Source organism: Pseudomonas mangiferae (assembly GCF_007109405.1).
GTDB classification, from domain to species: Bacteria; Pseudomonadota; Gammaproteobacteria; order Pseudomonadales; family Pseudomonadaceae; genus Pseudomonas_T; species Pseudomonas_T mangiferae.
In genome coordinates this window covers 1-55,856 of sequence record NZ_VJOY01000012.1, presented here as the reverse complement: position 1 = coordinate 55,856, position 55,856 = coordinate 1, and the positions used below count along the sequence as shown (strand labels likewise).

Genomic DNA, 55,856 nt, shown 5'->3' with positions numbered 1-55,856 from the left:
GAGTACGGTCGCCAGAAGTTTTTTCGTAGACGGTGATCCGAGCGCCCTGGCAGGCCATATTGGCCTTGAAACGGATGGCCTGTTCCTGGAAGCGGTCGTCGGCTTTCTGCTGGACCTCCACGCAGGGACTGTCGCTCTTGATCACGTAATGCTTCTTGTCCGGCCCTAGCCCTACCAGCTTGACAACGAAGCTGTTGCCCACCACCAGGGTGATCTGCCCCGGCACCGGTTGTCCTTCCCGGGTGTTGCGTTTGAAAACCAGCATGTTCAGCGCTCGACGGTGAAAAGCCGATCATAAGAGCTCGCGGCTCGCCGAAAAATCCGACATGCCGGCACTGTGGACGCGTCCACAGAAAGGGCCAGCAGGCCTACTCGGGGACTTCTACGCGCACCTGGATCGCGTCGTGGCGCCAGTATTCCAGGTCGCAGTCGATCAGCCGGCCATGCTGGTCACGGTTGCGGCGGACGATGCGCAGGGCGGGGCTGCCGGGGGACACCCGCAGGGCGGCGGCGGCGTCCGGGTGCAGGGCGGTGGGAAGCATGTCGAAGCGCACGCGGCCATAGTGGATGCCGTACTGGCACGCGTACAGCTCGGTGAGGGAACGGGTCAGGTCGTGGTCCAGGATGCCCGGGAAGTAGGCGGGGTTCAGGTAGTGCTCGACGTACAGCACCAGACGCTCGTCGACGCGTCGAGCGCGGCGGATCTGGAACACTGCGGACAGCGCCGGCAACTCCAGCAGCTCGCAGATTTCCACCGGCGCCGGCACCAGGCGGGCGCTCAGCACGTCGGTGGACGGTGCCCTGCCCTGCTCGCTCACCATGGCGTGGAAGTGGCTACGCACCAGGGGGTTGTAGTCCAGGCGTGGCGGCGAAACGAACCAGCCGCGGCGCTCCTCGCGGTAGATCAGGCCCTGTGCTTCCAACTGACCCAGGGCCTCGCGCAGGGTGATACGCGTGGTAGCGAAGAGTTCGCTGAGCTTGCGCTCGGCAGGCAGCTTGCCGCCCAGGGGTAGCAGCCCGTGCTCGATCTGCTGCTGCAGGGCGCGGCAGATGGCGGTCACGGTGCGGGGCGCTTCGTCGCGCATCGAAACACTCCCTTCTGGAATAGACCAGCACTGAAATGGCGCGCCAGGGTCCGGTGGGGCTGCATGCTAGATGCTGCGGATGACGATCGGATGACAGGGCCGTGACACTGCACGGGCTGTGCCAGGCGCAACCCCAGACAAGCCCCGGCGGGTGGTCTACGCTAATCGCCGCGGGACCGATGCCCACGCCGTACGCCCGCTCCTGCCACGAAACCGTCATCAAAGCACCCTAGATTGGCCTGGGTCTTGCTGATCTAGACCAATTCCCCACCTGCTAAGGAGCTTCATATGAAACGCCTGCTGCTGGCTTCACTGTTGGGAAGCGCCGTTCTCCTGGGCAACCAGGCGGTGGCCGCTGACACGGACCTCAAGAACCTGGAACAGGCCGCCCGCGGCGAAGGCGCGGTGAACAGCGTCGGCATGCCGGACAGCTGGGCGAACTGGAAAGGCACCTGGGGCGACCTGGAGAAACTCTACGGCCTCAAGCACATGGATACCGACATGAGCTCGGCCCAGGAAATCGCCAAGTTCGCCGCCGAGAAGGACAACGCCAGCGCCGACATCGGCGACGTGGGCGCCGCCTTCGGCCCCATCGCCGTGCAGCAGGGCGTCACCCAGCCGTACAAGCCCAGCACCTGGGACCAGGTACCGGACTGGGCCAAGGACAAGGACGGCCACTGGCTGCTGGCCTACACCGGCTCCATCGCCTTCATCGTCAACAAGCAGCTGGTGAAGGAGCCGCCGAAGACCTGGGCGGACCTGAAGTCCGGCAAGTACAAGGTGGCCATCGGTGACGTCAGCTCGGCCGCCCAGGCGGTGAACGGCGTGCTGGCCGCGGCCCTGGCCAATGGCGGCGACGAGAAGAACATCCAGCCGGGCCTGGAGCTGTTCGCCGAACTGGCCAAGCAAGGTCGCCTGTCCCTGTCCAACCCCACCATCCAGACCCTGGAGAAGGGCGAGGTGGAAGTGGGCATCGTCTGGGACTTCAACGGCCTGAGCTACCGCGACCAGATCGACCCGACGCGCTTCGACGTGCTGATCCCGGGCGACGGCTCGGTGATCTCCGGCTACTCCACCCTGATCAACAAGTTCGCCAAGCACCCCAACGCCGCCAAGCTGGCCCGCGAGTACATCCTCAGCGACGCCGGCCAGATCAACCTGGCCCGCGGCTATGCCCGGCCGATCCGCGCCGACCACCTGACCCTGCCGGAAGACGTGCAGGCCAAGCTGCTGCCTTCCGAGCAGTACGCCAAAGTCACGCCGATCCGCGACGCCCAGGCCTGGGAAACCACCTCCAAACGCCTGCCGCGCCTGTGGCAGGAGCACGTCATCATCAACATGCAGTGACCGCCGCCGATGAGACATGACGTCATCCTGGTCGTACTGGATGGCCTGAACCTGGAGGTGGCCCGGCACGCGCTGGGCCACCTCCAGGCTTACTGCGCCGCCGGACGTGGCGCCCTCTACGGCCTGCAATGCGAACTGCCGGCGCTGTCCCGGCCTCTCTACGAATGCATCCTCACCGGCGTGCCGCCCCTGGACAGCGGCATCGTCCACAACGGCGTGTCGCGCCTGTCCAGCGAGCAGAGCGTGTTCCACTACGCCCGCGCCGCCGGCCTGGGCACCGCCGCGGCGGCCTACCACTGGGTCAGCGAGCTGTACAACCGCTCGCCCTTCGTCGCCGCCCGCGACCGCCACACCGACGCGCCGGAGCTGCCCATCCAGCACGGCCACTTCTACTACGCCGACCACTACCCGGACTCCCACCTGTTCGCCGATGCGGAGAGCCTGCGCCTGAGGCACCGGCCGAATTTCCTCCTGGTGCACCCGATGAACATCGACGACGCCGGCCACCGCCATGGGCTCGACTCGCCCCAGTACCGCAACAGCGCGCGGCAGGCCGACATTCTCTTGGCGGACTACCTGCGGGGCTGGCTCGAGGCCGGCTACCAGGTGCTGGTCACCGCGGATCACGGGATGAACGCCGATCGCAGCCACAACGGGCTGCTGCCGGAGGAACGGGAGGTACCGCTGTTCGTCATCGGCGACGCCTTCAGCCTCAGCGGCGAGGCCCGCCCGCGCCAGACCGAGCTGTGCGGCACCGTCTGCCAGCTGCTCGGCGTTTCCCACGACAAACCCTACTGCCGGGAGTTGCTGGCATGAAGCATTCACGCAGCAAGTGGCTGGCGCTGCTCTGGCTGCTGCCCTTCGCGGTGGTATTCGGCCTGTTCCAGATCGCCCCCCTGGTGTGGGTGGCGACCCACAGCCTGGAGGCCGTGGACGGCTGGGGCCTGGGCAATTTCCGCGAGGTGTTCGACTCGCCGTTCTACCTGCAGGCCATCAAGCACAGCCTGCAGATCGCCTTCTGGTCGAGCCTGATCGGCATCGTCGTGGCGCTGCTGGGCAGCTATTCCCTGCGCCGGGTGGATTCCCGGCTGCGGGACTTCGTCATGGCGTTCTCCACCATGACCAGCAATTTCGCCGGCGTGCCCCTGGCCTTCGCCTTCATCATCCTGCTGGGGTTCAACGGTGCGCTGACCCTGATCCTCAAGCAGAGCGGCCTGATCGAGGACTTCAACCTCTACTCCAAGGCCGGGCTGATCGTGCTCTACACCTACTTCCAGATTCCCCTGGGGGTGCTGCTGCTCTACCCGGCCTTCGACGCGCTGCGCGAAGACTGGCGCGAGTCCGCCGCGCTGCTGGGGGCGAACCACTGGCAGTTCTGGCGCCACATCGGCCTGCCGGTGCTGACCCCCGCCCTGCTGGGCACCTTCGTCATCCTGCTGGCCAACGCCTTGGGCGCCTACGCCACGGTCTACGCCCTGACCACCGGCAACTTCAACGTGCTGCCGATCCGCATCGCGGCGATGGTGGCCGGCGACATCTTCCTCGATCCCAACATGGCCAGCGCCCTGGCCATGGTGCTGGTGGGGCTGATGCTGGTGATCACCGCCGCGCACCAGTGGCTGCTGAGGAGGAGCTACCATGTCGCGCGCTGACGTCACACCCGCCGGGGTCTACCACCGGGCGGTGGTCTACGGGCTGTTCCTGATCCTGCTGCTGCCCCTGGCCGGCACCCTGCTCTACTCCCTGGCCACCAGTTGGTCCGCCACCATCCTGCCGGAGGGGCTGACCCTGAAGTGGTACCTGGCGCTGTGGAGCGACGAGCGCTTCCTGCGGGCCTTCGGCCAGTCCCTGGTGGTCTGCTTCGGCGCCCTGGCATTGTCGACGGTGCTGATCCTGCCGTTGATGTTCGTGGTGCACTACCACTTCCCGCGCCTGGACGGGCTGATGAACATCCTCATCCTGCTGCCCTTCGCGGTGCCGCCGGTGGTGTCCTCGGTGGGCCTGCTGCAACTGTATGGCTCCGGTCCGCTGGCCATGGTGGGTACGCCGTGGATTCTCATCGGCTGCTACTTCACCGTGGCGCTGCCGTTCATGTACCGGGCGATCGCCAACAACCTGCAGGCGATCAACCTGCGCGACCTGATGGACGCGGCCCACCTGCTGGGCGCCAGCACCTGGCAGGCGGCCTTGCTGGTGGTGCTGCCAAACCTGCGCAAGGGCCTGATGGTGTCGCTGTTCCTGTCGTTCTCGTTCCTCTTCGGCGAGTTCGTCTTCGCCAACCTGCTGGTGGGCAGCCGTTACGAGACCCTGCAGGTGTACCTGAACAACATGCGCAACAGCAGCGGCCACTTCAACAGTGCCCTGGTGATCTCCTACTTCTTCTTCGTACTGGTCTTCACCTGGGCGGCCAATCGCCTGAACAAGGACAAGCCATGAGTTTCCTGAGCATCCAGGGCCTGCACAAACGCTACGGCGCCACCCCCATCTTCAGCGACATCGACTGCGAGATCGCCCAGGGCGAATTCGTCACGCTGCTGGGGCCGTCCGGCTGCGGCAAGTCCACCCTGCTGCGCTGCATCGCCGGGCTGACCGAAGTGAACGGCGGACGCATCCTCCTGGATGGCCAGGACCTGGTTCCGCTGACGCCGCAGAAACGCGGCATCGGCATGGTGTTCCAGAGCTACGCGCTGTTCCCCAACATGACCGTGGAGCAGAACGTGGCCTTCGGCCTGCGCATGCAGAAGGTGGCCCCCGGCGACCGCGACCAGCGGGTGCGCGAAGTCCTGGAACTGGTGGAGCTGGGGGAGCTGGCGGGTCGCTACCCGCACCAGCTATCCGGCGGCCAGTGCCAGCGGGTGGCGCTGGCCCGTTCCCTGGTGACCCGGCCGCGCCTGCTGTTGCTGGACGAGCCGCTGTCCGCCCTTGACGCGCGCATCCGCAAGCACCTGCGCGAGCAGATCCGTCGCATCCAGCTGGAACTGGGCCTGACGACCCTCTTCGTCACCCATGACCAGGAAGAAGCACTGACCCTGTCCGACCGCATCTTCCTCATGGATGCCGGGCGGATCGTCCAGAGCGGCGACGCCGAGACCCTCTACACCACACCGGTGAACGCCTTCGCCGCCGGCTTCATCGGCAACTACAACCTGCTCGACGCGGACAGCGCCAGCCGCCTGCTGGCGCGCCCGGTGAACGGCCGGGTGGCGATCCGCCCGGAATCCATCGGCATCGGCGGCGACGCCGGGATCGAGGCCCAGGTGCGCGGCCACAGCCTGCTGGGCAACGTCATCCGCTACCGGGTCGAGGCCCGCGGCGTGGAGCTGCTGGTGGACGTGCTGAACCGCTCGGCGGACGACCTCTATGGCGACGGCCAGGCCCTGCGATTGGTGATCGACGCCGCCGCCGTGCGCGAGGTGGCCTGATGGCACTGGCGATCTTCGACCTCGACGAAACGCTGATCCACGGCGACTGCGCCAGCCTCTGGAGCCACCACATGGCGCACCTGGGCTGGGTCGACGCGGACAGCTTCGTGCAACGCGACGAAGCGCTCATGGCCCTCTACGGCGAGGGCAAGCTGGCCATGGAAGACTACATGGCCTTCAGCCTGGCGCCCCTGGTGGGGCGTACCGTGGACGAGGTGGCCTTCGTGGTGGAGCCCTTCGTCGAGGACGTCGTCGAACCCCTGTTCTACAGCGACGCCTGCCGTTGCCTGGCACGCCACCGGGCGGCCGGCGACCGCCTGCTGGTGATCTCCGCCTCGGCGCATTTCCTGGTGGCCGCGATCGCCGCGCGCCTGGGTATCGACGAGGTGCTCGCCATCGACCTGGAGGAGCAGCACGGCAGCTACAGCGGTCGCACCCGCGGCGTGCTCACCTACCGGGATGGCAAGGTGACGCGCCTGCACGCCTGGCTGGAGGAACAGGGCGAGACCCTGCGGGGCGCCAGCTTCTATTCGGACTCGCGCAACGACCTACCGCTGTTGCAGCGGGTCGACCACCCCCATGCGGTCAACCCGGACCCTGCCTTGCGCGCCCATGCCCAGGCCGCCGGCTGGCCGATCCTCACCTGGCGCTGAAACGCTCCCGCAGCCGGTACGCGTAGCCTCTTCAATCGCTGGGAGAACGACTGGCGACGCGCGACCTGCACATGACGCTATAGTCGGCACCCCTGCCGGCGCTTGAGGAGCTGCCTTGGACGTTCTGATGGGCCTGCTCGCCGCGCTGTGCTGGGGCGTCACCGATTTTCTCGCTGGCTTCAACACCCGCAACGTGGGGGTGCAGAGGACGGTGTTTTTCGGCCAGGCGCTGGGTTTCCTGATGGTCAGCCTGGTCGTGGTGGCCTTTCCGCACATCGCGCAGGGTGCCCTGGCGGCGCCCTGGGCCGCCTGGGGCAGCGCCCTGCTGGCCGCACTCTTCACCGTTTCCGGTGCCCTTACCCTGTCGCGGGCCTTTTCCGTCGGCCAGGCGGCCATCGTCGCGCCGGTGGTCACCAGCTACGGCGCGGTGACGGCGCTGCTTTCCTGGCTGTCCGGCGAACACCTGGGCACGCTGCAAGGGCTGGGGCTCGGCGCCTGCCTGCTGGGCGTGGCCCTCACCGCCGTCACCTTCGGCCGCCCCCCGCAGAAAAACCATGCGCCGCGACAGGCGCTGGGCTTCGCCATCCTCGCGGCCCTGCTCTACGGGTGCAGCTTCTGGCTGCAAGGCCGCTACGCGCTGCCGGCGATGGGCGTCGTGCCGGTGCTGTGGGTGGGCTATGCCGTGGGGCTGCTGTCGCTGACCGGCGCCTTGCTCAGGCGACCAGGCCAGTTCAGCCGGCCGCCGTTGAAATACGTGGGCTCCCTGCTGGCCGCAAGCCTGATGAACCTCAGCGCGTTCTCCGCCTTCTCGGTAGGCGCCCTGCAGGGCTCGGTCGCCGTGGTGACCGTGCTCAGCACCCTGTCCGGCGGCATCGCGGCGATCCTCGGCGTGCTGCTGTTCAAGGAGCGCCTGAACCCCGTGCAGTGGAGCGGCGTCGGCACGGTGATCCTCGGCGCGCTGATCCTGCACCTGCACTAGCTCCGCAGGACAAGTCGCCGGCGGTCAGGCGGGCAAAGGCAAGCGAGGACGCGGAATTCACCCTCGGTGGATGCGCAGTCCGAACCGACGCTCACCGAGTGCAGGCACGTTTCCTACAGCACCTGACCAGCCCGGCGACCGGGCGCTGCGAGCCTTCGGGCGGTGCCCCCCATGGTGCCGTTAGCGTTCCCGGCACCCGGTCCGACCGTTCAGGTCGCGAGTGCGGCCCGCAACGACTCGTAGGCGGGCGCAGCGGCGATCCCCACCTCCACCGCCAGGGCCATCACCCGTGGCAGGTCGCAGGTGTACACCAGCACGCACTGCAATTCGTCATCCAGAGGCTCGCTGAAATCCACCAGCACGTAGCCGCCCTTCTCCGGGTAGAGGCTGCTCAGCTGAACCTGGATGCTGTTCAGCGCTCGCAGGGCCTCCACCTTGGCCAACTGGCGCGGCTTGATGGTGAAGGTGACGGCATCGCTGAAGGATCCGGTGATCCGCTCGAACAGCTCGTCGTAGCGGTCCGCCTGGAACAGCACGGTGTCCGGCAGGCTGCCCACCACCACCCATTCCCCCAGGGGAATCGGGAAATCGTCGTCGTAGTTGATGTCCGGGTTGGCGGCGAGGAAAGCCTCCGGGTCGGCATAGGCCTGGGCCGCTTCGGCGGCGATGCGGGCGATGTCCGCTTCACTCATGCAGCCGGAGCTGATGAGGGTGATGAGTTCGACGAGGGACTGTTCCACGACGGGCATCCTGGCAGGAAAAGCCGGCAGGATACCGGAAACGCCACGGCCCGCTCGCGCGGGCCGTGGGTGAAGGCAGGCAACGCGGCCGGACCGCGCCCCGGGTAGATCAGACGCTGCGGATCAGGTGGTCGAAGGCGCTCAGGGAGGCCTTGGCGCCTTCGCCCACGGCGATCACGATCTGCTTGTACGGCACCGTGGTCACGTCGCCGGCGGCGAACACCCCGGGCAGCGAGGTCTCGCCCCGGGCATCGACGATGATCTCGCCGCGCGGGGACAGCTCCACCGTGCCCTTGAGCCAGTCGGAGTTGGGCAGCAGGCCGATCTGCACGAAGATGCCTTCCAGTTCCAGGCTGACGAACGCGTCGGAGTTGCGGTCCTTGTACACCAGGCCGCTGACCTTCTGGCCGTCGCCCTTCACTTCGCTGGTCAGCGCGCTGGTGACCACCGTCACGTTGGGCAGGCTGTAGAGCTTCTTCTGCAGCACGGCATCGGCGCGCAGCGTGCTATCGAACTCCAGCAGGGTCACCTGGGCGACGATACCCGCCAGGTCGATGGCCGCCTCGACGCCGGAGTTGCCGCCGCCGATCACCGCCACCCGCTTGCCCTTGAACAGCGGGCCGTCGCAGTGGGGGCAGTAGGCGACCCCGCGGCCGCGGTATTCCTGCTCGCCGGGCACGTTCATCTCGCGCCAGCGGGCGCCGGTGGCGAGGATCACGGTCTTCGCCTTGAGGGTCGCGCCACTGGCGAAGGCCACCTCGTGCAACCCGCCGGCTTCGCTGGCGGGGGTCAGGCTGGCGGCGCGCTGCAGGTTCATCACGTCCACCTCGTAGGCCTTGACGTGCTCTTCCAGCGCCCGGGCCAGTTTCGGCCCCTCGGTTTCCGGCACCGAAATGAAGTTCTCGATGGCCATGGTGTCCAGCACCTGACCGCCGAAGCGCTCGGCGGCGACGCCGGTGCGGATACCCTTGCGGGCGGCATAGATCGCCGCGGCGGCACCAGCCGGGCCACCACCGATGATCAGCACGTCGAACGGCGCCTTGGCATTGAGTTTCTCGGCATCCCGGGCGGAGGCACCGGTGTCCAGCTTGGCGACGATCTCGGCGATGCCCATGCGGCCCTGGCCGAACGGCTCGCCGTTCAGGTAGACGCTCGGTACGGACATGATCTGCCGCTCGCTGACCTCGTCCTGGAACAGCGCGCCGTCGATGGCGACGTGGCGCACGTTGGGGTTCAGCACTGCCATCAGGTTGAGGGCCTGGACCACGTCCGGGCAGTTCTGGCAGGACAGGGAGAAATAGGTTTCGAAGTGGTACTCGCCGTCCAGGTTGCGCACCTGATCCAGCAACTCGGCGCTTTCCTTGGACGGGTGGCCGCCGACTTGCAGCAGCGCGAGCACCAGAGACGTGAATTCGTGGCCCATGGGGATGCCGGCGAACCGCAGGCCGATATCGACGCCGGGGCGGTTCAAGGCGAAGGACGGCGTGCGGGCATCGTCGCCATCGGTCTTCAGGGTGATCTTGTCGGTCAGGCCGACGATATCGTCCAGCAGGCCCTTGAGCTCGGCGGATTTGTCGCTGTCATCGAGGGACGCGACGATCTCGAACGGCTGGGTGACCTTTTCCAGATAGGCCTTCAACTGGGACTTCAGGTTGGCGTCCAACATGCGTGCGATTCCTGTCATGACGGGCAAAGAAACCCCTCGGCGGGTGCGGAGCACCCACCCGTGACGGGCGAGGGGATTCGGGAGACGCAGCGGACGGCCGGGCCGTCCGCTTCGGGGGGTGACGCTTAGATCTTGCCGACCAGATCCAGGGACGGGGCCAGGGTGGCTTCGCCTTCCTTCCACTTGGCCGGGCAGACTTCACCCGGGTGGCTGGCGACGTACTGGGCCGCTTTCACCTTGCGCAGCAGGTCGGACGCGTCGCGGCCGATGCCTTCGGCAGTGATTTCCAAAGCCTGGATGATGCCTTCCGGGTCGACGATGTAGGTACCGCGGTTGGCCAGGCCCTGGTCTTCACGCAGCACTTCGAAGTTGCGGCTGATCTGCAGGGTCGGGTCGCCGATCATGGCGTACTGGATCTTGCCGATGGTCTCGGAGCTGTCGTGCCAGGCCTTGTGGGTGAAGTGGGTGTCGGTGGACACGGAGAAGATCTCCACACCGATCTTCTGGAACTCTTCGTAGTGGTCGGCGACGTCACCCAGTTCGGTCGGGCAGACGAAGGTGAAGTCGGCCGGGTAGAAGAAGAACACGGACCATTTGCCTTTCAGGTCGGCGTCGCTCACTTCGATGAACTTGCCGGCTTTGAACGCTTGCGCTTTGAAGGGCTTGATTTGCGTGTTGATCACGGACATTGCTGACTCCTTGGTTGGGATGTATGCAGTTCGGAAACTGAGGTCAATCTTAGGACGCCACGAGGCAAAAGCCTCATTGCTTATAGCCATGACCATGATTGCTTCACTAAATCATGGCCCGTGGCGCCCGTCCGACGCACGGGTTGGCGCTCAGGCCAGGTCCGGGTCCAGTACCAGGGCGATCTTCCCGGCGATCTGGTTGCTCTCCAGGGCGGCGAACGCATCGGCCGCCTCGTCCTGGCTGAAACGGCGCTGCAGCAACGGATCGAGCCGGCCTTCGGCGAACAGCGGCCAGACCTGCCGGCGCAGGTCCGCCAGCAACTCGGCCTTGAAGCCGTCGTCGCGGTTGCGCAGGGTCGAACCGATCACCTGGACCCGCTTGCCCAGCAGTTGCGCCATGTCCAGGCGCGCCTCGCGGCCGCCCATCAGGCCGATGTTCACCCAGCGGCCGTCTCGCGCCAGCAGGCCCAGGTTGAGTTCCGCGTACTGGCCGCCGACCGGATCGAGGATCACGTCGAACGGACCCAGCTCCCGCAGGCTCTCCAGGTTCTGCTTGCGCAGCACGCCGCCCTGGGCGCCCAGGGCGATGCAGTGCGCCAGGCGCTCCTCGGAGCCGACGCTCACCCAGCACGGGTTGCCGAACGCCTTGCACAGCTGGATCGCCGCCGACCCCACACCGCTGGCGCCGGCGTGCAGCAGCACCTTCTCGCCCGGCTGCAGGCGCGCCAACTGGAACAGGTTGAGCCAGGCGGTGGCGTACACCTCGGGCAATGCCGCCGCCTGGGCGAGGGACAGGCCCTCCGGTACCGGCAGCGCATGGCGGGCGTCCAGCACCACCTCCTGGGCCATGCCGCCCCCCGCCAGCAGGCAGCACACCCGGTCGCCCACGTTCCAGTCGACACCGGGTCCGACTTCGCTGACCACCCCGGCGCATTCCAGCCCCAGGGTATCGCTGGCACCGGGCGGCGGTGGGTAGGAACCGGCCCGCTGCAGCAGGTCGGCACGGTTCAATCCGGCGGCTGCCACACGCACGCGGATCTGCCCCGCGTCGCAGTCCGGAGAGGGTCGTTCTTGCCATTCGACGCGTCCTTCGACGCCTTGCAATGCCTTCACGCTGCCTCCATAGTGAGTTCGAACCAGCCCGGCGGATGCCGGGCTTTCGCATTGTGCCGGTTGAACCCGGCGCCTCCAATGACGGCCTAATATGCGTTATCACCGGTCCCGACGTCGAATCAGCATGAAGCGCTTCCTCCCCTGCACCACCCTCGCCCTGATCCTCGGCCTGAGCGCCCTGCCGCTGCAGGCGAAGGTCTCGCCCCAGAACAGCTGGGACGCGCTGCAACCCGACCGCGAACAGGTGGTGGCCAGTCTCAACGTGGTGGAGTTGCTCAAGCGCCACCACTACAACAAGCCGCCGCTGAACGACGAACGCTCGGTGAAGATCTACGAGGGCTACCTCAAGATGCTCGACCCGGCGCGGATGTACTTCACCGCCGGCGACATCGCCGAGTTCGATCGCTGGCGCACGAAGTTCGACGACTTCCTGAAGAACGGCGACCTGGAACCGGGCTTCTCCATCTACAAGCGCTACCTGGACCGCCTCAAGCAGCGCATGGACTATGCCCTCGCCCAGCTGAACAAGGGCGTCGACAGCATCGACTTCGGCGTCGACGAGGACATGGAACTGGACCGCGAGAAGGCCGCCTGGGCCAAGGACAGTGCCGCCCTGGACGAACTCTGGCGCAAGAAGGTCAAGGACGAGGTGCTGCGCCTGAAGATCGCCGGCAAGGAAACCAAGGCCATCCAGGACCTGCTGGTGAAACGCTACAAGCGGCAGTACGCGCGCCTCGAGCAGACCCGCGCCGAGGACATCTTCCAGACCTACATCAACGCCTTCGCCCAGACCTACGACCCCCACACCAACTACCTCTCCCCGGACAACGCGGAGAACTTCGATATCAACATGAGCCTCTCGCTGGAAGGCATCGGCGCCGTCCTGCAGAGCGATGCCGACCACACCAAGGTGGTGCGTCTGGTACCCGCCGGCCCGGCCGAGAAGAGCAAGCAGATCGCCCCCTCCGACAAGATCGTCGGCGTCGCCCAGGACAACGGCGAGATGGTGGACGTGATCGGCTGGCGCCTCGACGAGGTGGTCAAGCTGATCCGCGGGCCCAAGGGCTCCCGGGTGCGCCTGGAGGTCATCCCGGCCAGCAATGCCCCCAACGACGACTCCAGCAAGATCGTTTCCATCACCCGTGAAGCGGTGAAGCTGGAAGAGCAGGCCGCGAAGAAATCGGTGATCGACATCGACCACGAGGGCCATCGCTACAAGCTGGGCATCATCGAGGTGCCGGCCTTCTACCTGGACTTCAAGGCCTACCGCGCCGGCGATCCCGAGTACAAGAGCACCACTCGCGACGTGAAGCGCCTGCTCAGCGAGCTGCAGAAAGAGGACGTGGACGGCGTGGTCATCGACCTGCGCAACAACGGCGGCGGCTCGCTGCAGGAAGCCACCGAGCTGACCGGCCTGTTCATCGACCAGGGTCCGACGGTGCTGGTGCGCAACAGTGACGGTCGGGTCGACGTGCTGGCCGACGACGAGGGCAAGGCCTACTACAAAGGCCCCATGGCGGTGCTGGTGAATCGCCTGTCCGCCTCCGCCTCGGAAATCTTCGCCGGTGCCATGCAGGACTACCACCGTGCGCTGATCCTCGGCGGGCAGACCTTCGGCAAGGGCACCGTGCAGACCATCCAGCCCCTCAACCACGGCGAACTGAAGTTGACCCTGGCGAAGTTCTACCGGGTCTCCGGGCAGAGCACCCAGCACCAGGGGGTGATCCCCGACATCGAGTACCCGGCCACGGTGGACACCAAGGAAATCGGTGAGAGCGCCCTGCCCGAGGCCATGCCCTGGGACAGCATCCGCCCCGCCATCAAGCCGGCGAACGACCCGTTCAAGCCATTCCTCGACCAGCTCAAGAGCCGCCACGACGCCCGCACCCAGAGCAACCCGGACTTCGTCTTCAGCCGCGACCGCCTGGCCCTGGCGCAGAAGCTCATGCACGAGACCGCCGTCAGCCTCAACGAAGCCAAGCGCCGCGCCCAGCAGACCGAAATCGAGAACCAGCAACTGGCCATGGAGAACGCCCGCCGCAAGGCCAAGGGCGAGCCGCTGCTCAAGGAGCTGAAGAAGGAAGACGAGGACGCGCTGCCGGTGGAGGAGGAAAAGACCAAGCCCCAGGATGACGCCTACCTCACCGAGAGCGGGCAGATCCTGCTGGACTACGTGGCGCTGGACACCAAGATGGCCAAGCACTGAGCCGTCATCAGTCTGTCACGCAGCTGTCGTGAAATAGAGGAGGCCGCCTTGTGCGGCCTCTTTCTTTTCCGGCCATCACGAGTTCCGCCATGACCGTCACCGAGCAGTTGAGCGCCCTGGACCAGATCCTCGCTCACGGGGACCTCACCAGCCTGTTCCAACCCATCGTCTGCCTCTCCGAACGCCGCGTGCTCGGCTACGAAGCCCTGACCCGCGGACCTTCCAACAGCCCGCTGCACTCCCCGGTCACCCTGTTCGCCACCGCCCGCCACAGTGGCCGGCTGAGCGAACTGGAGATCGCCTGCCGCCGGCGGATCTGTGCCCGCTTCCAGGAGCTGGGTCTGGACGGACGCCTGTTCATCAACGTCTCGCCGGAATCCCTGCTGGAACCGGCGCACCAGCCGGGGCGCACCCTGCAGGTGCTGCAGGCCTTCGGCATTTCCCCGGACCGGGTGGTGATCGAACTCACCGAGCACGCGCCCACCGAGGACGTGGCGCTGCTGCAGAACGCGCTACACCACTACCGCGCCATGGGCTTTTCCATCGCCCTGGACGATCTGGGGGCCGGCTACTCCAGCCTGCGGCTGTGGTCGGAACTGCGACCGGACTACGTGAAGATCGACCGCCACTTCATCGACGGCATCCACCGCGACGCGGTGAAGCGCGAGTTCGTCGGCTCGATCCTGCAGATCGCCAAGGCTTCACGCGCCCAGGTGATCGCCGAGGGCATCGAGCAGGAGGAAGAGCTGCAGGTGCTGGCGGAAATGGGCGTCGACCTGGTCCAGGGCTACCTGATCGCGCGCCCCGAAGCCAACCCGCCCCGGGACGTGCAGCTGCCCGCCCGGGACAACCCGCGCGCATTCGTCGCCGACGACAGCCGCGACCTGGATGCGCTGCTCAACCCCCAGGACGCCGTGGACCAGAACACTCCCATCGCCGACGTGCTGGATGCTTTCCAGGCCCAGGCGAACCTCAATTCTCTGGCGGTCCTCGACGAGCACGACCAGCCGGTGGGCATCGTCCACCGCCATTCCCTGTCGGAAGCCCTGCTCAAGCCGTTCGCCACCGATCTGTTCGCCCGCAAGCCCATCAGCCGGCTGATGAGCCGCGACTTCCTCGCAGTAGAGCGCCGGCAATCCCTGCAACAGGTCAGCCGGCTGCTCACCAGCCGCGCCCGACAACGCATCGAGGAAGACTTCATCATCGTTCAGGACGGCCGCTACCGCGGCCTGGGACGGGTCATCGACGTGCTCAAGCTGATCACTGAGCTTAAGATCCAGCAGGCCCGCTACGCCAATCCGCTGACCCTGCTGCCGGGCAACGTGCCGATCCAGCAATGCCTCGGGCGCCTGCTGCAGCACGGTCGGGCCGCGGCGATCTGCTACGTGGACATCGACAGTTTCAAGCCCTTCAACGACCTCTACGGCTACGCCAAGGGCGACGAAGTGCTGCTGTGCCTGGCCCAGTGCCTGAGCCAGCGGGTGGACCCGGCGCGGGACTTCGTCGGCCACATCGGTGGCGACGATTTCATGCTGGTGCTGGGCTCGACGGACTGGCGGGCGCGGCTGAACGGGCTACTGGAGGACTTCCAGGGCCAGTGCCGACGCTTCTACTGCCGCGAGCACCTGGACGCCGGTTGCTTCATCGCCCACGACCGGCTCGGGCAGCGCCGGGAATACCCGCTGCTGTCCCTCTCGGTGGGGGTGGTGAACCTGGCTGCGGACGCCGGCGCGCACCTGGATGCCAGTCGCCTCGCGGCACTGGCCTCGGACGCCAAGCGCCACGCCAAGGCGATCCCCGGCTACAGCCTGCACGTGATCGACGCCCCCTGACCTCAGCCGGCTTGTTGCGCCCAGCGGGCCGCGGCCTCGGCATCCGGCGGCAGGTTGCGACCGCCATCGCGATACAGCGCCGCCAGCTTGTGGGGCGCCAGGGGATGGCCGTGGCGGGCGGCGAGTTCCCACCAGCGGGCCGTTTCACCGGCGTCCGCGGCATGCCGGGTGTCCCCGGCCAAGGCCAGCATCCCCAGTTGGTAGGCAGCCTTGCCATCCCCCGCCTCGGCCGCCAGCCGCAGCAGGCGCATGCCCTCTTCCTGGGCACCGAACCCCTGCCCGCGGTACAGCAACAGGTGGCCATAGAAACTCTGGGCCGGCACATGGCCGAGGTTGGCCATGCGCCCGTATTGCCCCTGCATCCAGTTCCAGGCGCGGGGCTGCTTCACCAGCCAGGAAACCCGCAGCATGCGCCGCGCCACGGCATAGCCCAGGCGCGCCCGCAGGTGCCAGAACAACAGTTTCGGGGAACGCGGCAAACCCGCCATCAGGGCACCTCCGGGTAATCGAATTCGAAGACGCGGGCCACCTCGGAGGCATGCCAGGACGCCGCGGCGATCCCGTCCGGTGGCCCGGAGAAGCGGCCGAGCCGCTCGACGCATTCGAAGAAGCCGGTGCGTGGCAGGCGGCTGGCGCTCTGGCTGATCACCAGGGCGCTGCGCAGCGGTCGCTCGGCGCGGGCATCCAAGGCCGCCAGATGCTCCAGCGCGGCGGCCAGCACCTGCATGGCCGGCGGCGGCAATTGCAGCCGCTCGATCAAGGCGCGGTAGGTGACCAGGTGGCGCTGGCGGCGCGCGTCATCCAGTTCGCCGAGCAGCGCCTGCCAGTGCTGCCGGGCGATACGCACGCTCAAGCCTCGGGCTCCCAGCCCGCCAGGCCGAGGACCCGGGCCAGGGCGCGGCGAATGGCATCGTCGGGCTGCCGCTCGCCTCGCTCGATCAGGGCAAGATAGGCCGGGCTGATGCCGACGTCCCGCGCCACCTGCTCGGGCGTCATGCCGCGGGCTTCGCGCAGGGCGGCCAGGTGTTCGAAAGGAGCCCGGGTGGTGTCCCGGTCCTGGAACGGCAGGCGGCCGGCCTCTCGCAGCAGGGCCTGGTACTCGGCCCAGGGCAGGACAGCATATTCGGCTTCGCCGTCCCGAGTGATCACTTGCACGCTCATACCACGCTCCACGGAATGCAGTGCCGGTCGCGGCACTTCCCTGAAAGCGCCCATCTTAAACTCCGTTTCCCGCCGAATGCAGCCCGTGGCGTTCAGGAAACCGGCGGCTCTACCCGCTCCGCCCTGGGCAGGCGATCCAGTTCTTCACGCAAGGTGGGCGATTGGGCATCGCGCCAGCGGCGGAAACGCTCCAGTTCGCCGTGCCAGGTACGCATCACCCACGCCAGCACCGCCAGGTCGTCCACTAGGCCGACCCCGGGCAACCAGTCGGGGATCGCATCCACGGGCGTGAGGAAGTACAGCAGAGCCCCCACCACCGACAGCAAGGCCTGGCGCTCGATCCGGCGGTAGTCGCCGCGCCACCAGGCCACGCAGAGCGCCTGCAGCAGGTGCAGGTCCTCCTTCACCCCGGCGAGCCGGCCGCCGCTACGGCCCCGCTTGCGCGCCACCGCCAGCAGCAACGCCGGCAGACGGCCGCGAGCGAGGAAGCGCTCGGCGAGGCCTAGGTAGCGGGAAAACTGACGCGGCATTTTCATGACAACTCCTGGAGATCGAAGGGCCTGCTGCCGATCCGGCTCGGGCCGGTCGCGGCAAACCCGCATGGCAGCGGGCTCGCCGGCGGTTATCCACGAAGCCTGTGGATAAACATGTGCATAGTCGTGGGATGAGACACGCAAACGCCCGGGTGGTGCGGGTTCCCTACAGATCGGGCGTTTTTTGCCCAGCCAATAAAAACCAATTAAAACAGCAAGTTAGGTTATCGGGCCATTGACAGCGGCAAAATGCCTGCAGGTACGGCCGGGCGTCGAGCGCAATGTGCATAAGCACGACGGGGAAGCCGTCCGCCTTTGCGTTCAGACCGGCCGGTCGCCACGGTGTTCGCCGGATGACCGGCACAAACGAAAACGCCCCGTCGGGACGGGGCGTTTCGGTGAGCGACGCGGATCAGCCTTTGGCGTCGGCGTCCGGCTTCTCTTCCGGAGAAGCCTGCTCGGGGCTCGGCTCGGCGGACGGGTCCTTGATGCCGATCAGTTCCAGGTCGAACACCAGGACCGAGTTGGCGGGGATCGCCGGGCTGGGGCTCTGGGCGCCGTAGGCCAGGTCGCTGGGGATGTAGAACTTGTACTTCTCGCCAACGTGCATCAGTTGCAGGCCTTCGACCCAGCCCGGGATCACGCCGTTGACCGGCAGATCAATGGGGCTGCCGCGCTGGATGGAGCTGTCGAAGACGCTGCCGTCGATCAGCTTGCCTTCGTAGTGGACAGTGACCACATCGCTGGGCTTGGGCTGGGCGCCGTCGGCCTTCTTCACTACTTCATACTGCAGGCCGGACGAGGTGGTCACCACGCCTTCGCGCTTGCCGTTCTCTTCGAGGAATTTCTTGCCGGCCTTGGCCGACTCCTCATTCATCGCGGTCATGCGTTCTTCGGCACGCTTCTGCAGGAAGGCGAACGCTTCGACCAGCTCTTCGTCCTTCAGCTTCTGATCTTTCTTGCCGATGGCGTCTTCGATGCCCTGGGCAACGGCTTTGGAATCCAGGTCGTCCATGCCTTCCTGCGACAGGCTCTTGCCCATGTTCAGGCCGATCCCGTAGGAGGCCTTCTGCGCGGGCGTCTTCAGTTCCACGCTGGTCTGCGAGTCGCACCCTGCGAGAACCAGGCCCACCAGGGCCATCGCCGCCGCCAACCGATGTTGTTTCATGCTGTTTCCTTGTCATACGCCTTGCGGCGGTTTCGGTGAAGCCGCGAGCTTAGCAGGGAGGTGCCGCCTCGGCTATGGGGCATACGAACCGATAAGACTCGATAAGTTTCTCGGTCACTTGGATGCGTTTTGTAGCCGATCCCCCGGTAAACAAGTACCGGTGGAAGTGTAAATAGTCTGTCAATGAAACACCCGGGCATGGATATGTCCGGGTCGCCCTGAAAGTTGCTCTTCCATCAATAAGGCCCGCCCTTTAGTGCGGGAAAGGTTCATCGCCGAGCAATCGAGAATGTTTCCTTATTGCCGATGTTCTTCTATCATGGCCGCCTCGGGATATTCTTCCCGTTTCCCTCCTTCTTTCCATGCCGCCACGCCCTCGCGGGCGCGTCAGAGGGCAGGAGCCTGCCTATCGGGCCGTTGCTTTTCATTCGTCAAGGACACCGCATTGAGCTCTAACCCCATTTCAGAGGCGGAAATGCGTGAAGCCCTGGGCCTCACGCCTGCGATCGCCGTCGCTCCGAAACAGAAACCCCGCTCCCGCGCCACCTATACCCTGGTCGAGCTCAGCGTCCGCAAGAAGACGGGCGGCGCCCCCTTCCGCTTCCAGCACCGTTCCAGTTCCATCAGCAAGCTCACCGCTCAATTGGAAGCCGAGAAAGCCGCCCGCAAGAAAGGACTGGACGTGTGGGTCGTGCTGGATATCCAGCAGATATCCGAATAATCGCTGCATCGTATGTCATACCGGGAAGGCCGCAGGGACGGCGGACCGGATTCCGCCATTTGGCCACCCCGTATTCTTCTTCGCCTCATCGCGATAGTGCTTCTCGCCCCGACGCATTAAAACGGCAGTCGATCTATTACCCTGCCTGCACGCACTTCCGCGAATACTGTCGACCCCTTCACATCCCGCATTTAATACGCAGCCACATCGCGAATACTTCAGCGCGTTAATCCGGCACATGCGGTAACCATTGCGAAGTTTGTCCGATGCGTCAGCATCCGACCGTGCGCATGTCCGATCTGAACTTCGGCACCGGCCTTCTTTTCTACCGTCCGAGCACACACTCAGGAGGTAGACCCGCATGAACACCCCAATGCCTGATGGACCCCGGAACGCCGAGAGCCCTGTGGACGACGCCACGCCGGCGCTGCAGGCGGCCACGGACACAGACGAGCCCAAGCCGGAACTCAAGGAGCCCGCCTCCACCATCCCGAAGCCGGTGGCCTGATTGCCAAGGTCATGGCACAGCAAAGGAACGGCGCCTTCGGGCGCCGTTCCTTCGTGACGACGGCAACCCTTGCTACGCCCGACGGCGAGCGAAACGCCGCACGCTGGGGCTTTCGCAACGGTCCAGGGGCAAGGCGCTGGGCAGCGCCTCGAGGCGCACACGCTGATTGCCGTTGAGCTGCAGCTGCAGGCTCAGATCGCCCCGGTGCTTGAAGGTGAGTTCGTATTCGAGTTGGGCGGGACGGATACCGCTGGGAACGGTGATCATGGAAGCCTCCTCTCGTGTCGCAGTGGTGGCGTGGCAGTGGGATTGGCGGGCTGGCTGAGGCCCAGCAAAGGCAGCACGGGATATGCCAGAGCGGACGGGCGGAAAATTGCTTCTCTTTCCAACTCGTTAGCGGAAGCGTTGCATCGGAACGATCGTGCAATTCGCCGAAAGCTGGCGAACTGATACGAGCAGAATGCCGACTCCGGGCCTGCGTCATCCGCCGGACGGACGCGCTGAACTTCCCAGCAGGACCGGCGTTCCATTTTCCTGTGCCCACGACGCGGTTTCTTCCATGACCCGACGGCCCACCTTTCTCGCGCTGTTGCTCGCCTTGCTGATGCTGGGTGAACCGCTGCTGGCCGCCTGTCACGGGCTGGGAGCCTGCGCCGAGGAGCCGAGCTGGTCGGCCTCGGGTCCGTCGCTGGACCCTGTGCCCTGCGGCCATTCGCTTTGTGGCAAGCCGCTGTGCTGTGCGTTGCCGATTCCCGCCCTCGCACCACTCCTCCCAGGCCCCTTCGCGGCGGTCAGGGCCGAGGCGTCACCACCGTCCCGTTATGCCTCCTTCTTTCCCGACCCGCTGGATCGTCCGCCCTGGGCCGCGTCGGCGTGACCGAACGACCCCTGTACTGACGATTCGATACAGCCCATACGGGAGATACGAACATGCTCAACGATACTGCCTACCAAACCTGCATCCAGGCCTGCCTCGACTGCGCCATGACCTGCGAAGCCTGCGCCAGTGCCTGCCTGCAGGAACAGGACGTGAAGATGATGGCCCGCTGCATCACCCTGGACCGCGAGTGCGCGGACCTGTGCCTGCTGGCCGCCCGGCTGATGGCCCGCGAGGCCGAGAATGCCCAGGCGTTCTGCCGGCTCTGTGCGGACATCTGTCGCGCCTGCGGCGAGGAGTGCGGCAAGCACGAGGCCGAGCATTGCCAGGCCTGCTCCAGGGCATGCCTGGCGTGTGCGGAGGAATGCGCGCGCATGGCCGCCTGATGGCGATCCGTCCGCTGCCGGCCGGTCCGGCGGCGGACACCCTGGCCCTGCCAGTCCGACCGGGGCCGGCAGGGCAGTTCGCAACCGGAGGGGTCTCTTGAGCAGTCGATCCGCAGTCCCGCTTCTATTTCGTTCGCGCCTCACCCGCAGGCGCACCGACTACCGTCGGGTACCCCGACCATGAACGGGGAACCCGCGCCGCGCCGTTTCCTGCTGGGCTGGGCCGGTGCCTTCGCCCTGGTGTTCGTCGCCCTGGGCATCGCACCCTTCAACCGGGGCGACTGGCTCCTGGAAAACCTCCTGGTGGTGGCGTTGGGGTTCGCCCTCGCCTACGGCCATCGCCGCCTCGCCCTGCCGCGCTCGGCGGTGGTCCTGTTGTTCGCCTACCTCTGCCTCCATGAGCTGGGCGCCCACTTCACCTATTCCCGGGTGCCCTACGACGCCGGGTGGCAAGCCCTCGGCGGCGACTCCCTGAAGGCGTCCTTTGGCTGGCGACGCAACCATTTCGACCGGCTGGTGCATTTTGCCTATGGCCTGCTGCTGGCCCATCCGCTGCGCTGCATCTTGCTCAGGCTGACACCGCTGCGGGGGTTCTGGAGCTATTTCTTCGTGCTCGACTTCATCCTTGCCTCGTCGGCGATCTATGAGCTGATCGAATGGGTCGGCGGCGAGTTCTTCGGCGGTGACGAGTCGGCCGCCTTCGTCGGTGCCCAGGACGATGCCTGGGACGCCCAGAAGGACATGGCCCTGGCTGCCCTCGGCGGCCTGCTGGCGCTGTTGGCGATCGCCTGGCGCCAGCGCCGTGCGGTGACCGCCCCCGGGCGCGATTGTGCGCCCTCCCTCGCCGGCGAGCCGCGTGCTTGAGCCGGCGCGGCCAGCGAAGCGGCGAACCCAGCCGCGCCATGCCGGTCACTTGAACCATCATCGCCATCTCCAGGAGCGCCGTCATGCCGGGAACCCTTCTGTCCCTGGGCAGCATCAATGCCGACTTCCAGGTGCGCGTGGAGGCGGCGCCCGGCAGCCAGGAAACGCTGCTCGCCCATGACTTCCGCCGCCTGCCCGGCGGCAAGGCGGCCAATACTGCCTACCTGGGCGCACGGTTCGGCCACCGCAGCCTGCTGCTGGGACGGGTCGGCGACGACGAGCTGGCGGAGCAGGCCCTGGCACCGCTGCGGCAGGCGGGGGTGGACGTGTCCGGGGTGAGCCAGGCGGCCGGGGCAGCCACCGCGGTGTCCATGATCATGGTGCCGCCGGACGCGAAGAAAGTCATCGTCCTGGCCAACAACGCCAACGACCAGTGGGACGAGGCGGCATGCGCCCGCGCCCTGGCCCGCCTCGACGACCTGCAGGGCCCCGCCTGCCTGGTGCTGGACTACGAGGTGCCGGCCTGGGTGGTCCGCCGTGCCCTGGACAGGGCCGCCCGCATCGGCATCGCCGTGGTGCTCGACCCGTCGTTCCCCGAGCGCCTGGAGCACGACCTGTTGCCTCGAATGGGCGCCCTCACCCCCAACGTCGAGGAGGCCGCCGCCCTGCTGGGAGAGCGCCTGGACAGCCTGGAGCGCATCGCCCAGGGCGCGCGGCGCCTGGGCGATGCCGGGGTGGACATCGTCTGCATCAAGCTGGCGGACGGGGGCTGCGTGGTGGTCGAGGAAGGCCGTGCCACCCTGATCCCGCCCCGCGAGGTGGAGCCGGTGGACACCACCGGGGCGGGCGATGCCTTCACCGGCACGTTCGCCATCGCCCGCCTGGAAGGCCGCGCGCCCTTGGAAGCCGCCGCCTGGGGCGTGGCAGCTTCCAGCCTGGCGGTCACCGCCTACGGCTCCCAGGGCGCCTACGCCGGACGCGACCAGGTCGAACCCCTGGCCCGCGAGCGGCTGCACCAGGCGCGGAGGCTGGCATGAGCGCAGGCGACGACCGCGACCCCCTGCGCTTCGCGCATTACGACCCCCTGGACGAGCGGCGCCGGGAGGCGCTGTTCAGCCTGGGCAACGGCGTGCTGTCCTGGCGCGCCAGCCCGCCCGAGACCGCCAGAGCGCTCGGGCCGCAGCGGCCCGACGACCACTATGCCGGCTTCTACCGGGCCGGCTGGTACGACGAGGCGCCGCGCCCCGCCGCCCCGCGCCAGCCGGGTGGCGAGGTCACCGCCCTCGGCGCGCTGGTGAACCTGCCGGACCCGTTCGGCCTGACCCTGCGCCTCGGCGACGGTGCCTGGTTCGATCTCGACGGCGTGGAACGGCTCGACTATCGGCAGTGCCTGGAGCCGCGCCTGGGGTTGCTGTGGCGCCGGCTGCGCTTCCGCCTCGACGGCCACGAACTGACCCTGCACGAAGAGCGCTTCGTCAGCATGGCCGAAGCGGACCTGGCGGTGCTGCGCTGGACCCTGGAGGCGTCGACGCCGCTGCCGGCGGTGACCCTGCGCGCCACCCTGGACGGTGCGGTGGAAAATGCCTTGGTGGACCGGGACCGGGCCTACGAGGGGCGCCGCCTCCAGGTCCACCACCTGGAGGGGATCGGCAGCGACGCGTTGATCGCCGCCGGTCTGCATGCGCCCGAGCGCCGCCTGGCCCTGGCCAGCCGCACCCGGGTGCCCGGTCATTCGCCCCGCTGGGAAACCCGTCGCGACGGCCAGCGTCTCGTGCAGGAAGCCTGCATCCCGTGGCCGTCCGAAGGCCGCCTGGTGCTGGAAAAGCGCGTCGTCGTGCAGGTGGACGACGACCTCCCGGAGGCGCCCGAGGCGGCCTGTGCCCAAGTCCGCGGCCGCCTGCCCGACGCTCCCTACGAGGCGCTGCGCGCCGACCACCAGCAAGCCTGGGCACGCCTGTGGGCCGACAGCCCGCTGCAGACCCCGGACCCTACCCTGCAGCGGCTGCTGGAGCTGGCGGCGTTCCACGTGCTGCAGGCGGTCTCGCCCCTGAGCATCGGCCGCGACCAGGGGCTGCCGCCCAAGGGCTGGCAGGAGGGTTACTCCGGGCAGATCTTCTGGGACGAGCTGTTCGCCTTCCCCTACCTCAGCACCCGTTTCCCCGAGCTTGCCCGCAACCTGCTCCGCTACCGCCATCGGCGCCTGGACAAGGCCCGGGAGCGGGCACGCCGCTGCGGCCTGCGCGGTGCCCTCTACCCGTGGCGCAGCGCCCGGCACGGCGACGAGGAAACCCCGCCCTACCAGTACAACCCGCTGTCCTGCCGCTGGATGCGGGACAACACCTACCTGCAGCGGCACATCGGCGCGGCCATCGTCTACGACGTGTGGCAGCTGTACCTGGCGACTGGCGACGAGGACCTGCTGGCCGGGGACGGCGGCGACCTGGTCCTGGAGATCGCCCGCTTCTGGGCCAGCCTGGCCCATTACGACGAGGGCCTGGAACGCTATGTCATCCACGGCGTGGTGGGTCCCGACGAGTACCACAGCGCCTACCCCGACGCCACCGAGCCGGGTCTGCGCAACAACGCCTACACCAACCTCATGGCCGCCTGGACCCTGCAGCGCGCCCTGGACCTGCTGGCCCGCCTGCCCGCGGAGCGGGCCAGCGCCCTGCGTCAGCGTCTGGCCGTAGCGCCGGAGGAGCTGGACGCGTGGGCGCGCATCGGCCGGCGTCTGTACCTGCCGTTCCGCGAGGACGGCGTGCTCGACCAGTTCGACGGTTTCCAGACCCTGGCACCGCCGCCCTGCTCCGACCTGAGCGCCGATCACCCGCGCCTGGACTGGTTCCTGGAGACCCGCCACGACACCTGCAACCGCTACCAGGCCACCAAGCAGCCGGACGTGCTGATGTTCCGCTACCTGTTCGGCGCCGACGAGCTGCGGGCGCTGTTCCAGCACCTCGGCTACCCGCTGGAGGAAGAAGCCGGCCGGCGCACCGTGGCCTACCACCTGGCCCGGGTCACCCATGAGTCCAGCCTGTCGAAGATGATCTGCGCCGGCGCCCTGGTGGACGCCGAGCCGGAGATCGCCTGGACCTGCTTCTGCCAGTGCCTGCGCACCGACGTGGACGCCCCGGCGGACAGCGGTGCCCTGGAGGGCGTGCACCTGGGCTCCCTGGCGGGTTCTCTGGACGTGCTGCAGCGCCATTACCTGGGGATCAGCCCGGGGCTCGACGGCCTGCGGGTGTTCCCGGCGCCGCCAGCCGCGTTGCCCGACATCGCCCTGGCCCTGCGCTACCGCGGCCAGCGGGTGGAGGTGGACCTGCGCGACAGGCGCGTTCAGGTGCGCCTGGACCCCGCGGCCACGGCGCCGCTCACCCTGGTGCACGCCGCCGGGCGTACCTGCCTGCTGCCGGGGGAGGCCTGGAGCGTTCAGCCCTGAGCGGTCGAAGGCCACGGCGACCACCCGGGAGTTTTTCAGAATGTTGCGGGACCTTCTGGCGAAGGCGCCCGGTCTAGGACTGGTAGACGCCAGGCAACGTCGCCCATTTCACGGCTTCCAGGAGGAGGGTTTCAGATGGCCACGACAGTCGGAGATTTTCTCGTCGAGCGCTTGTACCAGTGGGGGGTCCGCCGCATCTACGGCTACCCGGGGGACGGCATCAACGGTGTGTTCGGTGCGCTGAACCGGGCCAACGGCAAGATTCGCTTCATCCAGGCGCGCCACGAGGAAATGGCCGCGTTCATGGCCGCCGCCGACGCCAAGTTCACCGGCGGCCTGGGGGTCTGCATCGCCACCTCCGGCCCCGGCGCCTCCCACCTGATCACCGGTCTCTACGACGCCCGCATGGACCACATGCCGGTGCTGGCCATCGCCGGCCAGCAGGCCACCACCGCCCTGGGCGGGCACTACCAGCAGGAGCTGGACCTGCTGTCCATGTTCAAGGACGTGGCCGGCGCCTTCGTCCAGCAGGCCAGCGCGCCTTCACAGGTGCGCCACCTGGTGGACCGGGCCATCCGCACCGCGGTGGGCGAGCGCCGGGTGACCGCCATCATCCTGCCCAACGACATCCAGGAAATGCCTTATTCCGAGCCGCCCCGGGCCCACGGCACCGTGCATTCCGGGGTCGGCTACAGCAAGCCGAAGGTGGTGCCCTACGAGGCGGACCTGCAGCGGGCCGCCGAGGTGCTCAACGCTGGCGAGAAGGTGGCCATCCTGGTGGGCGCCGGGGCCCTGCAGGCCACCGACGAGGTGATCCAGGTGGCCGAGAAGCTCGGCGCCGGGGTGGCCAAGGCGCTGCTGGGCAAGGCGGCCCTGCCGGACGACCTGCCCTGGGTCACCGGCTCCATCGGCCTGCTGGGCACCGAGCCCAGCTACAAGATGATGGAGGACTGCGACACCCTGCTGATGATCGGCTCGGGCTTCCCCTATTCCGAATTCCTCCCCGAGGAAGGCAAGGCCCGCGGCGTGCAGATCGACCTGCAGCCGGACATGCTCAGCCTGCGCTACCCCATGGAGGTGAACCTGGCCGGGGACGCCGCGGAAACCCTGCGCGCGCTGCTGCCGCTGCTGCAGGAGAAGACCGAGCGCGGCTGGCGCGAACGCATCGAGAAATGGCGTGCCGACTGGGACGAGACCCTGGAGAAGCGTGCCCTGGTGGAAGCCAACCCGATCAACCCGCAGCGGGTCGTCTTCGAACTGTCGCCGCGCCTGCCGGAGCAGGCCATCGTCACCAGCGACTCCGGCTCCTGCGCCAACTGGTTCGCCCGCGACCTGAAGATGCGCCGCGGCATGATGGCTTCGCTGTCCGGCGGGCTGGCCTCCATGGGCGCCGCGGTGCCGTACGCCATCGCCGCCAAGTTCGCCCATCCCGAACGGCCGGTGATCGCCCTGGTGGGGGATGGCGCCATGCAGATGAACAACATGGCCGAGCTGATCACCGTGGCCAAATACTGGCAGACCTGGGACAACCCCCGCTGGATCTGCGCGGTGTTCAACAACGAGGACCTCAACCAGGTCACCTGGGAGCAGCGGGTGATGGAGGGCGACCCGAAGTTCGAGGCGTCCCAGGACATCCCCAATGTGCCCTACCACCGCTTCGCCGAGTCCATCGGCCTCAAGGGCATCTACGTCGACCGTGAGGACGCCGTGGCCCAGGCCTGGGAGGAGGCGCTGGCCTCGGATCGGCCGGTGCTGCTGGAATTCAAGACCGACCCGAGCGTGCCGCCGCTGCCGCCCCATATCAAGCTGGAACAGGCGAAGAAGTTCGCCACCACCTTGCTGCGCGGCGACCCCGACGAAGGCAGCGTGATCGTGCAGACCGCCAAGCAGGTGCTCAGCTCGGTGCTGCCGGGCCATCACAAGGATAAATGACGTGGGCCGCAGGGACGCGCCGGTCACGGCGTTTCGGGCTTCCGCCTACCGGGTGCCCACCGATGCGCCGGAGGCGGACGGCACCTTCGCCTGGGATGCCACCACCCTGGTGGTGGTGGAGATCGAGGCCGGCGGCCAGACCGGCCTTGGCTACACCTACGGCGCAGCGGCCATGGCGCCGCTGATCCTGGATACCCTGCAGCCGCGGGTGCTGGGCGCCGACCCGCTGGCGCCGGAGCGGATCACCCGCAGCCTGTGGCGCGAGGTACGCAACCTGGGCCGTTCCGGCCTGGCCGCCTGCGCCATTTCCGCGGTGGACTGCGCCCTGTGGGACCTCAAGGCGAAGCTGCTGGACTTGCCCCTGGCCACCTTGCTGGGCCGGCTGCGGGACCGCGTGCCGGTCTATGGCAGCGGCGGCTTCACCTCTTATGACGACGATCGCCTGGCGGAGCAGTTGGGCAGCTGGGTACAGGACGACGGTTGCCGCTGGGTGAAGATGAAAGTCGGCGCCGACCCAGGCCGCGACGTGCAGCGGGTGCGGGCGGCGCGGGCCGCCATCGGTCCGGAGGCGGGGTTATTCGTCGACGCCAATGGCGCCCACGACGTGGCCAGCGCCCTCGCCTTCGCCCGCGGCATCGCCGATCTCGGTATCAGTTGGTTCGAGGAGCCGGTCAGTTCCGACGACCCCCAGGGGCTGCGCCGGGTACGGGATGCCCTGGCCGCCGCCGGCCTGCCCATGGCAGTGGCCGCGGGCGAATACGCCTACACCGCCGACGACTTCCGCCATCTGCTGGGCGCAGTGGACGTGCTGCAGGCGGACATCACCCGCTGCGGTGGCGTGAGCGGTTTCCTCCAGGCCGCGGCCCTTTGCGATGCCTTCCACCTGGACCTGTCGGCCCACTGCGCACCAGCGCTTCACCTGCCGGTGTGCTGCGCCGCTCCGCGGCTGCGGCACCTGGAATGGTTCCACGATCACGTGCGCCTGGAAGCCCTGCTGTTCGACGGCGCGCCTACGGTGAACGACGGGCTCATCGCCCCGGCGCTGGACCGCCCCGGAAACGGCCTCGTCTTCAAGCGAGCCGACGCCGCCCGCTACGCGCTCTGAGGAGTCTCCATGGCGACCCCGCATACTCTTCGCCTCGTCACCCTCGGCGCCACCGCCCTCATGGGCGCGGTCGCCTGGACCTGGCAGGCCCGCGAGACCCGCGCACCCCGGCGGCGCCTGCGCCCGGATACCGACGTCCTGGTGGAGGCGGCGCGCACCCTGAACCGCAGTGCCGGCCTGCTGGCCCTCGCGGTGGCCGCGGACAGCGCCCTGGAGCATGCCCGGGGCGATTTCCACAACCGCGCCATGTACACGCCCCTGGCCACCTCCCTGCTGTCCCTGCTGGCCAGCGGCCATGGCCACCGGGACGACGCCGCCGCAGCCCACCGCCTGCGGGACGGCTGCTACCTGGCGGCCGGCCTCACTGGCCTGGTGGGCAGCGGCTTCCATCTCTACAACGTCAGCAAACGGCCCGGCGGCTTCGGCTGGACCCACCTGTTCTACGCCGCGCCCCTGGGGGCACCGGCGGCCCTGGTGCTGTCCGGGCTGCTGGGCTACTACGGCGAGCGGGTGCGCGACGCCGCCGGTGACAGGGTGCCCCGGGTGTTCGGCCTGCCCGCCGGCCAGGCGGTGGCGCTGATGTGCGCCGCCGGCCTGCTGGGCACCACCGCAGAGGCCGGCCTGCTGCATTTCCGCGGGGCCTTCCAGAACCCGGCGATGTACTTGCCGGTGACCGCCCCGCCGGTTTCCGCGGCGCTGCTGGCCGGTACCGCCCTGGCCGGCCCGCACCGCCCCGGCCTGCGCGCCCTGTCACGCCTGTGGCTGCGCTTCACCACCCTGCTGGGCCTGGCCGGCAGCGCCTTCCATGCTTATGGCATCACCCGCAGCCATGGCGGCTGGAGCAACTGGCGGCAGAACCTGCACGCCGGCCCGCCGCTGCCGGCACCGCCCAGCTTCACCGGGCTGGCCCTGGCCGGCCTCGCGGCCCACGCCCTGCTGGACGAGGAGCGCCATCTCACCCCGTTCCACGCGCGGCTGTGGCGGCGGCGTCCGGCCTGGAGGTTGCCATGAGCCTGCCCCGCTACCCGGGTTACGACGTCCTGCACAAGCGCAATGGCCCGTCGTGGAACGAGCCGACCCGCCGCGCCGTGGACGCGCGCCTGGCGCTGCCGCGGGAACCGCGGTTCTTCGACGCCCGCCAGTGGGCGCTGCTGAACGCTCTCTGTGCGCGCATCCTGCCGCAGCCGGCCGACCGCCCACCGGTGCCCCTGGCGGCCATGGTGGATGCCAAGGTGTTCGAGCGGCAGGGCGACGGCTACCGCGACACCCGCCTGCCGCACCTGCAGGACGCCTGGACCCGCGGCCTGGCCGCCCTCGACGCCGAGGCCGAGGCGCGCCACCAGCAGCCCTTCGTGGCGTTGTCGGCCGGCCAGCAGGACGCGCTGCTGACCGCCATGCAGCAGGGCATGCTGCACCACCCCGCCTGGGGCGGCATGCCGCCGGCGCTGTTCTTCAGCGAGCGGATGGTGCACGACATCACCGGCGCCTACTACCAGCACCCCACCGCCTGGAACGAGATCGGCTTCGGCGGTCCCGCCGGACCCCGCGGCTACGTACGCCTGGACAGTGACCGCCGCGATCCCTGGGAAGCCGCCGAGGCGCGCCCCGGGCGCGAGGACGAGGCCCGGGAGGCCAACCGCCGTGTGCGCTGATCGGTTCATGGACGCCCTGGAGACACCGCGCGGCCGCCACGGGCGGGCGCCCGACGTGCTGCGTCCCGGCGCCTGGCTGCCGATGCGCGAGTACCCGCAGAACGAGCCGGTGGACTTCGTCATCGTCGGCACCGGTGCCGGCGGCGCGCCCCTGGCCTGCAAGCTGGCCCGGGCCGGGTTCTCGGTGGTGGCCTTCGATGCCGGCGCCTGGTGGCGGCCCCTGGAGGACTTCGCCTCCGACGAGGCACACCAGGCCAAGCTCTACTGGCTGGACGAGCGCCTCTGCGACGGCGACAACCCGCTCAAACTGGGCAGCAACAACAGCGGCAAGGCGGTGGGCGGCAGCACCGTGCACTTCTCCATGGTGTCCCTGCGCTTCCGCCCGGAGTGGTTCAAGTCCCGCTCCCTGCTGGGCTACGGGGTCGACTGGCCGCTGGACTGGCGGGAAATGTGGCGCTACTACCGCGAAATGGAGCAGGCCCTGAAGATCAGTGGCCCGGTGACCTACCCCTGGGGGCCGAAGCGCCCGCGCTACCCGTACCGCCAACACGAAGTGAACGGCGCTGGCCTGGCCCTGGCCCGTGCCTGCGACGCCCTGGGGGTGGACTGGTCGCCCACGCCCCTGGCGACCCTCTCGGCGCCCCGGGGCGACGCGCCGCCCTGCGTCTACCGGGGCTTCTGCGTCTCCGGCTGCTCCACCAACGCCAAGCAGAGCGCCCTCACCACCTGGATTCCCTGGGCGGTACGCGCCGGGGCGGAAATCCGCGACCTGGCCATGGTGGGCCGCGTCGAGACCGGCGGCGACGGCCTGGCCAGCGGGGTCCACTATTTCCGCGAAGGCCGCTGGCAGTTCCAGCGCGCCCGCCACGTGGTGGTGGCGGGCTACGCCATCGAGACGCCCCGGCTGCTGCTCAACTCCGCCAGCGCGCGTCACCCCGACGGCCTGGCGAACCGCTCCGGGCTGCTAGGGCGCAACCTGATGGTGCAGACCAACAACGCCGTCTGGGGGCACCTGGAGGAAGAGGTGCGCTGGTACAAGGGGCCGCCGTCCCTGGCCCTGTGCGAGCACTGGAACTACGAGGACCGGGGCAAGGATTTCTTCGGCGGCTACTGCTTCATGAGCCAGGGGCCGCTGCCCGCCGCCTGGGTCGCCACCCAGACCGGCAACCATGGGCTGTGGGGCCAGGCCCTGGTGGATGAGATGCGCCACTACAACCACCAGGTGGGCCTGAAGATCGTCGGCGAAACCCTGCCCCAGGAACGCAACCGGGTGACCCTGGCCGACGAGCACGATCAGTACGGCCTGCCCGTCGCCCGGGTCACCTGGTCCATGGGCGACAACGACCGGCGCCTGGTGGCCCACGCCCTGGACTTCATGGGTCGCGGCCTGGACGCCATCGGCGCCCGGGACATCTGGTCGGAGGCGGAGAACACCTGCCACCTGGGAGGTACCGCACGCATGGGCTTCGACGCCGACAGCAGCGTGGTGGACGCCGACTGCCGCAGCTGGGACGTGCGCAACCTGTGGGTCTGCGACGGCTCGGTATTCCCCACCGTCGGCGGGGTCAACCCGTCCCTGACCATCCAGGCCATCGCCTGCCGCACCGCCGACCGCATCGTCGCCCTGGCCGCCCGCGGCGACCTCTAAGTTCTGTACGAAAAGTCATCGAGCGAAGGTCAGGCAAGGCAAAAACAGGCGAAGAAGCGGAGTTTACGTGCTGTAAATGAGCATTCTGAGCCTGTTTTTAACGCAGCATCACCGAGCGCAGGCACTTTTCGTACAGAACTTAGGCACGCCCTCGCCCGTGGCCGGGTACCGCCACGGGGTTGATGCCGTCAGGGCCGGCCGGCGGCGCCCGCGTCCACCACGCCGGGAATGTCCCGGGTCTCGCGGCCGAAGCGATCCTTCAGGGCATCCACGCCGGACTGCGGGTGGGCCAGGGTTTGCAGCGGCGCTCGCTCACGGCGGATGGCCGAGATGGCGCGGTCGGTGCGGGCCTCGCGCACCTCCAGCAGGCCGGGGTCCACCTCGCCATCGCGGTTGATGGACCACGCCAGCATCGGCTCGCCCAGGGGCAGGCTGTCGCCGGGCTGGCCGTCGCTGCCGGTGTGCCAGACGTGCCAGGTCTTGCCGTAGCTGTTCATCTTGGCGCGCATCAGCTGCGCCTCCGCCGCCCGGGGAATCCCCGGGGCCACCAGCTGGCCGGTGAGGATCTCGCCGTTGTGGGGGTGCCAGAAGGCCTTCTCCGCCTCCGGCAGGCCCTGAAAGACCGTTTCGGAAATGATGTACTCGATGCCGTTCAGGTTGGCCTTCTCGGTGTTGCCGTCGAACAGCACGCACTGGGCGAAGTCCTCGTTGACCTGGTGGCAGTAGTGGTGGGCCTCCATCTGCCGGGTGGGCTGGTCCTTCATGGGGTGGAAGCCCACCAGGTAGATATCGAACCCCTTCACCGGGGCGTGGGCCTGCAGCGCGGCGGCTCCGGTTTCCAGCAAGCCGGTGCGGGTGGACTTCTCCTGGCCCGGCGGCGCGGTGGGAGACGGGGCGTCGTCGGCCCGGGCCAGGGTGGCGAGGGAAAGCCCGCAGGCGAGGCAGGTGGCGAGGGTGCGGTTCATGAGGTCCTCCGTGATCATGATGGGTGAAGCCGCCGGGGGCGGCTCCAGCGTTGGCACCCGCGCGTAGGGATAAGTTCGGTGCAGGTGGCGACCGGTCGCCCACGTCGCCCTGCCATAGACCCTTTCGAACAATCCGACGCACGGTAACGGCTCCGTTTCAAGCGGGCGGCCCGGGAAACAGCAGGGCGCGAAGGCGGCGGCGGACGCCCGCTGGCAAAGCACCTGCCCGCGCGGTACCGGGCGCAGGCCCAGCAGCGGCGCGGCGTTCCGCCCACCGCGGGGACTGCGCCGGCTTTGCCCGGGCGGGCGGCGCGCCGCAATGAAACGGCCGCCTGGCCCGCCGCGCGTGGCCTATTCTGCGAGGACGGTCACAAGGGCTGACCGCTGCGGAAAAGGCGCCGTCCGCTCCAGCAAATTCCCGCCCCGGACGCAGCCCTTAGGATGCCGCCCATCCTCACTGCCGCCGTGCCGCACCGATGACCAGCCCGACCCCGAGCCCCGACGCTTCCCTCACCCTGGCCGAGTCCGGCATCGTCAAGGACTCACCGCTGACCCAGGCGGGCACCCTCGGCGATCTGTACCTGCTGATCCGGGTCATCGAGGCCGGGGGCTTTTCGGCCGCGGCGCGGCGCACCGGCATCGCCCGCTCCCTGCTCAGCCGGCGGATCATCGAGCTGGAGCGGCGGTTCGGCGTGCGATTGCTGGAGCGCAGCACCCGCAGCTTCGCCATGACCGCCGTGGGCGAGCAGGTCTACCGCCATGCACTGGCCATGCTGGACGCCGCCCAGGCCGCCGAACGCGTTGCCCTGGAAGCCCTGGGGGAAGCCATGGGGCCGCTGCGCCTGGGGGTCCCCGCGCTGCTTCACGAGCTGATGCCGAGCCTGCTGCGAGACTTCGTCGCCAGCCACCCCAAGGTACGGCTGTCGCTGCTGGCCCAGGGCGAATCCACCGGCCTGACCCAGGACCTGGACCTGGCGCTGCAACTGGACGAGCCGCCGCGGGCGGGCTCCCGGGTGGTGGCCCATGCCCTGGCCCGCCTGCGCTTCGTCACCGTGGCCAGCCCGTCGCTGCTGCGCCAGCTGGGATCCCTGCGCCACCCCGACGAGCTGGAGGATCGCCATTGCCTGGGCTTCGGCACGCCCCAGGCGCTGCGTCCCTGGCCGCTGCGCCAGGCCCGCCCACGGCCGCTGCGCGACAGCGCCCTGAGCAGCGACAGCCTGCCGATGCTGCTGACCGCCGTGCGCGCCGGCCAGGGGGTGGCTCACCTGCCGCTGTTCGCCTGCGCCGAGGACATCCGCAGCGGCCACCTGGCCATCCTGTTCGAGGCCCACGAGGCGGAGCCGGTGACCCTGTACGCCCTGAGCCCGCCGCGACCGGGCATCACCCAGGCCATGCGCAGCCTGGTGCAGACCCTGCGCGAGCGCCTGGACAGCGGCGAGATTCCCGGCGTGCTGCAGGCCGCGGACCCGGTGCGCCCGGCCGCGTCCCGACGCCCCCTGGCCACCGAACGGACCCCCTGATTTCCCGCGGCGGGGCGATGGACGCCCCGCTGCCGCACCACGCACCCTGGACCATCATGGAGGACGCCATGGACAGCACCCCGACCGCCGCTCGCAGAGCCGGCTTCACTTTCATCCGCCTCACACCTCCCTTCGGCCGGCTCTGCGACCTTCAGGACCTGGTGCGGGCCAGCACCGGCTTCGCCCGGTTCTTCTTCGCCCTGCGCCAGCCCTTCCCGGTCTCCGCACCCTCGGTGTACGCCTACGACGACTACCCGGACAGCCTGCGCCGCCACTACGACGAGCAGCGCGCCTGGCTGCGGGACCCGGTGCTCGACCCGGACGGGTCGGACGACACCGTGCATTGGCAGCGGGGCCCGCTGTGGGCTGGCCTGCCAGCCGCGGCGGGCGCGGACGCCGTCTCGGCGGGCATCGCCTTCCGCTTTCCCTTGAGCGGCGGCCGTCACGCGATCCTGGCCCTGAGCGACGCCCCGGCCCCGGCGTCTGCCGAGCAGTTGGAGGCCCTGCGCCCGGCGGCCTACCACATCTGCCGGCGAGCACTGGATGCCGCCGCCCTGGAGCGCAAGCTGGACCGCACCCTGGAAGCGACCGAGGCCCTCACCCGCCGCGAGCTGCACGTGCTGCGCCTCAGCGCGGACGGCTTCACCGCCGAGGAGATCGCCAACCAGATCTTCGTCGCCCGCAGCACGGTGAACTTCCACATCAAGCGCATCACCCAGAAACTCCACGCGCGCAACAAGACCCAGGCCATCGCCAAGGCGGCCCTGATGAGCTTGCTCTGAAGGCCCGCGACGGGACCACGGGGCGTAGGGGCCGGTGAACGACCGGCCCTTCGGCCGTTCGGGGCGGGCGAGTCCGTGGGGCGGCGCGTTGCCCGTGCAGTCGCAGGAAATGAAGGGCGACCAGGCAAGCCGAGCTCACGGCCGGCTTGCGAAAGACCGCCGGTGATATCACGGCATGGCACCTGGGCGCCGCCAGCGGAGCACGGTATCTGTCCACCCGTGCAGCCATCGACGGATAGTGCGTTCGGGGCCGCCCGTGGCGTCGCCGGGGGGGCCTTCGGATTCTCGATCCCCTGAGCGCCGGCATCGCGCTGCGGCGTCGCGCCGACGAGCCCTTCCCTTGCGCCGCTCCCTCGACCCCTGCCTGGCGGCGGCGTCCGACGAAGGCCGCTAGCGCAAGCCGATGCGCCGACGCATGTCCGCGGTGATGGTCTGGCGGACCGCGGCATAACCGGCCCAGGGATCGGCCTCCAGGTCGGCCAGGCGCGCGTGCAGGGTGTGCACCGTCCAGGCGTTGCCGCCCTTGAGCCCGGCCACTTCCTCCCGGGCCACCGGCACCGACACCGGCAGGCCTTCGCGAGTGCGGGCGGCGAAGGCGCAGATGGTGGTGGCGCCCTGGCTGTTGCGCAGGTAGTCGATGAAGATCCGCCCGACCCGGTTCTTCGGCCCGGAGACCGCGGTGAAACGCTCCGGCAACAGGCGCGCCATGTGCCGGACGATCGCCTGGCTGAACGCCTTGACCTCGGCCCAGCCGTCCTGGGGCGCCAGGGGCACCACCACGTGGATGCCCTTGCCGCCGCTGGTCTTGAGGAAGGACACCAGGCCCAGTTCGTCCAGCACCGTCAGCACCAGTTGCACTGCCTCCACCATGCTCTTCCAGGGCAGCGCCGGGTCCGGGTCCAGGTCGAGGATGAAGCGGTCCGGCCGCTCCAGGTCGGCGGCGGTGGCGTTCCAGGTATGCAGTTCCACGGTGCTCATCTGCACCGCACCGATCAGCGCCTGCAGGCTGTTGATCAGCATCACCGGCTGGCCCGAGTATTCCTTGCCCAGGGTCTCGATCCCGGGGATCGCCAGGCGCGCGGCGTTCTTCTGGAAGAACAGCTCGCCGGCGATGCCCTCGGGGGCGCGCACCAGGGCCACCGGCCGGTCCTTCAGGTGGGGCAGCAGCCAGTCGGCGACGCTGGCGTAGTACTCCGCGAGCTGCAGCTTGGTGGTGCCCTCGGTGGCGTCGATGACGCGGTCGGGGTGGCTGATGCGGATGCGGCCGGCCGGCGCCTTGCGGGCCGGGGTGGCCGGGCGGTCCACCGCCGCGGCGGGTTTCGGCGTTTCCTCGGTGATGGCCTCGGCCAGCTTGTCCTCCCGCAAGCCCTGGAACACCGAGTGGCGGATCACCCCTTCCCGGGTCATCTCGGCGTAGGCCACCTCGGCGAGCAGTTCCGGCTTCAGCCAGTGCACGCCCCGGGCCTCGGCGCCGGTGAGCGGGTTGACCACCGCCGGCCCGGGGATCTCCAGGGGCAGCAGCCGCGCGTGCAGGCTGCGCAGAGTGGCCTCGTTGAACCCGGTGCCCACCTTACCGGCGTAGCGCAATACGCCGCTGTCCTTGTCGTGCAGCCCCAGCAGCAGCGCACCGAAGGCACTGCGGGCGCCCTTGGGCTCGGTGTAGCCGACCACCACGAACTCATGGCGATGGGTGCACTTGAGCTTGATCCAGTCGTCGCTGCGGCGGGACACATAGGGGCTGCCCAGGCGCTTGCCGATCAGCCCTTCCAGGTGCATCTGGCAGGCGCTGTCCAGCATGCTCTCGGCGCTCTCGGCGAAGTCCTCGGACAGCCGCAGCACCGCGTCGTCGCGCGGCGCCAGCACCGTCGCCAGGGCGGCGCGGCGATGCTCCAGGGCGACCCGGCGCAGGTCCACGCCGTTGAGGTACGGCAGGTCGAACAGGTAGTAAACGATGCGGTTGCTGCGACCCGCCTCGAAGGCGTTCTGCAGGGCCTGGAAATCCGGCAGGCCCTGCTCGTCCAGCACGATCACCTCGCCGTCCAGCCACGCGGAGTCCAGGCCCAGGGCCTCCAGCGCCTTGGCCTGGTGGGGCATCTTCGGGGTCCAGTCGTGGCCGTTGCGGGTGAACAGGCGCACCGTGCCCGCCTCGATGCGGGCGAGGATGCGGTAGCCGTCGAACTTGATCTCGTAGCGCCAGTCGCCCGCCGGGGCGCTTTCCACCAGGGTCGCCAGTTCCGGCTTGAGGCTGTCCGGCAGGGCCGCGCGGCGCGCGCCGGGCAGGTCGGCGGGGTCTGCGGTGGCCGTCTCCACGGCGGCCGTTTCCGCGGTGGCCGCTTCCACGGTGGCCGCTTCCACGGGGGTCGTTTTCCCGGCGGACGGGTCACGAGCGGATGGCCTGGCCTTGCGCCGCGCGGCGCCGCGCGCCCGGGGTACCAGGGTGCGTTCGCTGAGCACGCTGTCCGGCTGCTGGCGGACGATGTCGTAGCCCGCCTCGGGCCGTGCCGCCTCGTCGTCGTGCTTGATCAGGAACCACTGCACCTGGCGACCTTCCAGGTGGGTACGTACCAGGCTCCACTGGCCGGCCAGCTTCTCCCCCTTCAGCGCGAAGGTCAGGCGCCCCTTGGCATAGGCCTGCGCCGGGTCGCCCTTGGGCTGCCACAGGCCGCGGTCCCAGACGATGACGTCGCCGGCGCCATAGTGGCCTTCGGGGATGTGGCCCTCGAAGGTGGCGTAGTCCAGCGGGTGGTCCTCCACCTGCACCGCCAGGCGCCTGACCGTCGGGTCCAGGCTCGGCCCCTTGGGGATCGCCCAGCTCTTCAGGGTGCCGTCCAGCTCCAGGCGGAAATCGTAATGCAGCCGGCTGGCATCGTGCTTCTGGATGCAGTACTGCAGCGCGTGGGGCTCCCCGCCTCTGTCGCGGGCGCCGCCGGGCGGCTCCGGCGTGGCGTCGAAGTCACGTTTGCGGTTGTACTCGTCGAGGGACTGGCTCATGGCGGCGATCCGCGGCGGCTCTGGTAGTCAGAGCACGACGGGCGCGACGGGGTTCAGCGCCGCCGGACTGCCGGGTCATCGCATCAGCGCCATGGCCGGACCGCCGGGTCGGGACGCCCGGTTAGGGACGCCCGGTCAGGGACACCCGCTCGGATGACGTTCGGTTTGGGGGCCTGGTCAGGGACCTGTCCGGATTCTCCGCGTCGGAATCTGTGATGGCCCAGCCGTCAGGGCCCGTACGCCCCCAGCGACCGGCGCGGACGCTCCACCGGCACCAGTTCGCCGATCTTCTCCAGCCGCGCCCGCACGATGTTGCGGCTGATGCCCAGCAGGCGCCCGGTCTGCAGCTGGTTGCCGTGGCAGAAGCGGTAGGCGCTGCGGAACAAGGTCTCCTCGATGTGCTCGTAGAGGTTCGGCAGGTTTTCCTCGAACAGCTGGGTGAAGGCCGCGTCGAGGCTGGTGGCCAACGCCGCGGAAGGCCCTTCCTCCTGGCGATGGGCCAGGGGCAGGGTCACCAGGTGCAGGTCGGTCGGCTGGACCAGGCGGTTGCGGCACACCAGCAGCGCATGGTGGATGGCGTTCTCCAGCTCGCGGATGTTCCCCGGCCAGCTATGGGCCAGCAGCTTGCGCTCCGCCTCGGGGCTCAGGGTGGCGCGGGCGTAGCCGAGCCGGCGGCTGTGCTCTTCGAGGAAGAACAGCGCCAGGGGCAGGATGTCGCCGGGCCGCTCGCGCAGCGCTGGCAGGTGGATGGCGGCCACGTGCAGGCGGTAGAACAGGTCCTCGCGGAAATGCCCGGCCACCACCGCGTCGGCCAGGTTGACGTTGGTGGCCGCCACCAGCCGCACGTCGATGGGAATCGCGCTGCGCGAGCCGAGCCGCACCACCTCCCGCTCTTGCAGCACCCGCAGCAGCTTGACCTGCATGTTCAGCGGCAGGTCGCCGATTTCGTCGAGGAACAGCGTGCCGCCGTTGGCCGCCTCGAACCAGCCGGCCTTGGTGGTGGTGGCGCCGGTGAAGGCGCCTTTCTCGTGGCCGAACAGCTCGCTTTCCACCAGGGTTTCCGGAAAGGCGCCGCAGTTGACCGCGACGAACGGCCCCTGGCCGCGGCGGCTGAGGCGGTGCAGGTGCCGCGCCACCAGTTCCTTGCCGGTGCCGGTCTCGCCGACGATCAGTGCGTTGGCCTCGCTGGGGGCCAGGCGTTCGATGCGTTCCAGCAGCTCCCGGGAGCGGGCGTCCTCGAAGACCAGCACGGTGGCCCGCACCGACTTGGTCAATTCACGAGCATGGGGATGGGTGAGCAGGGACACGGCACGATCCTGGGTGGGAAGCACGAGCCGCCATGCTGCACCAATGGCGTTAGAACGGAAAATGGCCTTTTATTCTTTTCTTATTCCGAACGACTAAAAAGCCCGCAACGGCAGGGGGCGACCCGGGAAATGGGGGCGCCCGAGAACGCCACGAACGCCGCGACTTCCCTCCGGGTAAATCAGCCCCGTGCGCCCGACTGCGTCTCCCACCCCACGAAGACTCCGCTCAGAAGCGCTGCCGTTTCGGCAGCCAGACCCGGATCAGCGAATAGAGCCGCTCGATGTCGATGGGCTTGGCCATGTAGTCGTTGGCGCCGGCCGCCATGCACTGCTCGTGATCCTCCTTCATCGCCTTGGCAGTCACCGCGATGATGGGCAGGTTCTGCCAGCGGGGCTCCAGGCGGATGCGGCGCATCGCCTCGTAGCCGTCCATCACCGGCATCATGATGTCCATCAGCACCAGGTCGATGCCCTCCACCTCGCCGAGGCGTTCCAGGGCCTCCTCGCCGTTGCGCGCGGTCTCCACCTTGAGCCCCTTGAGGTCCAGGGCGCCGGTCAGGGCGTAGACGTTGCGCACGTCGTCGTCCACCACCAGGATGCAGCGCTTCTCCAGTATCCGGTCCTGGCTGCTGCGGGCCTGCTGCAGCATCTGCTGGCGGTCGTTGGGCAGTTCCGCCTCCACCTGGTGGAGGAACAGCGTCACCTCGTCCAGCAGGTGCTCCGGCGAGCGCGCGCCCTTGATGATCAGCGAACGGGAATGCTCCAGCAGTTCCTGTTCCTCGTCCCGGCTGAGGCGCCGGCTGGCGTAGACGATCACCGGTGGGAAGGAGCAGTCCTCGTCGCGGGTCATCTGCTGGAACAGCTCCGCCAGGCGCATGTCGGGCAGGTCGACGTCGACGATCATGCAGTCGAAGGGGTCGCCGTGGAGCAGCGCCAGGGCCTCCTCGCCCCGCTCCGCGGTGCTGATGCGGATGTCGCCGTCGCCGATCAGCTGGCTGAAGGTCTCCCGCTGCTGGGCGTTGCCCTCCACCAGCAGCACCTGCTTGACCTTCTGGGTGATCTTGGCTTCCAGGCGGCTGAACACGTCCTGCAACTGCTCGCGGGTGACCGGCTTGCTGGCGTAGCCGATGGCGCCCAGGTGCAGGGCCGGTTCGCTGTAGTCCAGGGCCGAGAACACGTGCACCGGGATGTGCCGAGTGCGCGGGTTTTCCTTGAGGCGCTGCAGCACCGAGAGCCCGGAATCGTCCGGCAGGCGGGTGTCCAGGAGGATCGCGTCGGGCGCCTGCTCCTCGGCCAGGGCGATGCCCTCGCTGGCGCTGTCGGCGATGAGGCAGCGGTAGTCCAGCTCGTGGGCCAGCTCGTAGAGGCTGCGGGCGAAGGGCGGCTCGGCCTCGATCACCAGGATCGAGCGGCCGTCGCTTTCCGCCCGGTCGCGGTCGTCGGCGAGGGCCGCATCGGAGCGGGGCACCGCCGAGAGGATCTCGCCGCTGGCATCCGCCGCGGGGGTGGCCGGCGCCTCGGCGATGGGCGTCGCGACCTCCGCCACCGGTGGCGGCTCGGCCGACGGCGGCGGCGTGTCGTCCGCCTCGTCGTCGCAGCGCTCCGGCAGCCACAGGCTGAAGCGGCTGCCCTTGCCCAGTTCGCTCTCCACCTCGACGCGACCGTGGAGCAGTTGCGCCAGGTCCCGGGAGATGGACAGCCCCAGGCCGGTGCCGCCATAGCGGCGCTTGTTGCTGCCGTCCACCTGGCGGAACGGCTCGAAGATGAAGGCGCACTGCTCGGCGCTGATGCCGATGCCGCTGTCGCGCACGTCGAAGCGCACGCCGCCCTCGTCGCAGTGCACCTCCAGGTCCACCTCGCCCTTCTCGGTGAACTTGATGGCATTGGAGAGCAGGTTGCGCAGGATCTGCTCGACCCGGTGGCGGTCGGTATGGATGGTGCGCGGCACCTTGGGATGGAGGATCACGCTGAAGCTCAGCTGCTTCTCCTGGGCCAGGGGCTGGAAGGCGTTGTGCAGGCCCTGCACCAGCTCCGGCACCCCGCATTCGTCCAGGCACACCTGCAGGTGCCCGGCCTCCACCTTGGAGATGTCGAGGATGTCGTTGATCAGCCGCAGCAGGTCGGTCCCGGAGGAATGGATCATGCGCAGGTAGCGCAGCTGCTCCTCGTCCAGGTTGCCCTTGCGGTTCTCCGTGAGCACCTTGGCCAGGATCAGCGCGCTGTTCAGCGGGGTGCGCAGCTCATGGGACATGTTGGCGAGGAATTCCGACTTGTAGCGGCTGGCCCGCTGCAACTCCTCCGAGTGGGCCTCCACCTGCTGGCGGGCCTGGCTGAGGAAGCGGTTCTGCTCGTCCAGGGCGTCGCGCTGCTGCACCAGCCGCTGGGCCTGCTCGTTCAGGCGCAGGTTGGTCTGCTCCAGCTCGGTCTGCTGCACTTCCAGGCTGGCCTGGGACTGCAGGATCACCTGAGCCTGGCTCTCCAGTTCCTCGTTGGCGGTGCGCAGTTCTTCCTGCTGCACCTGCAGCTCTTCGTTCAGCTGTTGGGTCTCGGTCAACACCTCGTGGAGCCGCTCGCGGTAGCGGGCCGCCTCGATGGAGGCCGCCAGACTGCTGGTGACGGATTCCACCAGGGCCCTGTCCCGGGACGCCAGGGGGCGCAGGAAGCCCAGTTCCAGCACGCCGTTGAGTTGCCCGTTGAGGATGGTCGGTACCACCATCACGCTCAGGGGATCGCCCTCGGCGAGGCTGCTGTTGACCTTCAGGTAGCGCGGCGGCAGCCCCTCGAAGACCAGGGTGCGCTGTTCCCGGGCCACCTGGCCCACCAGCCCCTCGCCGCCGCGCAGGCGCTGGTGGAGGCCCTGGTGCTCCGGAGCGAAACCGTAGGTGGCGACCCGGGTCAGGTCGCCGTTTTCCTCGCGCACGTAGAGCGCCGCCACCGCCACACCCAGGTAACTAGCGAGGAACGCCAGCAGCTGCCGGCCGATCTCCTCGGAGGACTGGTGGCCGAGGATGCGCTCCGCCAGCAGGCTCTGCCCCTCGCGCATCCAGGCCTGGTGCCGCAGGTGCTCGGTGTAGTCCATCTGCTTCTGCAGGGAGTCGTCGTAGCGGCCGGAGAGGCTGATCAGGTCACGGCGGCTGAAGACGCCCATCACCGCGCTGAAACCCAGGCTCAGCAGCGGGTAGAGGATGATGATCAGCAACGCCGCGTTGCTGGCCTTTTCGTTGCGCTCGTGGCGCAGGCGCTGCTCCAGGGCGACGAAATCGGTGAACTCCTGGCGGATGGCATCCATCAGCGGCTTGCCCCGTGCCTCGGGGATCAGGTTGCCCACGTCCCTGCCGTCGCGGCGCAGGGCGATCATCTCGCTGGCGTAGCGGCCCCACTCTTCCTGCAGTTCCTGGATACGGTGGGCACGGTTGACCTGGGGCGGGTTGTCGCTCACCAGTTCGGCGAGGCCGGCCATGTCCGCCTTCAAGCGCGGCCGGGCCTGTTCGTAGGGCTGCAGGAACTGCACGTCGCCGGTGAGCAGGTAGCCGCGCAGGCCGGTTTCCTGATCGATGGTGGTGCGGTAGGCATCGTTGACGTTGCCGATCACGATGTCGGTATGTTCCACCCAGCTCAGCAGGTAGAGCAGGTAGCCGATCAGCGCCACGAACAGCCCGGCACCGACGATGCCCATGGCCATGGGTACCCGGATATTGCGCAGCAGGATCCGGCGGAACCCGCTTTCGTCCACGATTGATGCGTTTGGCATTTCGATCCTTGTCAGGCGCAGGCGCGGCTTCCCGACGAAGCCGCCGAGGCCACGCTAGCAATCTAGTAGCTGGTTGCCATTCCCGCTAAGGCGCGGCGCCTGACGGTGCGCAGCGACCTCCCGGCCCCTGCCAGGCGTCGCTGGCACCGGGCGCGGGTCAGCGACGCTCCAAGTCCCGCGGCTCGTGCAGCGGGCACCCGCCGTGGCGGGCGCGGAAGGCCGAGGAATGCTCATAAGCAGGTTTGCGCACCCGCATGATCCCGCCCAACGGGCGATGGGCGGCCAGGCCATGCCAGGGGCTGAAAGCCATGCCCTGGTCGATCTGCGCCTGGCGGGCGTCCGACCAGGCCGCCTGCCGCGGCACCCGCAGGCGCGCCACCGCGACGTAGGGGCTGAGGTCTTCCGGCCACTCCACCGAGGCGTCCTCGATGGGCATCCGTTCGAGGTCGGTGGCCAGCTGCACACGGATTTCCCAGATGCCGTCATGCTCGGCGAAAAAGCGCCGCAGCGCGGCGCGCAGGCCATCCGGGTCATCCTCCAGGTCCAGGGGCTGTCCGCTCAGGGCGGTCAGTTGCGGGGACACCGGCGCCACGCTGAGCTTGGCGAAGTACCGGCCATAGAGCAGCGGCACCACGCTGTAGTAAGTCTCCCCCAGGGGGTTGCGGATCGGATGGCCGCCCAGGCTCTTGAGGGTGCCGCTCTCGCCGCCCAGGGCCTCCACTGCCGTCTCCACGCCCCGCAGCACGGTGGACAGCGCGCGCTTCAGCCCCGGTGCCTTGTCGGTGGTCCTGGCCAGCAGCTTCAGGGTCTTGAGGAACTGCTTGGGGTCGGGGGCGGTGAAGGCCTTGGCGTTCTGCAGGACGAAATCCTGGGTGACATCGCCCTCGCTGCCCGGCAGCCGCTCGCCTTCCACGCCGATCAGCTTGATGGCCAGGCCCCGCGGCGTGGACACCCGGTCGTCCAGCAGGTCGCCCGGGTTGGTGGAAAAGCGCAGCGCCACCGGCAGGCGCCGCGGCCGGGCGAAGGCACCCTGGGCCAGGGCCGGCGGCAGGTCCTCCAGCACCTCGAGTTCGCCGTGCAGCAGGCCGTGGGCCTTGGCGTGCACGGCGCGCACCGGATGGCCATAGTCCTGCAGGGTGGTTTCGAGGATGGTGTGCATCGTCTCGACGAGTGCATTAGCGGTTTCGGCCTCGTCATCGGCGACCTGCTCGAAGGCAGGCTCGAACGGCAGCGGTGGGTTCGGGGACATCGGGCTCATGGGGCGATCTCGGTCGGTGGGGCGGCCACCCCGTCGTCGCGGGGTGCTCTGGACAGCTGACCGGGGCCCGCCGGCGCCGTTCGCTTGGCCGGACGGAGGGCGGCCTCAGGCCGAGCGCCGCTTCGCCCGAGCCCGCCAGGCCTCCCAGCCGTGCCGGCCCCAGCCCAGCTGCAGGCCAGCGGCGGCCAGCAGGATCGCCGCCGCGCCGACCCACTGCACCGGCAGCAGACGGTGGCCGAAGGCGATCCCGTCCACCAGGATCGCGACGATGGGGTAGATGAACCCCAGGGAGCCGACCAGCACCGTGGGCAGGCGCTGGATGGCGCCGTAGAGCAGGATGTACATCAGCCCGGTGTGCACCACTCCCAACAGCCCCAGCAGACCCCAGGCGACCGGGCCCCGGGGCAAGGGCTGAAAGGCCACGAAGGGCGCCAGCAGGAGGATGCCGGTGAGCACCTGGATCAGCGCGATCAGGTGCGGCGGCGTCCCGCTCAGGCGCTTCACCACCAGCGCGGCCAGCGCGTACAGCGCCGCCGCCCCCAGCGCCAGGGCAATACCCAGCAGGTAGTGCCCCCCGGGCGAGGCGCTGCCGCCATGGACACTGACGATCGCCAGCATGCCGAGGAACGACAGTCCCAGCCAGGCCAGCTTCAGCCCCTCCAGGCGCTCCTTCAGCACCAGTGCCCCCAGCAGCACCAGCATGAACGGCTGGGTGTTGTAGACAGCGGTACTGACGCCGATGGAGGCGTGCCGGTAGGCGGCGAACAGCAGCAGCCAGTTGCCGACGATGGCCGCCCCGCTGGCGGCGGCCAGGGCCAGGGTACGCCGGTCGAGCCGGCGCAGCAGGCCCAGGGCCGCGCACACCAGCAGCAGCGCGCCGGCGCCGAACAGGCAGCGCCAGAACACCACCGCCAACACCGGCTGGCCCGAACCCACCACGCACCAGCCGATGGTCCCGGAAATCGTCATGGCGGCGATCATTTCCAGCGAGCCGCGCTTCACCTGGGTATCCATGGAATCCTCCTGGGTCGGTCAGGGCTACAGCATGACGCCCTGACAGCGGCTTGTTCCAGGGAATGGGCAAGGCTAACCTGGAGCCTCGCCTTCGTTTTTCAGGCATTTCTCCCAATTCGCCTTTTCAGGACATGCATATGGAGCTGGACCCCATCGATCAGACCCTGGTGGCGGCGCTGACCGCGGATGCTCGCAGCGCCCTCAAGACTCTCGCCGCGCAATGCGGGCTGTCCGCGCCCAGCGTGGCGGAGCGCCTGCGGCGGCTGGAGGAACGTGGGGTCGTCACCGGCTACAGCGCCGTCGTCGACCCCCGGGCGCTGGGCTACCAGCTCCAGGCCATCGTGCGGATCAAGCCGCTGCCGGGCCGGCTGCACGAGGTGGAGCGGGCGCTGCGCGGCATCCCGCAGTTCACCGAGTGCGACAAGGTCACCGGCGAGGACTGCTTCATCGCCCGCCTGCTGGTGCGTTCCCTGGAGCAGCTGGACCAGATACTGGACAGCCTCGCCAGCCTGGCCGAGACCCACACTGCCATCGTCAAGACCACTCCCATCGCCCGACGGCTGCCGCCGCTGGCCGCCGGCTGAGAGGCGCGGCGCGGTATACTCCCCGCCCCCGGCGCCTCGCCGCCGGTCCCGTGTCCCGCCAGCCGAGCCCTCGCCATGATCACGCGCCCGCAGAATCCCTCCGTCTGGGTCCTCCTGTTTTCCCTCAAGGGGTCGATCATCCCGGTCATCTGGCGCAAGGTGCTGTTCACCATGTTCATCAGCACCGTGGTGGTGGCGACCCACGGCACCCTCTACCACTACAAGGTAGTGCTCACCGCCACCCCCTTCACCCTCTGGGGCCTGACCCTGGCGATCTTCCTCGGCTTTCGCAACACCGTGGCCTACCAGCGTTTCTGGGAGGCCCGCACCCTGTGGGGCGAGCTGCTGATTGTCAGCCGCAACCTCACCCGCCAACTGGTCAGCTTCATGCCCGGCCTGGCCAGGAGCGAGCGGCTGGCCCTGGCCCATACCCTGATCGGCTTCGGTTATGCCCTGCGCGACCACCTGCGCCGCGAGCCCTCCAGCGACGACGTGGCGCGCCTGCTGGACCCGGAAGCCGCGGCTACCCTGGAAGGCAAGCAGAACCTGCCCAACGCGCTGTTGGGGCTGCTGGGAAAACGGGTGGTGGATCGGGCCCAGCAGGCGGGCACCAGCGATATCGTGCAGGTGGAGATGGACCAGCAGCTGACCCGGCTGTCCTACGTGCTGGCCGGCTGCGAGCGGATCGCCTACACGCCGATCCCCTACCCCTACATCCTCATGCTGCACCGGGTGGTGCACATCTACTGCTTCCTGCTGCCGTTCTGCCTGGTGAACAGCATCGGCGCGTTCACCCCCTTCGCCGTGGGGGTGCTGGCCTACACCTTCTTCGGCCTGGACGCCCTGGGCGACCAGATCTCCGACCCGTTCGACACCCAGCCCAACGACCTGCCGCTGAACGCCCTGTGCCGCACCCTGGAGATTTCCGTGCTAGAGCTACTGGAAGAACCGGCGCCGGCCCCGCCCCAGGCCGAGGACGGCGTGCTGCTCTGAAGCGCCGCGCAGGCCACTATTCGGAAGAGAACGCCCGCTCCCGCCGGATCGACAGCCAGAACCCCAGCTGACCCAGCGCCACCGCGCCGGCCAGCACCGCGCTGGCGGACACCGCGGCATCGCTCCCCAAGCTGGCGAACGAGGTGCTGATGGCACCGCACATCATCTGGGTGAAGCCGTACAGGCCGGCCGCGGAGCCCACCAGCCGCGGGTCGCTGCCCAAGGCCCGGGTCAGGGCCGCGGGGCCGGTGAAGCCCACGCCGCAGGTGAAGAGGAACATCAGCCCCACTACGCCGGCGACGCTCAACCGGCCGTCCACCGCCAGCAGCAGCAGGGCCACCGCGCTGCACAGGCTGAGCAGGTTGCCGCCCAGCAGCAGGCGATCCAGGGACACCCGGCGGATCAGTCGGCTGGTCAGGGCATTGCCCACGGACATGCCGAAGATCATCAGGCCCAGGTAGTAGCCCACCTCGTGGAGCGGCCGGTGCAGTTGCTCGACGAAGATGAACGGCGCCGAGGCGATGAAGGCGTAAACCGAGGTGGTGGCCACGCCGCCGCCCAGCGCGAAACCGACGAAGCGCGCCGAGCCCAGCAGCGCCCGGTAGTCCCGCAGCAGGATGCCGGCGCTGAAACGGCCGCTGGGCTGGCCGGTCTCCGGCAGCAGGCGCAGCGCCGAGAACAGCGCCAGCGCCCCCAGGGCCGCCAATACACCGAACACCGCCCGCCAGCCCAAGGCGTCGGCGACGGCGCTGCCCAGCATCGGCGCCAGGCCCGGGCCCATCATCATCATCAGGTTCATCAGCGCCAGCTGGCTGACCACCCGCTCTGCGTCCGCCGTGTCGCGGACGATGGCCCGCCCCAGGGCCAGGCCGGCACAGCCGCCGAGGGCCTGGAACAGCCGCGCCGCCACCAGCATGTGCAGGTTGAAGGCAAAGACCGCGGCGATCCCGGACAGGGTGTAGAGGGACAGGCCGACCATCAGCATCGGCCGGCGGCCCAGGGCGTCCGACAGCGGGCCATAGAACAGTTGACCGATGGCCAGGCCGATGATGTACAGGCTGATGGTCATTTGCGTCTGCCCGACGCTGGCACTCAGGTCGCGGGCGGCGTAGGGCAGCGCGGGGACGAACATGTGCATGGCCAGGGTGCCGCTCATGGTGACCAGCACCAGCAGCCAGAGGGGTGGGCGGGTGCGCGTCACCGGCCGCTCGCCCTGGCCCGCAGGCGTTTCACGGCTGGGGCTCCAGCAGGGTCGCCAGGGTGGCGGAGACCTTCGTCAGCACCGCCAGCGCGGCGGCCAGCTCGGCGTCCGCGACCTCGGCCAGCATTCGCGCCCGGGCCTCGGCGACGATCCCTTCCACCTGTTCCACCAGGGCGCGGCCCGGCGCGGTGAGGTGGATGGTCTTGGCCCGGCGGTCCATGGCCTCCAGGCGCTCGATGTAGCCGGCGCCCTCCAGGGCATCCAGCAGGCGGACCACCGAGGAGCTGTCCAGGGAGAGGGAGAACGCCAGCTCCTTCTGCCGCAGCGGCGCAGGCGCCCGGGACAGGTGCAGCAGCGAGAGCCAGGTGGCCTCGGTCAAGCCGAGGGGTTGTAGTTGGCGATCGATCACCCGGCGCCACTGGCGGGCCAGTTGGGCGACCGCCGGGCCAAAGGCGAGATGGAGCGCATGGGAGTCGGTAGGCATGCCGCGCAGGATAGCGCAATAGATGACATACCAACAATTAGCCGACAAACCTAATTTGTGCCCGGTTCCCGTTTCACTCGGAAAACCCGGCGATGCCCACTTTCGCTCGCGCCTGGCCAGGCGCCCCGACTCGCCCAGTCCAAGGAGTGGCCGGGGCTGTGCCGGTAGGCGGAACATGCAGACAAAGGCGCTGGCGCTGCGAGAGCCCGGCGGCGCACCACCTCCCCTACCGAAGCGCCCTTGGCCAGGCGGCACACGGCTTCGTCGACCCGTACCTGCAACCGCCAGTGGTGGGAGGTCAGGCCGGTATCGTGCTTCATCTGGGGCGCCCGGGTGCGGGCGCTTCAGCGCCTGCGGCGCATCGACCCGCGGAGTCTCATGCCGGCCCTGGGTGCCCACCGTTGAACAACGGGCGAAAAGGAGGAGACCTATCGCACATCGCGGGCAACGAACAGCCAGCAGGCTCGAGAAAAGAAAGAAAGAAAAGAAAAGGAAAGGAAACGCAGAAACGAAAAAAGCGGCCTTTCGGCCGCTTTCTCGAGGCTTCCGGGCGTTCAGTGGACCCAGGAAGCGAATATGGCGCAGCGGACGGGACTCGAACCCGCGACCCCCGGCGTGACAGGCCGGTATTCTAACCGACTGAACTACCGCTGCGCGTAACCTCGAAGGCGAGATGGTGGGTGATGACGGGATCGAACCGCCGACCCTCTGCTTGTAAGGCAGATGCTCTCCCGGCTGAGCTAATCACCCTTCGCTCTCGAAGTGGTGCGCATTCTAGAGAGCCGCCCCCACTCTGGCAACCCCCTTTTCAAAAAAAATTTTTCAGGTGTTCCAAAGGCTTAGCGCAGGCTTGGCCTCGACCGTGGAGGGGAGAATAATGCGCCCTTTGCGTTTGGAGAGCTTTCCCTCATGTGGTTCCGCAATCTTCTGGTCTACCGCCTCACCCAGGACGTCGCTTTCGAGCCCGAAGCGCTGGCGACCGCGCTGGCCGCCAAGCCGGCCCGTCCGTGCGCCAGCCAGGAGCTGACCACCTATGGCTTCGTCGCCCCCTTCGGCAAGGGCGCCGACGCACCGCTGGTCCATGCCAGCCAGGGCTTCCTGCTGATCGCCGCGCGCAAGGAAGAGCGCATTCTGCCGGGAAGCGTGGTCCGTGACGCCGTCAAGGAGAAGGTGGACGAGATCGAGGCCGAGCAGATGCGCAAGGTCTACAAGAAGGAACGCGACCAGATCAAGGACGAGATCGTCCAGGCCTTCCTGCCCCGGGCGTTCATCCGCCGCGGCACCACCTTCGCCGCCATCGCCCCGGCCCAGGGCCTGATCCTGGTGGACGCCTCCAGCCCGAAGCGCGCCGAGGACCTGCTGTCCACCCTGCGCGAGGCCATCGGCTCGCTACCGGTGCGGCCGCTGTCGGTGAAGATCGCCCCCACCGCCACCCTCACCGAGTGGCTGAAGACCCAGCAGGCCGCCGCCGATTTCCACGTGCTGGACGAGTGCGAGCTGCGCGACACCCACGAGGACGGCGGCGTGGTGCGCTGCAAGCGCCAGGACCTGGCCAGCGACGAGATCCAGCTGCACCTGAACGCCGGCAAGCTGGTGACCCAGCTGGCCGTGGCCTGGCAGGACAAGCTGTCCTTCGTGCTGGACGACAAGCTGGTGGTCAAGCGCCTGCGCTTCGAGGACCTGCTGCAGGAGCAGGCCGAGCAGGACGGCGGCGAGGATGCCCTCGGCCAGCAGGACGCCAGCTTCACCCTGATGATGCTGACCTTCGTGGAATTCCTGCCGGCGCTGTTCGAGGCGCTCGGCGGCGAGGAGATTCCCCAGGGCCTCTGACGAAGCCCCGGCTTCCCAGGAAGCCTGACCGCGCGGCGATGCCGACGGTGACGGGAATGGCGGCGGGGACGACCCCGCCGTGACGACCTATCCGGGGACGACCCCACTACCCTCCCTAGGAGTCGAGAATGTCCTGGATCCTGTTGTTCTTCGCCGGCCTGTTCGAAGTCGGCTGGGCCGTCGGCCTGAAATTCACGGAAGGCTTCAGCCGTCCGCTGCCCACCGTCCTCACCGTCGCCGCCATGGCGGCGAGCCTCGGCCTGCTGGGCCTCGCCATGCGCCACCTGCCCCTGGGCACTGCCTATGCGGTGTGGACCGGCATCGGCGCGGTGGGCACGGTGATCGCCGGGATCATCCTGTTCGGCGAGTCCATGGCCTGGATGCGGATCATCAGCGTGGCGCTGATCGTCTGCGGGTTGCTGGGCCTCAAGCTCAGCCACTGACCTGCTGCAAATGAAAAAACCCGCCGATCGGTGGGTTTTTTCATGGGCGCGGCCTCAGCGGCGGTCGCCCCGCAGCGCGGTTACCTGGGCTTGCAGCAGATGGCGGTCCGCCTGCTCGGGGGCCAGGGCGGGGCCGGCCACCAGGTTGACCCGCGACCAGATGCGCCGGAACAGGCGCTTCTTCGGGTCGCGGCTGAAGAAGCTGCCCCACAGGCCCTGCAGCGCCATGGGGATCACCGGCACCGGGGTTTCCTGGAGGATGCGCTCGATGCCGTTGCGGAATTCGTTCAGCTCACCGTCGGCGGTCAGCTTGCCCTCGGGGAAGATGCACACCACCTCGCCGTTGCGCAGGTACTCGGCGATCCGCTTGAACGCCTGGTCGTAGATCAGCAGGTCTTCGTGGCGCGCGGCGATGGGCACGGTGCCCGCGGTGCGGAAGACGAAGTTCAGCACCGGCAGGTCGTAGATCTTGTAGTACATGACGAAGCGCACCGGCCGGCGCACCGCGCCGCCCACCAGCAGCGCGTCGACGAAGGACACGTGGTTGCACACCAGCACCGCCGGGCCCTCGTCGGGGATGACGTCCAGGCCGCGGTGCTCCACCCGGTACAGGGAGTGGCCCAGCAGCCAGATCAGGAAGCGCATGCCGAACTCGGGCACGATCTTGAAGATGTAGCTGTTCACCGCGACGTTCATCAGCGACGCCACCAGGAACAGCTGCGGGATCGACAGCCCCGCCACGCTGAGGAAGAGGATCGAGGTCAGGGCCGACACCACCATGAACAGCGCGTTGAGGATGTTGTTGGCGGCGATCACCCGGGCCCGCTCGCTTTCCGCCGTGCGCGACTGGATCAGCGCGTACAGCGGGACGATGTAGAAGCCGCCGAACAGGCCGATGCCGAGGATGTCGCCGAGGATCAGCCAAGCCTGGGGCTGCCGCAGCACCGCCAGCCAGTCGTGGACGTCGGCGCCTACCGCTGGCGGGAAGCCCCCGGAATGCCACCAGAGCAGGATGCCGAAGACCGTCAGGCCGATGGAGCCGAACGGTACCAGGCCGATCTCCACCTTGCCGCCGGACAGTCGCTCGCAGAGCATCGAGCCCAGGGCGATGCCCACCGAGAACACCGTGAGGATCAGCGTCACCACGCTCTCGTCGCCGCCCAGCACGCCCTTGGCATAGGCCGGGATCTGGGTCAGGTAGATGGCGCCGAGGAACCAGAACCAGGAGTTGCCCACCAGGGAACGGGACACCGACGGACGCTGGCCCAGGCCGAGGCGCAGGATCACCCACGACTGGCGGAAGATGTTCCAGTCCAGCCGCAGCCCCGGCAGCGCGGCGCTGGCCGGCGGGATCGCCCGGCTGCACAGGTAGCCGGCGATCGCCACCAGCACGATGGCGCCGGACACCAGGGGCGCGTAGCCGTCGCGGCTCATCATCACCCCGGCACCGATGGTCCCGGCGAGGATCGCCAGGAAGGTGCCCATCTCCACCAGGGCGTTGCCGCCCACCAGTTCCGCGGGGCGCAGCGCCTGGGGCAGGATCGAGTATTTCACCGGGCCGAACAGCGCCGAGTGGGTGCCCATGGCGAACAGCGCCAGGTACAAGAGCGGCAGGTGTCCACCGATGAAGCCCACCGCGCCCACCAGCATGATGCCGATCTCCGCCAGCTTGATGGCGCGGATCAGCGAGTGCTTGGCGAACTTCTCGCCCACCTGCCCGCCCAGGGCGGAGAACAGGAAGAACGGCAGGATGAACAGCAGCGCGCAGAGGTTGACCAGCATGCCCCGATCGGTGTCGGCGGAGAGCGCGAGCTTGTAGAGGATGGCGAGGATCAGCGACTGCTTGAAGATGTTGTCGTTGAAGGCGCCGAACAGCTGCGTGACGAAGAACGGCAGGAAACGCTTCTTGCCCAGCAGGGCGAACTGCGAGTGGGTGCTCATGATTCCCCGAAGACCTGAGTGGGTGGAGGCCGGAGCCGGCCGTCCCGCATTGGACTGCACAACGACCCCGCCACGCCACACCCGCGCCACGGAATTGCCGGGTTTTCCGCTATTTTCCCGTCGGATTCACAGCGGCAGCTGGCCGAAGGCCCAGCGCAGCAGGAAGAAACAGGCGAGCCCGCCGGCGATGGTCGCCAGCAAATGCCGGGTCAGCGCGGCGATCAGCACGGTCGCCAGCCCCGCCAGCAGGTAGGCGTTGTCCCAGGCCAGGGCCCAGTGGCGGCCGTCCGGCAGCAGCATGCCGGGCACCACGATGGCGGTCAGCACGGCGGTCGGCACATAGTGCAGGCCCTGCTTCACCAGGGGCGGGAAGCGCAGGTCCGGCCAGGCGAACAGGCTGTAGCGGATGGCGAAGGTGATCGCCGCCATGCCGAGGATCAGCACGATCGGGTCCATCAGGCGCCCTCTCCCAGCGGTTCCACGGCTTGCCGCCGCTCCAGCAGCACCCCCACCACGATGCCCACCAGCGCCGCGGCCATCAGCCCCAGCTTGTACGGCAGGCCCTGGCAGGCCAGGGCAGTCAGCCCGGCGGCCACGGCCGCCGCCACCTGGGGTCGGTTGCGCAGCATCGGCACGACGATGCCGATGAAGGTGGCCAGCATGGCGAAGTCCAGGCCCCAGGCGGCCAGGTCGGGTACCGCCCGGCCGAATGCGAGGCCGATGGCGGTGCACAGCTGCCAGTTGCCGTACATCGCCAGACAGGAGCCGAGGAAGTACCAGTGGCGGTACGGCGAGGCGTCCCGCTCGGCATAGCGGTGCTGGACCACGGCGAAGGTCTCGTCGGTGAGCCAGAAGGCCAGGGGCAGCCGCCAGCGGGCCGGCAGGTGGCGCACGAAGGGTTGCAGGGTGGCGCTGTACAAGGCGTGGCGCAGGTTGACCACGAAGGTGGTCAGCAGCAGCACCGCCAGGCCGGCGCCGCCCGCCAGCAGGGTGACGGCGATGAATTGCGCCGACCCGGCGTAGACCAGCAGGGACATGGCCATGGTCAGGGCCGGCGACAGCCCGGAGGCGCCGGCCAGGGTACCGAAGAGGATGCCGAAGGGAATGGCGCCGAGGATCATCGGCACCGTGTCGCGGGCACCGCGCAGGACTTCGTGGGAACGGGACATGACGACTCCTTGGAAGTCGCACAGCCTAGCCGGAGCGAGGGGGGGCTGTCTCGAACCATCGTGCGCCAGGACGAGCCGGGCCGGAGCGCTCGGCACAAGCACGAGGACGAGCCGACCATCGCCCGCCCTCAGGCCGGGCAGCGGGCGACCAGCACCGGGCAGGGGCTGTGGTCCAGCACCTCGGCGCTGATGGACGGGTCCAGCAGCCGGCCGAAGCGGGACAGGTGGCGGTGGCCCATGACGATCAGCTCGCAGTCGATGCGCCGGGCCTCGGCGAGGATCACCGGGGCCGGGTCGCCGGCCACCAGGGCGCCGTCCGCCGTGAAGCCCAGGGCGTGCAGGTGCGCCAAGGCCACCACCAGGGCGTGCCGGGCATGCCGGTCTTCCTCGCTGGCGGCGGGGTATTCGCGCCGCTCGAAGGCGCCCTCCCGCGGCAGGGCATAGGCCACGTCCACCGCCATCAGTACATGCAGGACGTGGCGGTCGGGACGGGCAATGCCCACGGCGGCGTCGAGCAGCGTTCGGCTGTGGGGTGCGCCATCGATGGCGATCAGGATCGGGCGGTGCATGGCGGGGGTCCGGTCGGGGAGAAGGCGCCCATGGTTGGCCCGGGGCCGCCGACGGGGAAGGCCCCCGGGCGCAATGATTCGTTGCGCACCGCGCACGGACCACCACCCGGGGCCTGGCGCGACCGCCCCCTCCCTCGACGGCGCGCCGGGCAGCCCCTAAGATCCCTGCGCTCTCACTCGCGGAACGGGCAGGACCGATGCGCATCCCGGATTTGAACCTGCTGGTGGCGCTGGATGCGCTGCTGGACGAAGGCAGCGTGGTGGGCGCCGCCCGCCGCATGAACCTCAGCGCCGCCGCCATGAGCCGGACCCTGACCCGCATCCGCGAGGCGGTGGGCGACCCGATCCTGGTGCGCGCCGGTCGCGGCCTGGTGCCCACGCCCCGCGCCCTGGCCCTGCGCGACCAGGTGCGCCGGGTCGTCGAGCAGGCCGGGCAGGTCTTCAACTGCCAGGACGAGGTGGACCTGAAGTCCCTGGAGCGCTCCTTCAACCTGCGGGCCAACGACGTGTTCATCGCGCCCTTCGGCGCCCAGTTGCTCAACGTCCTGCGCCAGGAAGCGCCGCGCACGGTGCTGCGCTTCGTTCCCGAGGGAGAAGGCGGCGACGACGACGAGGCGCTGCGGGAGGGCCGCCTGGACCTGTACATCAGCGCGACCCGCGAGCTCGGCCCGGAGATCAAGATCCAGAGCCTGTTCGCCACCACCATCGTCGGCCTGGCCCGGGCCGACCACCCGCTGTTCGACGAAGAGATCACGCCGCGGCGCTTCGCCGCCTACGAGGCCATCAGCGTGTCCCGCCGTGGCCGGGCCCACGGCCCCATCGACCAGGCCCTGGCGGACCTGGGTCTGCAGCGGCGGGTGGCGCTGATCACCCCCAACTTCCACTCGGCGATGTTCTCCCTGCCGGAATCCGACCTGCTGCTGTCCCTGCCCGAACACCTGCTGGTGAGCGTGGCGCGGCTGGGCCTGCCGCTGCGCTCGTTCCGCCTGCCCGTGGCCCTGGAGCCGGTGGCGATCATGCAGGCCTGGCACCCGCGCTTCGACAACGACCCCGCGCACCGCTGGCTGCGGCAGACCCTCAAGGCCTTCTGCGACCGCCACAGCCTCTGAGGCCGTGCCTGGAACCGTTGCGTTCGGCGCAGCATAGGCCTTCCGGTAAGTAAGTTTTCGTCAGCAATGCCACCGCCTAAGGTGGCCGGGACCTTCACTGGAGTCCCGTGATGAATCCCTTGCGCCCTACCCCTCCTCTCATCCGCGCCGCCCTGGCCGGGAGCCGCGCATGACGACCCTGGCCGTCGTCCCCCCGGCCCCGCTCGCCGCGCCAGCCCC

The 55,856-nt window shown here is 68.7% G+C and carries 52 protein-coding genes and 2 tRNA genes (1 of these 54 running past the window's edge); 28 read left to right on the top strand and 26 right to left on the bottom strand.

Features of this window, described 5'->3' with window-relative positions; translation table 11 throughout:
• Both FM069_RS16235 and FM069_RS16230 read right to left on the bottom strand, forming a co-directional pair.
• Window positions 1–265: the start of a hypothetical protein gene (locus FM069_RS16235; RefSeq protein WP_143489416.1), read on the bottom strand. The gene continues 560 nt to the left of window position 1, outside the view; the window shows 265 of its 825 coding nt (coding positions 1–265); its start codon is at window positions 263–265; its stop codon lies off the left edge, out of view.
• A 103-nt stretch (window positions 266–368) separates the two neighbouring features.
• Window positions 369–1,085, bottom strand: a complete 717-nt coding sequence (locus tag FM069_RS16230) for a UTRA domain-containing protein (RefSeq protein WP_143489415.1) — start codon at window positions 1,083–1,085, stop codon at window positions 369–371.
• 288 nt (window positions 1,086–1,373) lie between these two features.
• Between FM069_RS16230 and FM069_RS16225 the strand changes: the two genes are divergently transcribed.
• The 7 genes from FM069_RS16225 (at window position 1,374) to FM069_RS16195 (ending at window position 7,486) form a co-directional block, all read left to right on the top strand.
• Entirely contained in the window at window positions 1,374–2,432 is a 1,059-nt protein-coding gene (locus FM069_RS16225) for an ABC transporter substrate-binding protein (RefSeq protein ID WP_143489414.1), read from the top strand.
• 9 nt (window positions 2,433–2,441) lie between these two features.
• Window positions 2,442–3,248: an alkaline phosphatase family protein gene (locus FM069_RS16220; protein ID WP_143489413.1), complete on the top strand. Its 807-nt coding sequence runs from the start codon at window positions 2,442–2,444 to the stop codon at window positions 3,246–3,248.
• On the top strand, window positions 3,245–4,084 hold the full coding sequence (locus FM069_RS16215) for an ABC transporter permease (RefSeq protein WP_143489412.1): 840 nt from the start codon (window positions 3,245–3,247) through the stop codon (window positions 4,082–4,084). The genes FM069_RS16220 and FM069_RS16215 overlap by 4 nt, the downstream gene beginning before the upstream one ends.
• On the top strand, window positions 4,071–4,868 hold the full coding sequence (locus FM069_RS16210; RefSeq protein ID WP_143489411.1) for an ABC transporter permease: 798 nt from the start codon (window positions 4,071–4,073) through the stop codon (window positions 4,866–4,868). The genes FM069_RS16215 and FM069_RS16210 overlap by 14 nt, the downstream gene beginning before the upstream one ends.
• On the top strand, window positions 4,865–5,854 hold the full coding sequence (locus FM069_RS16205) for an ABC transporter ATP-binding protein (RefSeq protein WP_143489410.1): 990 nt from the start codon (window positions 4,865–4,867) through the stop codon (window positions 5,852–5,854). The genes FM069_RS16210 and FM069_RS16205 overlap by 4 nt, the downstream gene beginning before the upstream one ends.
• Window positions 5,854–6,507, top strand: a complete 654-nt coding sequence (locus FM069_RS16200) for an HAD family hydrolase (RefSeq protein WP_143489409.1) — start codon at window positions 5,854–5,856, stop codon at window positions 6,505–6,507. Before FM069_RS16205 ends, FM069_RS16200 begins: the two co-directional genes overlap by 1 nt.
• A 115-nt stretch (window positions 6,508–6,622) precedes the next feature.
• On the top strand, window positions 6,623–7,486 hold the full coding sequence (locus FM069_RS16195; RefSeq protein ID WP_233282065.1) for a DMT family transporter: 864 nt from the start codon (window positions 6,623–6,625) through the stop codon (window positions 7,484–7,486).
• A 209-nt stretch (window positions 7,487–7,695) separates the two neighbouring features.
• On the opposite strand, the gene FM069_RS16190 is transcribed toward FM069_RS16195, so the two are convergent.
• The 4 genes from FM069_RS16190 to FM069_RS16175 form a co-directional block, all read right to left on the bottom strand.
• On the bottom strand, window positions 7,696–8,235 hold the full coding sequence (locus FM069_RS16190) for a hypothetical protein (protein WP_407681594.1): 540 nt from the start codon (window positions 8,233–8,235) through the stop codon (window positions 7,696–7,698).
• A gap of 100 nt (window positions 8,236–8,335) precedes the next feature.
• Window positions 8,336–9,892: an alkyl hydroperoxide reductase subunit F gene (ahpF, locus tag FM069_RS16185; protein WP_143489407.1), complete on the bottom strand. Its 1,557-nt coding sequence runs from the start codon at window positions 9,890–9,892 to the stop codon at window positions 8,336–8,338.
• 125 nt (window positions 9,893–10,017) lie between these two features.
• Window positions 10,018–10,581: an alkyl hydroperoxide reductase subunit C gene (ahpC, locus tag FM069_RS16180; protein ID WP_143489406.1), complete on the bottom strand. Its 564-nt coding sequence runs from the start codon at window positions 10,579–10,581 to the stop codon at window positions 10,018–10,020.
• 150 nt (window positions 10,582–10,731) lie between these two features.
• Window positions 10,732–11,694 (bottom strand): NAD(P)H-quinone oxidoreductase, encoded by a 963-nt coding sequence (locus tag FM069_RS16175; RefSeq protein WP_143489405.1) that lies wholly within the window; start codon window positions 11,692–11,694, stop codon window positions 10,732–10,734.
• Between the two features lie 124 nt (window positions 11,695–11,818).
• On the opposite strand from FM069_RS16175, the gene FM069_RS16170 reads away from it, so the two are divergent.
• Together FM069_RS16170 and FM069_RS16165 are read left to right on the top strand one after the other, a co-directional pair.
• Window positions 11,819–13,900: a carboxy terminal-processing peptidase gene (locus tag FM069_RS16170; RefSeq protein WP_143489404.1), complete on the top strand. Its 2,082-nt coding sequence runs from the start codon at window positions 11,819–11,821 to the stop codon at window positions 13,898–13,900.
• A gap of 89 nt (window positions 13,901–13,989) precedes the next feature.
• Entirely contained in the window at window positions 13,990–15,732 is a 1,743-nt protein-coding gene (locus FM069_RS16165) for a bifunctional diguanylate cyclase/phosphodiesterase (protein WP_143489403.1), read from the top strand.
• A gap of 2 nt (window positions 15,733–15,734) precedes the next feature.
• Here the strand turns inward: FM069_RS16165 and FM069_RS16160 are convergent, their stop codons facing one another.
• The 5 genes from FM069_RS16160 to FM069_RS16140 form a co-directional block, all read right to left on the bottom strand.
• The gene (locus FM069_RS16160) at window positions 15,735–16,220 is read right to left on the bottom strand and encodes a tetratricopeptide repeat protein (RefSeq protein WP_143489402.1); all 486 of its coding nucleotides are present in this window, start codon (window positions 16,218–16,220) and stop codon (window positions 15,735–15,737) included.
• Window positions 16,220–16,585: a hypothetical protein gene (locus tag FM069_RS16155; RefSeq protein WP_143489401.1), complete on the bottom strand. Its 366-nt coding sequence runs from the start codon at window positions 16,583–16,585 to the stop codon at window positions 16,220–16,222. The genes FM069_RS16160 and FM069_RS16155 overlap by 1 nt, the downstream gene beginning before the upstream one ends.
• Window positions 16,582–16,893 (bottom strand): helix-turn-helix domain-containing protein, encoded by a 312-nt coding sequence (locus FM069_RS16150; protein WP_143489400.1) that lies wholly within the window; start codon window positions 16,891–16,893, stop codon window positions 16,582–16,584. The genes FM069_RS16155 and FM069_RS16150 overlap by 4 nt, the downstream gene beginning before the upstream one ends.
• Window positions 16,894–16,985: 92 nt before the next feature.
• Window positions 16,986–17,429, bottom strand: coding sequence for a YkvA family protein (locus FM069_RS16145; RefSeq protein ID WP_143489399.1), 444 nt, complete (start codon window positions 17,427–17,429; stop codon window positions 16,986–16,988).
• 409 nt (window positions 17,430–17,838) lie between these two features.
• Window positions 17,839–18,594, bottom strand: a complete 756-nt coding sequence (locus tag FM069_RS16140) for an FKBP-type peptidyl-prolyl cis-trans isomerase (RefSeq protein ID WP_143489398.1) — start codon at window positions 18,592–18,594, stop codon at window positions 17,839–17,841.
• 475 nt (window positions 18,595–19,069) lie between these two features.
• Between FM069_RS16140 and FM069_RS16135 the strand changes: the two genes are divergently transcribed.
• Both FM069_RS16135 and FM069_RS21645 read left to right on the top strand, forming a co-directional pair.
• A complete protein-coding gene (locus FM069_RS16135; RefSeq protein ID WP_143489397.1) occupies window positions 19,070–19,315 on the top strand; it encodes a hypothetical protein in 246 nt (81 codons plus the stop codon).
• A gap of 361 nt (window positions 19,316–19,676) precedes the next feature.
• Window positions 19,677–19,823, top strand: a complete 147-nt coding sequence (locus FM069_RS21645; RefSeq protein WP_178106785.1) for a hypothetical protein — start codon at window positions 19,677–19,679, stop codon at window positions 19,821–19,823.
• Between the two features lie 72 nt (window positions 19,824–19,895).
• On the opposite strand, the gene FM069_RS16130 is transcribed toward FM069_RS21645, so the two are convergent.
• Entirely contained in the window at window positions 19,896–20,090 is a 195-nt protein-coding gene (locus FM069_RS16130) for a hypothetical protein (protein ID WP_143489396.1), read from the bottom strand.
• Window positions 20,091–20,244: 154 nt separating this feature from the next.
• Here FM069_RS16130 and FM069_RS16125 point away from each other — a divergent pair, with 154 nt between their 5' ends.
• From FM069_RS16125 to FM069_RS16080, 10 genes are all read left to right on the top strand, one after another.
• Entirely contained in the window at window positions 20,245–20,700 is a 456-nt protein-coding gene (locus tag FM069_RS16125) for a hypothetical protein (RefSeq protein ID WP_143489395.1), read from the top strand.
• Between the two features lie 53 nt (window positions 20,701–20,753).
• Window positions 20,754–21,086, top strand: coding sequence for a four-helix bundle copper-binding protein (locus FM069_RS16120; RefSeq protein WP_143489394.1), 333 nt, complete (start codon window positions 20,754–20,756; stop codon window positions 21,084–21,086).
• A gap of 180 nt (window positions 21,087–21,266) precedes the next feature.
• Entirely contained in the window at window positions 21,267–21,950 is a 684-nt protein-coding gene (locus tag FM069_RS16115; RefSeq protein WP_143489393.1) for a DUF2238 domain-containing protein, read from the top strand.
• A gap of 83 nt (window positions 21,951–22,033) precedes the next feature.
• Window positions 22,034–22,987 (top strand): PfkB family carbohydrate kinase, encoded by a 954-nt coding sequence (locus tag FM069_RS16110; RefSeq protein WP_143489392.1) that lies wholly within the window; start codon window positions 22,034–22,036, stop codon window positions 22,985–22,987.
• Window positions 22,984–25,389 (top strand): glycosyl hydrolase family 65 protein, encoded by a 2,406-nt coding sequence (locus tag FM069_RS16105; protein WP_143489391.1) that lies wholly within the window; start codon window positions 22,984–22,986, stop codon window positions 25,387–25,389. The genes FM069_RS16110 and FM069_RS16105 overlap by 4 nt, the downstream gene beginning before the upstream one ends.
• Before the next feature lie 135 nt (window positions 25,390–25,524).
• Complete coding sequence (locus tag FM069_RS16100; RefSeq protein WP_143489390.1) at window positions 25,525–27,321, top strand: thiamine pyrophosphate-requiring protein; 1,797 nt, start codon at window positions 25,525–25,527, stop codon at window positions 27,319–27,321.
• 1 nt (window position 27,322) lies between these two features.
• Window positions 27,323–28,426, top strand: a complete 1,104-nt coding sequence (locus tag FM069_RS16095) for an enolase C-terminal domain-like protein (protein ID WP_178106783.1) — start codon at window positions 27,323–27,325, stop codon at window positions 28,424–28,426.
• A 9-nt stretch (window positions 28,427–28,435) separates the two neighbouring features.
• Window positions 28,436–29,437 (top strand): hypothetical protein, encoded by a 1,002-nt coding sequence (locus FM069_RS16090; RefSeq protein WP_178106781.1) that lies wholly within the window; start codon window positions 28,436–28,438, stop codon window positions 29,435–29,437.
• Window positions 29,434–30,078, top strand: coding sequence for a gluconate 2-dehydrogenase subunit 3 family protein (locus FM069_RS16085; RefSeq protein WP_143489388.1), 645 nt, complete (start codon window positions 29,434–29,436; stop codon window positions 30,076–30,078). The genes FM069_RS16090 and FM069_RS16085 overlap by 4 nt, the downstream gene beginning before the upstream one ends.
• Entirely contained in the window at window positions 30,068–31,726 is a 1,659-nt protein-coding gene (locus tag FM069_RS16080) for a GMC family oxidoreductase (protein WP_218570306.1), read from the top strand. Before FM069_RS16085 ends, FM069_RS16080 begins: the two co-directional genes overlap by 11 nt.
• A gap of 188 nt (window positions 31,727–31,914) precedes the next feature.
• Here the strand turns inward: FM069_RS16080 and FM069_RS16070 are convergent, their stop codons facing one another.
• Window positions 31,915–32,691: an OBAP family protein gene (locus tag FM069_RS16070; RefSeq protein WP_143489387.1), complete on the bottom strand. Its 777-nt coding sequence runs from the start codon at window positions 32,689–32,691 to the stop codon at window positions 31,915–31,917.
• Between the two features lie 476 nt (window positions 32,692–33,167).
• On the opposite strand from FM069_RS16070, the gene FM069_RS16065 reads away from it, so the two are divergent.
• Both FM069_RS16065 and FM069_RS16060 read left to right on the top strand, forming a co-directional pair.
• On the top strand, window positions 33,168–34,211 hold the full coding sequence (locus FM069_RS16065; protein ID WP_143489386.1) for a LysR family transcriptional regulator: 1,044 nt from the start codon (window positions 33,168–33,170) through the stop codon (window positions 34,209–34,211).
• Window positions 34,212–34,228: 17 nt separating this feature from the next.
• Entirely contained in the window at window positions 34,229–34,993 is a 765-nt protein-coding gene (locus tag FM069_RS16060; RefSeq protein WP_143489385.1) for a helix-turn-helix transcriptional regulator, read from the top strand.
• 390 nt (window positions 34,994–35,383) lie between these two features.
• On the opposite strand, the gene ligD is transcribed toward FM069_RS16060, so the two are convergent.
• From ligD to FM069_RS16035, 5 genes are all read right to left on the bottom strand, one after another.
• Window positions 35,384–37,984: a DNA ligase D gene (gene ligD, locus FM069_RS16055; protein ID WP_143489384.1), complete on the bottom strand. Its 2,601-nt coding sequence runs from the start codon at window positions 37,982–37,984 to the stop codon at window positions 35,384–35,386.
• Window positions 37,985–38,211: 227 nt separating this feature from the next.
• Window positions 38,212–39,291 (bottom strand): sigma-54 interaction domain-containing protein, encoded by a 1,080-nt coding sequence (locus tag FM069_RS16050; RefSeq protein WP_143489383.1) that lies wholly within the window; start codon window positions 39,289–39,291, stop codon window positions 38,212–38,214.
• A 226-nt stretch (window positions 39,292–39,517) separates the two neighbouring features.
• Entirely contained in the window at window positions 39,518–43,042 is a 3,525-nt protein-coding gene (locus FM069_RS16045; RefSeq protein ID WP_143489382.1) for a response regulator, read from the bottom strand.
• Between the two features lie 157 nt (window positions 43,043–43,199).
• A complete protein-coding gene (locus FM069_RS16040) occupies window positions 43,200–44,300 on the bottom strand; it encodes a catalase family protein (protein WP_233282064.1) in 1,101 nt (366 codons plus the stop codon).
• A gap of 105 nt (window positions 44,301–44,405) precedes the next feature.
• Window positions 44,406–45,314, bottom strand: a complete 909-nt coding sequence (locus tag FM069_RS16035) for a DMT family transporter (RefSeq protein WP_143489381.1) — start codon at window positions 45,312–45,314, stop codon at window positions 44,406–44,408.
• Between the two features lie 137 nt (window positions 45,315–45,451).
• On the opposite strand from FM069_RS16035, the gene FM069_RS16030 reads away from it, so the two are divergent.
• Together FM069_RS16030 and FM069_RS16025 are read left to right on the top strand one after the other, a co-directional pair.
• A complete protein-coding gene (locus FM069_RS16030; RefSeq protein WP_143489380.1) occupies window positions 45,452–45,898 on the top strand; it encodes an Lrp/AsnC family transcriptional regulator in 447 nt (148 codons plus the stop codon).
• A gap of 75 nt (window positions 45,899–45,973) precedes the next feature.
• Complete coding sequence (locus FM069_RS16025) at window positions 45,974–46,891, top strand: bestrophin family protein (protein ID WP_143489379.1); 918 nt, start codon at window positions 45,974–45,976, stop codon at window positions 46,889–46,891.
• 16 nt (window positions 46,892–46,907) lie between these two features.
• Here FM069_RS16025 and FM069_RS16020 read toward each other — a convergent pair whose 3' ends face one another.
• The 4 genes from FM069_RS16020 to FM069_RS16005 all read right to left on the bottom strand — a co-directional run bounded on the left by FM069_RS16020 (window position 46,908) and on the right by FM069_RS16005 (window position 49,326).
• Window positions 46,908–48,092 carry a multidrug effflux MFS transporter gene (locus tag FM069_RS16020; protein WP_233282063.1) on the bottom strand — a complete coding sequence of 395 codons (1,185 nt, stop codon included), beginning with the start codon at window positions 48,090–48,092 and terminating at the stop codon, window positions 46,908–46,910.
• 28 nt (window positions 48,093–48,120) lie between these two features.
• A complete protein-coding gene (locus FM069_RS16015; RefSeq protein ID WP_178106779.1) occupies window positions 48,121–48,576 on the bottom strand; it encodes a MarR family transcriptional regulator in 456 nt (151 codons plus the stop codon).
• A 577-nt stretch (window positions 48,577–49,153) separates the two neighbouring features.
• A tRNA-Asp gene (locus FM069_RS16010) sits at window positions 49,154–49,230 on the bottom strand.
• A 20-nt stretch (window positions 49,231–49,250) separates the two neighbouring features.
• Window positions 49,251–49,326, bottom strand: a tRNA-Val gene (locus FM069_RS16005).
• 159 nt (window positions 49,327–49,485) lie between these two features.
• Between FM069_RS16005 and rdgC the strand changes: the two genes are divergently transcribed.
• Window positions 49,486–50,406 carry a recombination-associated protein RdgC gene (rdgC, locus tag FM069_RS16000; protein ID WP_143489377.1) on the top strand — a complete coding sequence of 307 codons (921 nt, stop codon included), beginning with the start codon at window positions 49,486–49,488 and terminating at the stop codon, window positions 50,404–50,406.
• Between the two features lie 128 nt (window positions 50,407–50,534).
• Window positions 50,535–50,849, top strand: a complete 315-nt coding sequence (gene sugE / locus FM069_RS15995) for a quaternary ammonium compound efflux SMR transporter SugE (protein ID WP_143489376.1) — start codon at window positions 50,535–50,537, stop codon at window positions 50,847–50,849.
• 54 nt (window positions 50,850–50,903) lie between these two features.
• Here the strand turns inward: sugE and FM069_RS15990 are convergent, their stop codons facing one another.
• The 4 genes from FM069_RS15990 to FM069_RS15975 all read right to left on the bottom strand — a co-directional run bounded on the left by FM069_RS15990 (window position 50,904) and on the right by FM069_RS15975 (window position 54,528).
• Window positions 50,904–52,790 carry an MFS transporter gene (locus FM069_RS15990; RefSeq protein ID WP_143489375.1) on the bottom strand — a complete coding sequence of 629 codons (1,887 nt, stop codon included), beginning with the start codon at window positions 52,788–52,790 and terminating at the stop codon, window positions 50,904–50,906.
• Between the two features lie 126 nt (window positions 52,791–52,916).
• Window positions 52,917–53,246: an AzlD domain-containing protein gene (locus FM069_RS15985; RefSeq protein WP_143489374.1), complete on the bottom strand. Its 330-nt coding sequence runs from the start codon at window positions 53,244–53,246 to the stop codon at window positions 52,917–52,919.
• Window positions 53,246–53,959, bottom strand: coding sequence for an AzlC family ABC transporter permease (locus FM069_RS15980; protein WP_143489373.1), 714 nt, complete (start codon window positions 53,957–53,959; stop codon window positions 53,246–53,248). Before FM069_RS15980 ends, FM069_RS15985 begins: the two co-directional genes overlap by 1 nt.
• 128 nt (window positions 53,960–54,087) lie before the next feature.
• Window positions 54,088–54,528: a universal stress protein gene (locus FM069_RS15975; RefSeq protein WP_143489372.1), complete on the bottom strand. Its 441-nt coding sequence runs from the start codon at window positions 54,526–54,528 to the stop codon at window positions 54,088–54,090.
• 197 nt (window positions 54,529–54,725) lie between these two features.
• Between FM069_RS15975 and FM069_RS15970 the strand changes: the two genes are divergently transcribed.
• The gene (locus tag FM069_RS15970; RefSeq protein ID WP_143489371.1) at window positions 54,726–55,637 is read left to right on the top strand and encodes a LysR family transcriptional regulator; all 912 of its coding nucleotides are present in this window, start codon (window positions 54,726–54,728) and stop codon (window positions 55,635–55,637) included.
• The last annotated feature ends 219 nt before the right edge of the window (window positions 55,638–55,856 follow it).

Bases quoted from the DNA above. Each gene is read 5' to 3' on its own strand.
- FM069_RS16230 (WP_143489415.1), bottom strand. From the start codon at position 1,085: ATGCGCGACGAAGCGCCCCGCACCGTGACCGCCATCTGCCGCGCCCTG.
- FM069_RS16225 (WP_143489414.1), top strand. From the start codon at position 1,374: ATGAAACGCCTGCTGCTGGCTTCACTGTTGGGAAGCGCCGTTCTCCTG.
- FM069_RS16220 (WP_143489413.1), top strand. From the start codon at position 2,442: ATGAGACATGACGTCATCCTGGTCGTACTGGATGGCCTGAACCTGGAG.
- FM069_RS16215 (WP_143489412.1), top strand. From the start codon at position 3,245: ATGAAGCATTCACGCAGCAAGTGGCTGGCGCTGCTCTGGCTGCTGCCC.
- FM069_RS16210 (WP_143489411.1), top strand. From the start codon at position 4,071: ATGTCGCGCGCTGACGTCACACCCGCCGGGGTCTACCACCGGGCGGTG.
- FM069_RS16205 (WP_143489410.1), top strand. From the start codon at position 4,865: ATGAGTTTCCTGAGCATCCAGGGCCTGCACAAACGCTACGGCGCCACC.
- FM069_RS16200 (WP_143489409.1), top strand. From the start codon at position 5,854: ATGGCACTGGCGATCTTCGACCTCGACGAAACGCTGATCCACGGCGAC.
- FM069_RS16190 (WP_407681594.1), bottom strand. From the start codon at position 8,235: ATGCCCGTCGTGGAACAGTCCCTCGTCGAACTCATCACCCTCATCAGC.
- ahpF (WP_143489407.1), bottom strand. From the start codon at position 9,892: ATGTTGGACGCCAACCTGAAGTCCCAGTTGAAGGCCTATCTGGAAAAG.
- ahpC (WP_143489406.1), bottom strand. From the start codon at position 10,581: ATGTCCGTGATCAACACGCAAATCAAGCCCTTCAAAGCGCAAGCGTTC.
- FM069_RS16170 (WP_143489404.1), top strand. From the start codon at position 11,819: ATGAAGCGCTTCCTCCCCTGCACCACCCTCGCCCTGATCCTCGGCCTG.
- FM069_RS16165 (WP_143489403.1), top strand. From the start codon at position 13,990: ATGACCGTCACCGAGCAGTTGAGCGCCCTGGACCAGATCCTCGCTCAC.
- FM069_RS16160 (WP_143489402.1), bottom strand. From the start codon at position 16,220: ATGGCGGGTTTGCCGCGTTCCCCGAAACTGTTGTTCTGGCACCTGCGG.
- FM069_RS16150 (WP_143489400.1), bottom strand. From the start codon at position 16,893: ATGAGCGTGCAAGTGATCACTCGGGACGGCGAAGCCGAATATGCTGTC.
- FM069_RS16145 (WP_143489399.1), bottom strand. From the start codon at position 17,429: ATGAAAATGCCGCGTCAGTTTTCCCGCTACCTAGGCCTCGCCGAGCGC.
- FM069_RS16140 (WP_143489398.1), bottom strand. From the start codon at position 18,594: ATGAAACAACATCGGTTGGCGGCGGCGATGGCCCTGGTGGGCCTGGTT.
- FM069_RS16135 (WP_143489397.1), top strand. From the start codon at position 19,070: ATGCGTGAAGCCCTGGGCCTCACGCCTGCGATCGCCGTCGCTCCGAAA.
- FM069_RS21645 (WP_178106785.1), top strand. From the start codon at position 19,677: ATGAACACCCCAATGCCTGATGGACCCCGGAACGCCGAGAGCCCTGTG.
- FM069_RS16130 (WP_143489396.1), bottom strand. From the start codon at position 20,090: ATGATCACCGTTCCCAGCGGTATCCGTCCCGCCCAACTCGAATACGAA.
- FM069_RS16120 (WP_143489394.1), top strand. From the start codon at position 20,754: ATGCTCAACGATACTGCCTACCAAACCTGCATCCAGGCCTGCCTCGAC.
- FM069_RS16115 (WP_143489393.1), top strand. From the start codon at position 21,267: ATGAACGGGGAACCCGCGCCGCGCCGTTTCCTGCTGGGCTGGGCCGGT.
- FM069_RS16110 (WP_143489392.1), top strand. From the start codon at position 22,034: ATGCCGGGAACCCTTCTGTCCCTGGGCAGCATCAATGCCGACTTCCAG.
- FM069_RS16105 (WP_143489391.1), top strand. From the start codon at position 22,984: ATGAGCGCAGGCGACGACCGCGACCCCCTGCGCTTCGCGCATTACGAC.
- FM069_RS16100 (WP_143489390.1), top strand. From the start codon at position 25,525: ATGGCCACGACAGTCGGAGATTTTCTCGTCGAGCGCTTGTACCAGTGG.
- FM069_RS16090 (WP_178106781.1), top strand. From the start codon at position 28,436: ATGGCGACCCCGCATACTCTTCGCCTCGTCACCCTCGGCGCCACCGCC.
- FM069_RS16085 (WP_143489388.1), top strand. From the start codon at position 29,434: ATGAGCCTGCCCCGCTACCCGGGTTACGACGTCCTGCACAAGCGCAAT.
- FM069_RS16070 (WP_143489387.1), bottom strand. From the start codon at position 32,691: ATGAACCGCACCCTCGCCACCTGCCTCGCCTGCGGGCTTTCCCTCGCC.
- FM069_RS16065 (WP_143489386.1), top strand. From the start codon at position 33,168: ATGACCAGCCCGACCCCGAGCCCCGACGCTTCCCTCACCCTGGCCGAG.
- FM069_RS16060 (WP_143489385.1), top strand. From the start codon at position 34,229: ATGGACGCCCCGCTGCCGCACCACGCACCCTGGACCATCATGGAGGAC.
- ligD (WP_143489384.1), bottom strand. From the start codon at position 37,984: ATGAGCCAGTCCCTCGACGAGTACAACCGCAAACGTGACTTCGACGCC.
- FM069_RS16045 (WP_143489382.1), bottom strand. From the start codon at position 43,042: ATGCCAAACGCATCAATCGTGGACGAAAGCGGGTTCCGCCGGATCCTG.
- FM069_RS16040 (WP_233282064.1), bottom strand. From the start codon at position 44,300: ATGAGCCCGATGTCCCCGAACCCACCGCTGCCGTTCGAGCCTGCCTTC.
- FM069_RS16035 (WP_143489381.1), bottom strand. From the start codon at position 45,314: ATGGATACCCAGGTGAAGCGCGGCTCGCTGGAAATGATCGCCGCCATG.
- FM069_RS16030 (WP_143489380.1), top strand. From the start codon at position 45,452: ATGGAGCTGGACCCCATCGATCAGACCCTGGTGGCGGCGCTGACCGCG.
- FM069_RS16025 (WP_143489379.1), top strand. From the start codon at position 45,974: ATGATCACGCGCCCGCAGAATCCCTCCGTCTGGGTCCTCCTGTTTTCC.
- FM069_RS16015 (WP_178106779.1), bottom strand. From the start codon at position 48,576: ATGCCTACCGACTCCCATGCGCTCCATCTCGCCTTTGGCCCGGCGGTC.
- rdgC (WP_143489377.1), top strand. From the start codon at position 49,486: ATGTGGTTCCGCAATCTTCTGGTCTACCGCCTCACCCAGGACGTCGCT.
- sugE (WP_143489376.1), top strand. From the start codon at position 50,535: ATGTCCTGGATCCTGTTGTTCTTCGCCGGCCTGTTCGAAGTCGGCTGG.
- FM069_RS15990 (WP_143489375.1), bottom strand. From the start codon at position 52,790: ATGAGCACCCACTCGCAGTTCGCCCTGCTGGGCAAGAAGCGTTTCCTG.
- FM069_RS15985 (WP_143489374.1), bottom strand. From the start codon at position 53,246: ATGGACCCGATCGTGCTGATCCTCGGCATGGCGGCGATCACCTTCGCC.
- FM069_RS15980 (WP_143489373.1), bottom strand. From the start codon at position 53,959: ATGTCCCGTTCCCACGAAGTCCTGCGCGGTGCCCGCGACACGGTGCCG.
- FM069_RS15975 (WP_143489372.1), bottom strand. From the start codon at position 54,528: ATGCACCGCCCGATCCTGATCGCCATCGATGGCGCACCCCACAGCCGA.
- FM069_RS15970 (WP_143489371.1), top strand. From the start codon at position 54,726: ATGCGCATCCCGGATTTGAACCTGCTGGTGGCGCTGGATGCGCTGCTG.